At 55.7% G+C, this 57671-nt stretch carries 32 protein-coding genes and 1 pseudogene (1 of these 33 running past the window's edge); 12 read left to right on the top strand and 21 right to left on the bottom strand.

Annotated elements, in window-relative coordinates:
* On the top strand, positions 1–4347 hold the 3' portion of the coding sequence (locus tag EE949_RS08670) for a membrane-targeted effector domain-containing toxin (RefSeq protein WP_122663917.1). Its footprint begins 1803 nt before the window's first position; only the last 4347 of its 6150 coding nucleotides appear in the window; the start codon falls outside the window, past its left edge; the stop codon is at positions 4345–4347.
* 230 nt (positions 4348–4577) lie between these two features.
* Here EE949_RS08670 and EE949_RS08665 read toward each other — a convergent pair whose 3' ends face one another.
* The 8 genes from EE949_RS08665 to glnE form a co-directional block, all read right to left on the bottom strand.
* Positions 4578–6014: a lipopolysaccharide kinase InaA family protein gene (locus EE949_RS08665; RefSeq protein WP_122663916.1), complete on the bottom strand. Its 1437-nt coding sequence runs from the start codon at positions 6012–6014 to the stop codon at positions 4578–4580.
* Positions 6014–6793: a lipopolysaccharide kinase InaA family protein gene (locus EE949_RS08660; protein WP_122663915.1), complete on the bottom strand. Its 780-nt coding sequence runs from the start codon at positions 6791–6793 to the stop codon at positions 6014–6016. The genes EE949_RS08665 and EE949_RS08660 overlap by 1 nt, the downstream gene beginning before the upstream one ends.
* Positions 6790–7524 carry a lipopolysaccharide kinase InaA family protein gene (locus EE949_RS08655; protein ID WP_122663914.1) on the bottom strand — a complete coding sequence of 245 codons (735 nt, stop codon included), beginning with the start codon at positions 7522–7524 and terminating at the stop codon, positions 6790–6792. Before EE949_RS08655 ends, EE949_RS08660 begins: the two co-directional genes overlap by 4 nt.
* Complete coding sequence (rfaP, locus tag EE949_RS08650; RefSeq protein ID WP_122663913.1) at positions 7524–8330, bottom strand: lipopolysaccharide core heptose(I) kinase RfaP; 807 nt, start codon at positions 8328–8330, stop codon at positions 7524–7526. Before rfaP ends, EE949_RS08655 begins: the two co-directional genes overlap by 1 nt.
* Positions 8327–9451: a glycosyltransferase family 4 protein gene (locus EE949_RS08645; protein ID WP_122663912.1), complete on the bottom strand. Its 1125-nt coding sequence runs from the start codon at positions 9449–9451 to the stop codon at positions 8327–8329. Before EE949_RS08645 ends, rfaP begins: the two co-directional genes overlap by 4 nt.
* The gene (gene waaC, locus EE949_RS08640; RefSeq protein WP_122663911.1) at positions 9451–10518 is read right to left on the bottom strand and encodes a lipopolysaccharide heptosyltransferase I; all 1068 of its coding nucleotides are present in this window, start codon (positions 10516–10518) and stop codon (positions 9451–9453) included. Before waaC ends, EE949_RS08645 begins: the two co-directional genes overlap by 1 nt.
* Entirely contained in the window at positions 10519–11553 is a 1035-nt protein-coding gene (gene waaF / locus EE949_RS08635; protein WP_122663910.1) for a lipopolysaccharide heptosyltransferase II, read from the bottom strand. It abuts the gene before it with no gap.
* A gap of 262 nt (positions 11554–11815) precedes the next feature.
* A complete protein-coding gene (glnE, locus tag EE949_RS08630; RefSeq protein WP_122663909.1) occupies positions 11816–14773 on the bottom strand; it encodes a bifunctional [glutamate--ammonia ligase]-adenylyl-L-tyrosine phosphorylase/[glutamate--ammonia-ligase] adenylyltransferase in 2958 nt (985 codons plus the stop codon).
* A 383-nt stretch (positions 14774–15156) separates the two neighbouring features.
* On the opposite strand from glnE, the gene aceE reads away from it, so the two are divergent.
* From aceE to msrA (EE949_RS08610), 4 genes are all read left to right on the top strand, one after another.
* Positions 15157–17802 carry a pyruvate dehydrogenase (acetyl-transferring), homodimeric type gene (gene aceE / locus EE949_RS08625; RefSeq protein ID WP_122663908.1) on the top strand — a complete coding sequence of 882 codons (2646 nt, stop codon included), beginning with the start codon at positions 15157–15159 and terminating at the stop codon, positions 17800–17802.
* Between the two features lie 171 nt (positions 17803–17973).
* Entirely contained in the window at positions 17974–19626 is a 1653-nt protein-coding gene (gene aceF / locus EE949_RS08620) for a dihydrolipoyllysine-residue acetyltransferase (RefSeq protein ID WP_122663907.1), read from the top strand.
* A 630-nt stretch (positions 19627–20256) separates the two neighbouring features.
* Complete coding sequence (locus tag EE949_RS08615; RefSeq protein ID WP_122663906.1) at positions 20257–22947, top strand: sensor domain-containing phosphodiesterase; 2691 nt, start codon at positions 20257–20259, stop codon at positions 22945–22947.
* A gap of 209 nt (positions 22948–23156) precedes the next feature.
* Positions 23157–23819 (top strand): peptide-methionine (S)-S-oxide reductase MsrA, encoded by a 663-nt coding sequence (gene msrA / locus EE949_RS08610; RefSeq protein ID WP_122663905.1) that lies wholly within the window; start codon positions 23157–23159, stop codon positions 23817–23819.
* 210 nt (positions 23820–24029) lie between these two features.
* On the opposite strand, the gene EE949_RS08605 is transcribed toward msrA (EE949_RS08610), so the two are convergent.
* Positions 24030–25109, bottom strand: coding sequence for an Ig-like domain-containing protein (locus EE949_RS08605; RefSeq protein WP_122663904.1), 1080 nt, complete (start codon positions 25107–25109; stop codon positions 24030–24032).
* Positions 25110–25404: 295 nt separating this feature from the next.
* On the opposite strand from EE949_RS08605, the pseudogene msrA (EE949_RS08600) reads away from it, so the two are divergent.
* Positions 25405–25828, top strand: a pseudogene (msrA, locus tag EE949_RS08600) (peptide-methionine (S)-S-oxide reductase MsrA); the annotation flags it as partial.
* 372 nt (positions 25829–26200) lie between these two features.
* Here msrA (EE949_RS08600) and EE949_RS08595 read toward each other — a convergent pair.
* From EE949_RS08595 to EE949_RS08575, 5 genes are all read right to left on the bottom strand, one after another.
* Entirely contained in the window at positions 26201–27658 is a 1458-nt protein-coding gene (locus EE949_RS08595; RefSeq protein ID WP_122663903.1) for an Ig-like domain-containing protein, read from the bottom strand.
* A 411-nt stretch (positions 27659–28069) separates the two neighbouring features.
* Positions 28070–28579, bottom strand: a complete 510-nt coding sequence (locus tag EE949_RS08590) for a hypothetical protein (protein WP_122663902.1) — start codon at positions 28577–28579, stop codon at positions 28070–28072.
* 340 nt (positions 28580–28919) lie between these two features.
* Entirely contained in the window at positions 28920–29756 is an 837-nt protein-coding gene (locus tag EE949_RS08585; protein WP_122663901.1) for a 23S rRNA (adenine(2030)-N(6))-methyltransferase RlmJ, read from the bottom strand.
* A gap of 436 nt (positions 29757–30192) precedes the next feature.
* Entirely contained in the window at positions 30193–31842 is a 1650-nt protein-coding gene (locus tag EE949_RS08580) for a hypothetical protein (RefSeq protein ID WP_122663900.1), read from the bottom strand.
* 492 nt (positions 31843–32334) lie between these two features.
* Positions 32335–32709: a hypothetical protein gene (locus EE949_RS08575; RefSeq protein WP_122663899.1), complete on the bottom strand. Its 375-nt coding sequence runs from the start codon at positions 32707–32709 to the stop codon at positions 32335–32337.
* A 607-nt stretch (positions 32710–33316) separates the two neighbouring features.
* On the opposite strand from EE949_RS08575, the gene EE949_RS08570 reads away from it, so the two are divergent.
* Positions 33317–33835 (top strand): BRO-N domain-containing protein, encoded by a 519-nt coding sequence (locus EE949_RS08570; protein WP_122663898.1) that lies wholly within the window; start codon positions 33317–33319, stop codon positions 33833–33835.
* Positions 33836–34134: 299 nt separating this feature from the next.
* Here EE949_RS08570 and EE949_RS08565 read toward each other — a convergent pair whose 3' ends face one another.
* The 4 genes from EE949_RS08565 to EE949_RS08535 all read right to left on the bottom strand — a co-directional run bounded on the left by EE949_RS08565 (position 34135) and on the right by EE949_RS08535 (position 41107).
* Complete coding sequence (locus EE949_RS08565; RefSeq protein WP_122663897.1) at positions 34135–35601, bottom strand: hypothetical protein; 1467 nt, start codon at positions 35599–35601, stop codon at positions 34135–34137.
* A 296-nt stretch (positions 35602–35897) separates the two neighbouring features.
* Complete coding sequence (locus EE949_RS08560; RefSeq protein WP_122663896.1) at positions 35898–37364, bottom strand: hypothetical protein; 1467 nt, start codon at positions 37362–37364, stop codon at positions 35898–35900.
* A 522-nt stretch (positions 37365–37886) separates the two neighbouring features.
* Complete coding sequence (locus EE949_RS08550) at positions 37887–38969, bottom strand: hypothetical protein (protein WP_122663894.1); 1083 nt, start codon at positions 38967–38969, stop codon at positions 37887–37889.
* A gap of 992 nt (positions 38970–39961) precedes the next feature.
* Positions 39962–41107 carry a hypothetical protein gene (locus tag EE949_RS08535; RefSeq protein ID WP_122663891.1) on the bottom strand — a complete coding sequence of 382 codons (1146 nt, stop codon included), beginning with the start codon at positions 41105–41107 and terminating at the stop codon, positions 39962–39964.
* A gap of 1044 nt (positions 41108–42151) precedes the next feature.
* Here EE949_RS08535 and EE949_RS08525 point away from each other — a divergent pair.
* The 3 genes from EE949_RS08525 (at position 42152) to EE949_RS08515 (ending at position 48796) form a co-directional block, all read left to right on the top strand.
* Positions 42152–44110 carry a hypothetical protein gene (locus EE949_RS08525; RefSeq protein ID WP_122663889.1) on the top strand — a complete coding sequence of 653 codons (1959 nt, stop codon included), beginning with the start codon at positions 42152–42154 and terminating at the stop codon, positions 44108–44110.
* Positions 44111–44255: 145 nt separating this feature from the next.
* Entirely contained in the window at positions 44256–46247 is a 1992-nt protein-coding gene (locus EE949_RS08520) for a hypothetical protein (RefSeq protein ID WP_122663888.1), read from the top strand.
* Positions 46248–46462: 215 nt separating this feature from the next.
* Positions 46463–48796, top strand: coding sequence for an autotransporter outer membrane beta-barrel domain-containing protein (locus tag EE949_RS08515; protein WP_122663887.1), 2334 nt, complete (start codon positions 46463–46465; stop codon positions 48794–48796).
* A 94-nt stretch (positions 48797–48890) separates the two neighbouring features.
* Here the strand turns inward: EE949_RS08515 and EE949_RS08510 are convergent, their stop codons facing one another.
* Positions 48891–52820 carry an Ig-like domain-containing protein gene (locus EE949_RS08510; RefSeq protein WP_122663886.1) on the bottom strand — a complete coding sequence of 1310 codons (3930 nt, stop codon included), beginning with the start codon at positions 52818–52820 and terminating at the stop codon, positions 48891–48893.
* 83 nt (positions 52821–52903) lie between these two features.
* Positions 52904–55171: a hypothetical protein gene (locus tag EE949_RS08505; protein ID WP_122663885.1), complete on the bottom strand. Its 2268-nt coding sequence runs from the start codon at positions 55169–55171 to the stop codon at positions 52904–52906.
* Between the two features lie 259 nt (positions 55172–55430).
* On the opposite strand from EE949_RS08505, the gene EE949_RS08500 reads away from it, so the two are divergent.
* Positions 55431–55691 (top strand): hypothetical protein, encoded by a 261-nt coding sequence (locus EE949_RS08500; RefSeq protein WP_122663884.1) that lies wholly within the window; start codon positions 55431–55433, stop codon positions 55689–55691.
* Positions 55692–55828: 137 nt separating this feature from the next.
* Here the strand turns inward: EE949_RS08500 and EE949_RS08495 are convergent, their stop codons facing one another.
* Positions 55829–56260 carry a hypothetical protein gene (locus EE949_RS08495; RefSeq protein ID WP_122663883.1) on the bottom strand — a complete coding sequence of 144 codons (432 nt, stop codon included), beginning with the start codon at positions 56258–56260 and terminating at the stop codon, positions 55829–55831.
* A gap of 417 nt (positions 56261–56677) precedes the next feature.
* Between EE949_RS08495 and EE949_RS08490 the strand changes: the two genes are divergently transcribed.
* The gene (locus tag EE949_RS08490) at positions 56678–57136 is read left to right on the top strand and encodes an REP-associated tyrosine transposase (protein ID WP_122663882.1); all 459 of its coding nucleotides are present in this window, start codon (positions 56678–56680) and stop codon (positions 57134–57136) included.
* Positions 57137–57671: the final 535 nt, after the last annotated feature.

Here is a 57671-nt window from a genome sequence, read left to right as displayed (position 1 = left end):
GTTCAGCTCATTACCCGCAGCCATTACAACCAGGCACTTGGGCAGTTCGTGCGCCAACACGTGCGAGTGGCCGCTGCCGATCAGGCGCAACGAACGCCGGACTGGTTCCTGCGCGCCAGCCTCGCCGAGCGACAGGAGCTGCTGGCCCTGGAGGACGCGATAGCCGGTGCCACGGAAAACTTCCACGCGAAGCCGCCGACCAAGGCTCAGGATTTCGAGGACTACGTTCATCAGCGCGCCAGCAAAAAAATCAGCGAATTGCTGGGAGTGGCTGAAGGCAGTGTCGATCCGGATCAGATCATCATCACCTCCCCACGCGAAGTCATCAGTTATACCCAGATGCTACGCAACGGCTATGACGACACCCTAGGATTCCTGAACGGTGGCGCCGACACCCAAGCGACATTCAGCGGCCCGCCCCATGTTGACCTGACACCACTGACCGCGCAAAAAGTCGCCCGCTCGGTGCATGGCAAGTGGCTGAGCGACGACTACATCAAACTGGTCAGGGATACCCTGCTCGCGCCGGACTCTCCCGGCTACGACCATCGCCGACGCAGCAGCCTGCAAATCACCGTGCTGCAGATGAAAGTCTCCGCCCTGCGCAGCTATCTCAAAGGTCAGCTGGACAACCGGCAATATCAGTGGCTCAGACGCTCCATGGATAATCTGCACCAGACCGACAGCTCATCGCGGCGCCGCTTTCCACTGCACACCCTGCAACTGCGTCTGGAAAACTCGCTGATCGGCACCGATATTTCCGCGGTGGGCGAATTCGCGAAGGATATCTATAACGCGGCTTCGCCCATCAGAGTCGAGCTGACTCAGGTCGAAACCGTACAGGGTTGTTACCTGCTGTCATCCGCCGACGCGACTCAGGCGACACTGCTCTATACACCGCAAGCACCGGACGGTCTGGAGTTCCGCCTGTTGAGCGAATTCAAAGCCTCACTCTCCAGCGCGGGCATGATCGATTACTACAAAGACCGCTGCCGGTTTGATGCCCGCCGCAAACTGTCGTTTTTCCTCCGTGACATGGAGCAAGGCGGTGAGAGCAAACCGCCTGTTGTACCTCGTGATGCAGTGAGCGACTTTCAGGACATCTGCTTCAATCGCCCCCTCGAACGACAACTGCGCGACGTCGAAGACACCACCACTGGGCGCAGTGACATGCTGGCAAGACTGGCCTGGATCACGTTTGAACTGGTCGCCACTATCGTCACGTTACCGTTCCCGCCCGCCAGCTTTGCGGTGGGCGCGCTGCTTTCCCTGCACGACAGCATGAAAGCCCTGCAGGCCTTCGCCAATGGCGACCGGGAAACCGCCAGCGCTTACATTCTCAGTTCGCTGTTCAACAGCCTGGGGGCTGCAGGAGATTTGTCTGCCGGCATGAAAGGCTTCGGTGCGCTGCGCCAACTCGGGCATAGCGGTAAACATTCGTCAGTCATCCCAGCAGCGAACAACGTTGCGCGGGTACCAAAGCAGGCGGATTTGCGCCCGGTGCAACTGGAAGGCGAAACCTTCTGGCGCAGCAAGCCAAACGCCAATGGCCACGCGTCGGTATACCGCCTGGGTAGTGATCAGACCCAGGCAGCGGAGGCGACGGAACAGTTCGCCCGACGCGACCTCGACGGGACATGGCGCCCCTTGAGCCATCCTGTCGATCAGCCCACCCTCGTGAATGCGGACGGAACAAAACCAGTCATCCCGGTGAATATCTCACTGAAGGACGTGATCGCGCTGTCATCAGGTCACGGTAAAGGCGTCAGCCTGGTGAACGGCAAGTACTACATCGAACTCGGGACTCAGGTTTTCGAGGTTCAATTTGATGCAGGTGCGCGCTACTGGAACATCATCGACCCGCAGAACCCGTTCGCTTTCTTTGGGAAGCGCCCGGTACGGCTGGACGCACAGGGCAAATGGCAGTTAGTGCATAAACCCGATCTGCGCGGCGGGATGGACGACACATTCAGGCCGCTGGTGAGTGAAACCGCGACGTCCGCCGATCCGATTACCAACGCGGTTGTGCCCTATGAACTGTCGCTGCAATCACGCCCATATTTCAGCAGCCTCAGTAATACCGGCAACTCGGTGGATATGCTGGGGCTGGATCTTGAAGATTACTTCACGGCAGTGTTCGCCGAGATGCGCTCGAAGTTCTCTGCTCAAAGAGAAAAACTCTACGTTGATGCTCAGGCATTTTTCACCTCCGCCACACCTGCACCACGCCCGGTGTTACCGCCACTGGATGAGAACGCCGGAGCAACCGGGCTGATCAAGCACATCTTCGAAAACAGCAATGCCATGGTCATCAGCGAAGCGCCAAGGTCCCTCGCCAGCAAGCGTCTGCTCATCGAAAACATGGCTGCGCTGGCTGAACAGGACGTAAAAGTTTTGTACATCCAACATCTGTTTACCGACCTGCATATGTACAAGCTGGAGAAATACCGAAAGCTGGGGGCCAGAAGCAAAGCAGGCTCAAGTGACCTGAAATTCTGGCTAGAGGACCTCAACGGCGGCGCACTGAGAAACCGCAGCAAGGAATACGACTACTACCACTTGGTAAAGACCGCGCACCACCACGGCCTGGAGGTTCGACCGATCAGTTCTTCGGTCAGCTACCCTTTGCGCAACAATCCGGTGGCCAGAGCAGCGGGTGACGTTGCTGCCGAACAAAAAATGAGCAACTTTTTCGCGCATACGGTCATCAGCGCCGACGTTACGGCGCATCCATCACGCCGCTGGGTTGCCTTGCTCGATCAGAAAGTGGCCAATACATATCAACAAGTCCCAGGCATCGCCGAGCTGCAAGGCGCGATCAGCGTACGCGTACAGGACGTGCCCATCGGTCGACCCACCGTTATCAGCAGGGAAATCGAACAAACCGGTGCGGCGTTTGGCAAGTCCGATTTGCGCATCGAAATGGCTAATCCGCTGATCAATGATCAAGGCGCATCAAGCCTTGCACCCGCCCTGACGGCCTCGCCGCCCACCCGACTGGATGACGCTCTTTATCAGCAGATACACGGAAAATTCAGAGTCGAAAGCGAGAACCCGTACACAGGCAAGCCCGGTTTTGAATGGAATGACGCCAGCGGCTGGAAACCTGTCGACGTGCAGCGCTGGCCGGCTGAAAGCCCACCTACGGCCATACAGGTGTCATTGCAGGACCCGGTTTATTCAATGCCCGCAGAAACACGTGACACCCTGCACGAGTTGATCAACTTCGAGCACCGTGGGCTGGACTCGCGCTATTTCAGCGTCGATAAACAGCATGCGCTGGTCAGCGACCAATTCTTCAATCTGCGCCACGCATTACAGAAGGATGCTCGCACCATCATCGTCAAAGAGCTGCCGCCCCGGCCAACACTGCCGGCGGTCGCGCCTGGCATCAGCCATAGCGATTTTCTCGAAGACCTGTATCAACATGCCGATGGCGTAGTCATTGGAGAGGCTCACTCATCGATTGCCAGCAAAAAACTGATCATCGACAACTTGCCGTTACTGTCCAGACAAGATGTCAAAACGCTCTACATTGAGCACCTGCTCAGCGATGTGCATCAGGCCGACCTGGATCGTTTCGTCGACACTGGTTACATGAGCAAAACGCTGCTACATGACCTGAAAAAGCTCGACCGAGGCCATCACACCGATGTCGACGGCGTTTATACGTTTGAACAGCTGATCACCAGGGCCCGTGCTCAGGGTCTGGAAATCAGGGCTCTCGACTGTAGCGCCAGTTACTACATCAAAGACCTTGAAAATCTCGCGCCAACCACCCGCCACCAGATGTTCAGCCACTACGCTTCGCGTACGGTGCGCAAACACCAAGACGTCATGGGTGCGCACAAGTGGATTGCACTGGTTGGTAACACCCATGCCAATACCTTCGAAAAAATCGTCCCGGGACTCGCCGAACTGGAGGGCGGCATTGGCGTACGAGTGATCGATGTAAAGCCCGGTCAGGCACGAGGTATCTCGGTAGACCCTGGGGAAAAGCTGACCGATACCTTGAGCAGTCAACAGAGCTTCATAAAGAGTGATTTTCGGGTAGAGATGGAAACGTTCAAACCCGCCGTTGCCGTCAGACCCGCACAATCGTTACCGGTCGAGGAGCGACTGATCAGGCCCGGCATGTTTTTCGTTGAAGAGAGCGATAACAGTTTGCCGGTCATCGTCCATCGCTCACGGGACAATACGATTCATCGCACGCCGGTAAAGGTTAACGACCAAGGGAAGGTTTATGTCGAACGAGCGACCTGGCCATCGGTCAACCTGCGTCCCTACGAGGACATGGATGCGCTGATCGTCGGGCTGGAGGACATCAATCTGACGCGAGTTGCGTAAGACGCGATGAGCTTGGGGGACCCGGGCTTGCCCGGGATGAGCGACAACGCGATGTGTCTGACGAACCGCAGCGCCTGAATCGCGAGTAAGCGCCGCACATATAAAACCGGGTTATTCCCGTTGGAGCGAGGCTTGCCCGCGAATCAGTCGCCGCGATGTATCAGTAACACCGCGCTTTAGCTCTTCGCGGGCAAGCCTCGCTCCAACGCAGCGCCCTGCCCCCAAAATAACTAAACCTTCGGCAGCCGCTGCTCCAGCAATTGGTGCAGCGCGCTGTCAGCGGGCCAGTTGCGCATGAAGCGGGCACGGTCCCGAGCGAAAGCGGTGCTGAACGATGCTTGCGACGTGTGCTGGCACATCGCATCCAGATCGATCAGCGCCCAACGGTCCTGATGCCAGAACACGTTATGGCCTTTCAGGTCACCATGGCTGATGCGTTCTCGTATCAACTGTTCGAAAAGCTGATCCAGCGCCACCAGCTCGTTTTCCGGAGCATCCCCCGAGGCTACATACGGCGCAAAGCGCTCGATGATATCCGGCCCCGGCAAAAACTCGGTGACCAGGTAAGCCTTATTCCGCAAGCCAAAAAAACGAGTTTCCAATAAGGCCAGCGGCTTGGGTGTGGCAATGCCGAGGAACATCAGACGATTGCCTTCACGCCATGAATGCCAGGCACGACTAGGACGCCAGAAACGCTTGAACCAATGAGCCAGATCCTTGATGTTGTATCGCTTGATCACCAGCGCCCGGCCATCGACTTCGACCCGGGCGACACTCGCTGCGCCCCCGGTCTTGTACAGATGCCCTTGATCCAGCAGCGCATCGGCATTGGCGAGTATCGGCAGCATCGCGGCCTCTTCTTCCCGCCGAATCGCGCGCAACTGTGACGGTTCATCCACCACAGCAAACAGGCTGCAATCACGCCCGGCCTTTTCCAGATAATCCTTCAAGCGCCAGGCACGCACCTTATCGATCTGCTTTTGCAACGCTTCCATGGGCAAACCATGCTCGCCATTGCTCAGCAAATAGTGCACCAGCAGCTCTTCAGTGAAGGGTTCCAGAGACTTGGGCAATTGAGCGAAAAACACGCCGAGGTTTTCCAGAACTTTTTGCCGGGACAGCGGTTTACCCGCTTCTTCAGCACGAATCCCCGCGCCATCGATCAAGTACAACTTGCCGTTGCAGCGCAAAAGGTTGTCCAGATGCAGGTCTTCCTGCCACAGCCCCTTGAGGTGCAGCTGAGCAATGGCAGACAACGCCTCGCCCAACACCTCCTGCTGCGCGTCGCTCAAAGGCGTCTGATTTTCCACTTCAAGCCAGGCATCGCCCAGACTGTGGGCAGACTCAAGAAACTCGAAAAGCAACCAGCCGCCTTCACCGTCCTGCAAGCCGTCAGCCAGCAGCAACGGCGTGGTCATGCCCTGCGCTGCCAGCGCGCGCACGCCTTCCAGTTCACGCTGAAAATGCCGTGCGGCTTTGGGGCCGACCAGCAACTTGGCCAACACCGGTCTACCACGCCATACACCCGCCCCCACGTATCGTTGCCCAGGCAACACCCGTAGCAACGTCAGCAACTGCAATTCAGCAGGGCCAGCGGCATCGGCCAGCGCCAGATTGATCGGCAGCACAGGCGTGCGTCCGGCCTCTTTGAGTTCAGACAGACGCATCAACGGATCTCTTCATGTTCGTTGCGCTGTGCAGCGCGTTTGTGACTGCCGCGTTCACCGAGCCGCACATACAGGTCTTCGACCTTGGGGCTGTCGATCCCCGATTGCAGATAAGCCGCCAGCAGCTCGCGGACCTGCGCACTGCTCCACATAGGCGCACGACGCAGCAACGGCTCCAGATCCTTGATCCGGTCACGCTGCCCCAACAGCAAGGGCCGGGTTTTCTCCAGGTCGATCAACTGCGCGCGATACAAGCCGGCCTTGGCCCGCATGAAAATATGCTTGGGATAGAAACACCCATGCACCTGTCGAGCCCCATGAAGCGTGCGCGCCAACTCACCGCAGGCCTGCAGAATCGCGGACTGCTGCTGGCTTTCCAGTTCAGGCCACTGTTGCAGCAGCGTGTCCAGATCAGTCCAGCCATCCAGCGCGCGCGTCATGAGGATTGCACGACGCTCGCCATTGACCCGTTGCTCGCCGTAAAACACCGCCTGCAATGCCGGGATACCCAGTTGTTGATAGCGGCTGATATTACGAAACTCACGGGAAAACGAAGGCTCGCCAAACGGATGGTGCAAGGTGCGAGTCAGATAATTGCTTTGGCGCTTGAGATAGAACCCGGAGCCTTCCAGCTCCATGCGGAACACGCTGCTCCAGCCACCGCGACCGGTATTGGGCTCATCCACAGCATCAAGCTGGACCTCCCAAAGCGCGTCGAAGTCAGCGAGGCCGTGCCGTTCAAGCAACGGCCGCTCGCTGGGTGCAATAAAATCGGTCATTCGCGGCCCTCAAAGAAACTGATGACATGGCGGATGCGTTTCTTGTCGGACTCGTTCAGCCGCGCCCGCTGTCGATACTGCAAATAGAAGCGCAGACGCTGAGTGTTGGACAGATGATATTTGCCCAACTTATCCAGACACGCCAGATCCTTGGTAATTCGATACCGCAGCATGAAGCTCCACCAGAAGGCTCCATTAGGGCAATCGATGAGGAATACCGTGGCCTTATCGTCGACCAGCAGGTTGCGCCACTTCAGATCGTTATGAGTGAAGTTCTGGTCGTGCATCGCGCGAGTGTAGCGGGCTACCTGGCGGCTGATCGCGTCAACCCACGAACGGTCGGCCAGACGCGGGTTTTTACGCCCCGCCAAAGCAGACAGGTCGTCAGTATTGGGCAGCTCTCGGGTAATCAACGCCCCCCGATCATAAGCAGTACCGCGGCGTTCAAGACCCCAAGCCACTACTTCAGCAGTAGGGATGCCCCATTTGGCGAAACGCTTGAGATTCTGCCACTCGGACTTGACCCGTGGTTTGCCCAGATAGCGACGTAAACCTTTGCCCGCGCCGACGTAGCGCTTGACGTAATAATTCACACCTTCGCGCTGGACCTTGATCACTTCCGACAGAGGGTCACGGGTCAGTCGTTCGCCCTGCAGGGCAAATACTGCGTCAAGGCTGCCAAAGTCTTCACTCAAGGAAGCGTAGGCGGGCTCCAGATTCCAGCCCGCCATCAGAGCGCGTCCCCGTACCGGACTTTACGCTCATAGAGCTTGTCGGCTTTGACTTCCAGCCAGCGCAGCAACCGGGCTTCTTCAGCCAGAATCTGGCGCAACGGCTGCTGGAAATAACCTTTGAGGAAGCGCAGCTTGTCGCGCCGGGTCAGGCCGATATCCAGTGCCGAAAAGTACAGTGCAGCCAGATCCTTGTTGCGCCAGCGCGGGGTAATCACCCGGCGAGTCTGGGCACGGTGCAGGTCGATCACCGAGAGACGAAAATCATCGGCGGTCACCGGTTTGTCGGTGTGCAGCAGGAAGTGGCAGATGTAACAGTCGCGATGGTTGACCCCGGCGCGATGCATCATGCCGACCATGCGCGCCACTTCAGCAATGAAGGCACGCTTGAGGCGAGGCTCAGGCGGCTCATTGCGCCAATTGATGCTGACGTCCTCCAGGCTTTCGGTAGGGGCCAGTTCTTCAGTCACGATAAAAGAATGCTGCGCCGCCGGATTATTGCCGCGCTCGCCGTAGGCCACGGCAGTCATCGTCGGCACGCCAGCCTCTTTCAGGCGGGCGATGGCCTGCCATTCCATGCCTGCACCGAGCACGGGCAGTTTGGCGGTGAGCAGGTTTTTGCCGATTTCGCCCCAGCCAATGCCACGGTGAATCTTGACGAAATAACCGCGACCGTCGACTTCGGTGCGCAACGTGCGCCGACCTTCGAGTTCGCGATAGACCTGACCGTCCAGACGCTCGACTTCGGCGAAGGCATCACGGCCCTCCCAAAGGGTCTTGAACGGTTCAGCAAGGAACAACTTCATGCGTGGTGCTCCGCCAGAATCACATCGGCCGCGTGCTGCGGCATGCTGTAAAGATCGGCTGTATCAGCGAAGGCCAGACCATTGCGGCTCCAGTTGGCGCGCGCAGTATCGTCGGCCAGCATGTTCGCCAGGTATTGATTGAGCTGTGCCTGTTCGAACGGCTCATCCAGCACCAGACCGCTGTCGGCCTCGGCGATGTAATGAGCATAGCCACACACCGCGCTGACCAATACAGGCAGCCCCGCCACCAGTGCCTCAAGCAGCACGGTGCCGGTGTTTTCGTTGTACGCCGGATGAATCAGGATATCGGCCCCCATCAGAAAGCGCGGAATATCGCTGCGCCCTTTCATGAAGGTGACGTGATCACCCAGGCCCAGCGTAGCGCTTTGCAGCTGGAATACTTTGGGGTCGTCCTGACCGATTACAAACAGTCGGGTGCGTTTTTTAAGTTCGGCTGGCAACGCGGCCAACGCTTTAAGGCTGCGATCCACGCCCTTGGTCTTGAATCCGGAGCCAATCTGCACCAGCAGCAGGTCATCGTCAGCCAGCCCGAATTCCTTGCGGAACCCGGCGCGAATCTGCGGCGCGTCAGCCGGTGCGCGACGATCCTGGGCAATGCCCGGCGGCAACAGATGGAAGCGCGACAACGGCGTGTCGTAATACTTGATGAACAGCGGTTGCTGAACTTCGGAAATCATCAGCACCTGGGTTTTCGCGTCTTTGGCGAACACCGCTCGCTCGTACTCGGCGAAGTGGCGATAGCGGCCCCATTGGCGGTACAGCGAATGGCGCAACGTCTGCGCCTTGTCTTCAAAACAGCCGTCGGCGGCGTAGTACACGTCCAGGCCAGGCATTTTGTTGAAGCCAATCAGACGGTCCACCGGGCGCTTGGCCAGGTCTGCTTCCATCCAGGCGCTGAGCTTTTCATTGCGTCGGTGATTGAAGAACGCCTTGACCGGTGCCACCAGCACTTCAAATCCCGGAGGTACTTCGCCTTCCCAGATCAGGGTGTAAACCCTGATCTGGTGTCCACGCTGCTGGCATTCCAGAGCGATCCGCATGAAGTCGCGTTGCAGCCCGCCGAACGGGAAGTATTTATAAAGTACGAAAGCCAGTTGCATCAGCCGGGCTCCTTTGCCAGCAACAGCGTGCCCAATTGGCGCGCTACCCGCTCGGGATTCAAACGAGTGAAGCACATCGGCCACTCGCGTTTCAGATCGAACTGACGGCGGTCTTCATCCGTCGGTTGATAGGTGCATTTCTTTTGCAGGCAAGGCGCACAGGCCGGGTAATCACCCGCCAGATGAACCTGTGACTTACCGTAAGCGCCCGTCAAACCGGGGTTGGTCGGGCCAAACAGCGAAACCGTCGGCACATCCAGCGCAGCCGCCAGATGACCAATACCAGTGTCCACTGCAACACAGGCCTGCGCACTGGCCAGCACTTGAGCGACACCTGCCAGATTCAACTTCGGCAGCACGACCGCGTGTTCCAGGCCTTCAGCGATACGCTCGGCACGGGCTTTTTCGCTCGGGTTACCCCACGGCAAGCGCACTTGCAGGCCCTGCTCGCCCATGCGTTCGGCCAACTGCCGCCAGTACAGCTCCGGCCAGTGCTTAGTGTCCCAAGTGGTGCCATGCAGAAATAGTACGAATGGCGGCTTATTTGCGTCAGCACCCAGTAAGCGTCCACGGTCCAGACCGTAATCGCCCAGGCCGGCAGGCACGGCATAACCGAGAGCCTGAGCAAACAGCTGCCTCAAACGCTCTACCGCATGCTGTCCACGCGCAACCGGATAAGTCCGGTCATAAAAGCGACTCGCGAGAGGTTCGCGGGCCGAAGCCTTGTCCAGCCCGGCGACAGGTGCGCCGACATAGCGCGTCAGCCAGGCGCTTTTCAGCAAGCCCTGAGCGTCGATCACCAGATCGTAATGGGTATCGCGCAAGCGTTGTTTGAAGCGCCGCCACTCTCCCGTCTTGAATGTCTGCCAGAGGTTCTTGCGCCAGCGCCGGATGGCGACCGGGATCACTTCGCCAACCGCCGGGTGCCAGGTCGGAATTTCAGCGAAACCTTCCTCAACGACCCAGTCAAAGCGGATGCCCGGCAAGGCTCGTGCCGCGTCGGTCAACGCTGGCAGCGCGTGAATCACATCACCCAGGGATGAAGTTTTGATCAGCAAGACCCGCAATCAGGCAACCTCCACCGGAGTGGCGCCCAGATTACCCAGCGCCTGTACCACCGAATCAGGTTCCAGCAGGCGCATACAGTTGTAATGACCAAAACGACAGGTGCGATCAAAGCAAGGGCTGCATTCGAGGCCCAGGCGCACAACTTCCACCTGATCAGCCAGCGGTGGCGTGAAGCCCGGCGACGTCGAGCCGTACACCGCCACCAGCGGGCGATTCAGCGCCGCAGCAACGTGCATCAGGCCGGAGTCGTTGGACACCACGGCATCGGCACACGACAACAGATCAATCGCCTCAGCCAGCGAAGTATCGCCGCTGAGGTTGACCGACTCTTCGCGCAGGCCTGGAATCAGCCGTTCACGAATGCTTTCGCCAACCGGATGATCCTTTTTCGAACCGAACAACCAGACTTGCCAGCCTTCACGAATCTTGGTTTCGGCCACTTTGGCGTAGTGTTCGGCGGGCCAGCGCTTGGATTCGCCAAACTCGGCACCCGGACACAACGCCAGAACCGGACGGTCCAGGCTCAGGCCAAACTTGGCGAGCGCTGCATCGCGGGTGGTCAGATCAATGCGTAGATCAGGTTTTGGGTACGGACGCGGCAGCTCGGCACCGGGTTCATACGCCAGCGCCATGAAGCGTTCGATCATCAGCGGATAACGTTCTTTATCGAGTGTCCGCACGTCATTGAGCAGGCCATAGCGGAACTCGCCACGCCAGCCGGTACGTTTGGGGATGCCCGCAAAAAAGGGCACCAGTGCGGACTTCAAGGAGTTGGGCAGCAAAATCGCCTGATCGTATTGCCCTGCGAGGGACTTGCCGATCCGACGACGCGTGGCCAGCTCCAGCGCACCGTGGCCCAGCGGAAAGCTCAGCGCCACGCGCACTTCAGGCATACGCTCAAGGATCGGACGGCTCCACTCCGGGGCCAGAACATCGATCACGCATTCAGGGTGGCGCTGTTTCAGGCACTGGAACAGCGTTTGCGCCATTACCATGTCGCCTACCCAGCTAGGCCCAACGATCAGAATTCTCATGTTTCATCCAAAACGACAGAAACGATCAGGGAGGCCGATCGGCTTGCGTGACGTTCCCACACAACCCGACGCCTCCCTGTCATAGCTTTATATAGTGCCTTTACCGCAAGAGCGGTTGAGGCACTGTGGGAGCGAATTCATTCGCGAAAGCGGCGCATCGAACGCCAAATCTCTATCGGATGTACCGCCCTCTTCGCGAATGAATTCGCTCCCACAGGATCACCGCCAACTCAAGACGAACGCTAACCCGTGGGACCTCAGGTCAACTCAACCCCATCTCCCCCCAAACCCGCATCACTTCACGCCGCTGGGCTTCGAACTGATCCCCCGGCACGACACCGGCCTGGTTCTGTAAGGCCTGACGGTGAGCGGCCGAACGGTAGATCTTGTAGACCTCACGCAACAGGCTGGCATCGCTGGCGGGTATCAACCCGGCCTCTTCCAGCCCTTCAAGAATACGAATGTTATCGGTGTAACGCAGCAGTGCCGGATGTTCCCGGGACCACGCCAAGGCCGCGTATTGCACCATAAATTCGATATCGACGATACCACCGGCATCCTGCTTGAGGTCGAAGGGCACCGTCGCCAGGAAGGCATTCGCCGCCGTACCGGCCGCTGTAGCCTTGGTGCCGAGGCTGCCACGCATCTTGGCGCGCATCTCGCTGACCTCCTGCTGCAGCTTCGACAAATCCCGTTCGCGACCCAACACCGATGCACGCACACCTTCAAATGCATGGCCGACTTCCTGGCTGCCCACCAGCACCCGAGCGCGGACCAAAGCCTGATGTTCCCACGTCCATGCTTCATTTTCTTGATAGCGGGAAAACGCACCGAGCGAACTGACCAACAGCCCCGACGCACCGGACGGGCGCAGACGCATGTCCACTTCATACAGCTGACCGGAGTTAGTCTGCGCCGTCAGTAAATGGATGATCCGCTGCCCCAGCCGGGTGAAGAACTGCGCACTGTCGATGGGTTTGGCGCCATCGGTCTCGGCTTGCAAGTCGCCATCATGGATGAACACCAGATCAAGGTCAGAACCATGGCCCAGCTCGATGCCACCGACCTTGCCGTAGCCGACAATGACAAAGCCCGGATCACACAGGCTGCCATCCGGCCGTGACGGCGTGCCGTGACGTGCAACCGTATGCCGCCACGCCAGCGCCAGCACTTGCTCCAGAATCGCCTCGGCCAGCCAGGTCAGGTAATCGCTGACTTTCATTAAAGGCAGACTGCCGGTGATTTCCGAGGCGGCCACTCGCAGCCGGTGCGCCAGCTTGAAGTGCCGCAATGCCTCCATTTGTTGCTCAAGGTCATCCTCGGGAATGCGCGTCAGACGCTCGCGCAACTCCGCAGCCAATTCCAGCGCCTGTGGCGGACTGAACAAACGGCCCTCGTTGAGCAACTCATCAAGCAGCAACGGGAAACGGGCGATCTGCTCGGCAATCCACGGGCTTGCGGCACAGAGCGTGAGCAGACGACGCAACGCATCAGGGTTTTCAGTGAGCAGCACCAGATAGGCCGAACGCCGAGCGACCGCCTCGACCAAAGGCAGCACACGCTCAAGCACCAGATCGGGATTGTCATGCTCGACCGCCTGCGCCAGTAAACGCGGAATAAACGCATCCAGTCGCTCACGCCCCAACCGCTGCATGGAACGCAACTGCGAGCTGTTGCGCAAATCGTTGAGGTTCTTCAAGGCTTTGTCCGCATCGACGAACCCGCCTGACAGCAGTTGACGGCAGGCGGCGTCTTCGTCCTGGGACTCTTCCCACAACGGCAACCATTCCACGCCGACGACAACCTCGGCTTCTTCCTGCTGCTCATCGTCCGGATCAGAGTCCGGGTCCGCGATGACCTGACGGAAATGCCACGACACGCGCTCGCGCCAATGCATCAAGCGTTCATGAAAACTCTGCCAGTCAGCAAAACCGAGCATGAAGGCGATGCGGGCCTGATCCTTTGCGTCATCAGGCAACATTTGCGTCTGGCGGTCGGCAATGGCCTGGATGGCGTGCTCGGTATAACGCAGGAATTCGTAGCCCTGGCGCAATTCGTCGATGACCGCCGCTGGCAAATAGCCCTGCCCTTCAAGCGTGCGTAGTACCTTGAGCAGCGGGCGTTGTTGCAGGCTCAAGTCACGGCCGCCATGAATCAGCTGGAAGGCCTGGGCGATAAACTCGACTTCGCGAATACCGCCTGCACCCAGTTTGATATTTTCCGCCATGCCTTTGCGGCGTACTTCCTGCTGGATCAGCTGCTTCATGGTGCGCAGCGCTTCAATGGCCGAAAAATCCAGATAGCGGCGATAGACGAACGGCCGCAGCATGTCCAGCAACTGCTCGCCCGCCGCCTGATCGCCGCCCACGACACGGGCCTTGATCATTGCGTAGCGTTCCCAGTCGCGACCCTGATCCTGGTAATACTGCTCCAGCGCATTGAAGCTCAGCACCAAGGCCCCGGATGAACCGTAAGGCCGCAGGCGCATGTCAACGCGGAACACGAAGCCGTCCACTGTGATTGGGTCCAGCGCCTTGATCAAACGCTGCCCCAGACGAATGAAGAACTCCTGATTATCCAGTGGGCGCTTGACCCCCACCGTCTCGCCGCCTTCCGGATAAGCGAAGATCAGGTCGATGTCCGACGAAAGGTTCAGCTCCACCGCGCCCAGCTTGCCCATGCCCAGAATGACCATCTGCTGCGCTTCGCCGCTGCGCCGCCCTGTGGGCGTGCCGAACTGCTGGCAATGGCGCTCGTACAACCATTGATAAGCCAGGTCGATACAGCCGTCGGCCATGTCGGACAGATCGCGACAGGTTTCCACAAGGTCGGCCTGCCGAGTCAGATCCCGCCAGATAATCCGTACTTGCTGACGCGTGCGCTGGCGACGTAGATTACGCCCCAGCTCATCTTCGCTACTGGCTTGAGCCACCGCCGCAGCGATCTGCCCGCGCAGCTCGCCGGGAGCAAAGCTGCGCTCCAGCTCGCCGGATTCAGCGAGGTCCAGCAGAATCTGCGGGTCACGACAAACCTGTTCGGAGACAAAATCGCTGGAAGCGCAAACCCGGTCGAACGCTGTACGACGAGATTCAGGCCAGGCGTCGAAAGATGCCGAAGCGCCGTCCGACGCAGCAGCAAGAGATGTACGAAACGTCTGTTGCGCACGAGAGACTAAAGGCAGCAGGATGGCCGGAATATCGGCCAGCGAAGGTAGGCTCATGGTCTATCCTAGATCGGCGTGCGAAGAGCTGTGTAGCGCGCAAAAAACCTGCGAGCGACTGACAGGACTGTCGAACAAAAGTCATAAATTGCTGGGATATTAAGTTTTGTAGCAGCCAGCATCTGATTTAATCCGTTTATGTTTGTTTTCAACCAACAGGAACGTTTTATTCCACAACACAAGACGAACGATTTACACGCTTCCCTGTAGCTTTACTACTGACCCTACAGTTCGAAAGGCTGAAATAGCCGACGATTTGTAGTAAAACTACACGCCGCCGGACCAACCGCCGGTCATCCAAGAATTTATGTCGTCTGCCCACAAGGCCAGTCGCAAACACTCAGGCAACCGATTCTGGAAGCCTTTCCGCCCTGGAGCAAGCCATGCAAGACCTCGATCCCGTCGAAACCCAGGAATGGCTGGACGCCCTGGAATCGGTTCTCGACAAAGAAGGCGAAGACCGTGCTCACTACCTGATGACCCGTATGGGCGAGCTGGCCACCCGTAGTGGTTCGCAGCTGCCGTACGCCATCACCACGCCTTATCGCAACACGATTCCGGTGACTCACGAAGCACGCATGCCTGGCGACCTGTTCATGGAACGCCGCATTCGCTCCCTGATCCGCTGGAACGCGTTGGCCATGGTTGTTAAAACCAACCTGAATGACCCAGACCTGGGCGGTCACATCTCCAGCTTCGCCTCCAGCGCCACGCTGTATGACATTGGCTTCAACTACTTCTTCCAGGCCCCGACCGACGAACACGGCGGCGACCTGATCTACTTCCAGGGTCACGCATCGCCAGGCGTTTACGCCCGTGCGTTCATGGAAGGCCGCATCACCGAAGAACAAATGAACAACTTCCGTCAGGAAGTCGACGGCAAAGGCCTGTCGTCTTATCCACACCCGTGGCTGATGAAAGATTTCTGGCAGTTCCCGACCGTTTCCATGGGTCTGGGTCCAATCCAGGCGATCTACCAGGCGCGCTTCATGAAGTACCTGGAGCATCGCGGCTACATCCCTGAAGGCAAGCAGAAAGTCTGGTGCTTCCTGGGCGACGGCGAGACTGACGAGCCGGAATCCCTGGGCGCTATCGCACTGGCCGGTCGTGAAAAACTCGACAACCTGATCTTCGTCGTCAACTGCAACCTGCAGCGCCTCGACGGTCCGGTTCGCGGCAACGGCAAGATCATTCAGGAACTCGAAGGCGTATTCCGCGGTGCTCAGTGGAACGTGACCAAAGTGGTCTGGGGCCGCTTCTGGGACCCGCTGCTGGCCAAAGACGTCGACGGCATCCTGCAACGTCGTATGGACGAAGTCATCGACGGCGAGTACCAGAACTACAAAGCCAAAGACGGCGCGTTCGTCCGTGAACACTTCTTCAACTCGCCAGAACTCAAGGCGATGGTTGCTGACCTGTCCGACGACGAAATCTGGAAACTCAACCGTGGCGGCCACGACCCGTACAAAATGTACGCGGCGTACCACCAGGCGGTTAACCACAAAGGTCAACCGACCGTGGTTCTGGCCAAGACCATCAAAGGTTACGGTACCGGTGCTGGCGAAGCGAAAAACACTGCGCACAACACCAAGAAGGTCGATGTCGACAGCCTGCGTCACTTCCGTGACCGCTTCGACATCCCGGTCAAAGACGACCAGCTGGAAGCCCTGCCATTCTTCAAACCGGAAGAAGGCAGCGCAGAAGCCCGTTACCTGAGCGAGCGTCGTGCTGCGCTGGGCGGCTTCGTGCCACAGCGTCGCGCTGAAAGCTTCAACCTGCCGACTCCGCCACTGGAAACCCTCAAGGCAATCCTGGACGGCTCCGGCGACCGCGAAATTTCCACCACCATGGCCTTCGTGCGGATCCTCTCGCAACTGGTCAAGGACAAGGAAGTTGGCCCGCGCATCGTTCCGATCATCCCGGACGAAGCCCGTACCTTCGGTATGGAAGGCATGTTCCGCCAACTGGGCATCTACTCTTCCGTCGGCCAGCTCTACGAGCCAGTCGATAAAGAACAAGTGATGTTCTATCGCGAAGACAAGAAAGGCCAGATCCTCGAAGAAGGCATCAACGAAGCAGGCGCCATGTCCTCCTTCATCGCTGCCGGTACTTCGTACTCCAGCCACAACCAGCCGATGATTCCGTTCTACATCTTCTACTCGATGTTCGGTTTCCAGCGTATCGGTGACCTGGCCTGGGCCGCTGGCGACAGCCGCACCCGTGGCTTCCTGATCGGCGGCACCGCCGGCCGTACCACCCTGAACGGCGAAGGTCTGCAGCACGAAGACGGTCACAGCCACATCCTGGCGTCGACCATCCCGAACTGCCGCACCTTCGACCCGACTTACGGTTACGAGCTGGCTGTGATCATCCAGGACGGCATGCGCCGGATGTTCGAAGAACAGCAGGACGTTTTCTACTACCTGACCGTGATGAACGAATCCTACGCCCAGCCAGCCATGCCGGCCGGTGTCGAGGAAGGTATCGTCAAGGGCATGTACCTGCTCGAAGAAGACACCAAGGAAGCGGCGCACCACGTCCAGTTGCTGGGCTCGGGCACCATCCTGCGTGAAGTTCGCGAAGCGGCGAAAATCCTGCGTGACGAATTCAACATCGGTGCTGATGTCTGGAGCGTTACCAGCTTCAACGAACTGCGTCGCGACGGCCTGGCCGTAGAGCGCAGCAATCGCCTGCACCCTGGCCAGAAGCCAGCTGTAAGCTACGTTGAAGAATGCCTCGCCGGCCGTAAAGGTCCGGTGATTGCATCGACCGACTACATGAAACTGTTCGCTGACCAAATCCGTCAGTGGGTTCCAACCAAGGAATACAAAGTTCTGGGCACTGACGGTTTCGGCCGCAGCGACAGCCGCAAGAAACTGCGTAACTTCTTCGAAGTCGACCGTCACTTCGTTGTGCTGGCCGCTCTGGAAGCCTTGGCTGATCGTGGCGATATCGAACCTAAAGTCGTGGCTGAAGCCATCACCAAGTTCGGCATCGATCCTGAAAAACGCAACCCACTGGATTGTTAAGAGTCTGCTTCGAGATCGTATAACGCGCTGAACGAGGAGCGACAAAGCAGCTGAAGATGCGGAATTTACCGTTTTTTGATGAACGTTAAATGAGCATCCGAAGGCTGTTTTGTCGCAACTGACTAACCCGGCGCAATCGAGAGTGAACAGGTTCTCCGAAGGAGAGACATTGTGAGTGAGCTAATTCGCGTACCCGACATCGGCAACGGTGAAGGTGAAGTCATTGAATTGATGGTCAAGGTCGGTGATCGCATCGAAGCCGACCAAAGCGTCCTGACGCTGGAGTCGGACAAGGCGAGCATGGAAATCCCTGCTCCCAAGGCTGGCGTCATCAAGACCATGAAGGTCAAGCTGGGCGACCGCCTGAAAGAAGGCGACGAGCTGTTTGAACTGGAAGTTGAAGGCGAAGCTGCCGCTGCGCCTGCTGAAGCTGCTGCCCCTGCTGCTGCCGCTCCGGCACCGGCTGAGAAGCCTGCTGAAGCTGCACCAGCGCCTGCTGCTGAGCCAGCTGCTGCCGCGGCTGAAACCGTACAGGACATCCATGTACCGGACATCGGTTCGTCGGGCAAAGCCAAGATCATCGAACTGATGGTCAAGGTCGGCGACACCATCACTGCTGATCAATCGCTGATCACCCTGGAATCCGACAAGGCCAGCATGGAGATCCCTTCTCCAGCCGCAGGCGTTGTCGAAGCCATCCTCGTCAAGCTCGAAGACGAAGTCGGCACCGGCGACCTGATCCTGAAGTTGAAAGTCGCGGGCGCTGCGCCTGCTGCTGCCCCTGCTCAAGCTGCCGCTCCTGCCGCACCGGCCAAGGCTGAAGCTGCTCCGGCCGCTGCGCCTGCGCCAAAAGCAGAAGCTCCAGTTGCTGCGCCGGCTCAAACAGCTGCAGCACCTGCCAAAGACGGCGCCAAGGTTCACGCGGGCCCTGCGGTTCGCCAGTTGGCCCGTGAGTTCGGCGTTGAGCTGAGCGCAGTAAGCGCTACCGGCCCACACGGCCGCGTGCTGAAAGAAGACGTGCAGGTTTACGTCAAGGCCATGATGCAGAAGGCCAAGGAAGCTCCAGCGGGCGGCGCAAGCGGCGGCGCGGGCATCCAGCCAATCCCTGAAGTCGATTTCAGCCGTTTTGGCGAAATCGAAGAAGTACCGATGACCCGCCTGATGCAACTGGGCGCGACCGGTCTGCACCGCAGCTGGCTGAACATTCCGCACGTTACACAATTCGACCAGGCCGACATCACCGACCTGGAAGCTTTCCGCGTCGCGCAGAAGGCTGTTGCCGAAAAAGCGGGCGTCAAGCTGACCATCCTGCCTCTGCTGCTCAAGTCCTGCGCCTTCCTGCTCAAGGAACTGCCAGACTTCAACGCTTCGCTGGCACCAAGCGGCAAAGCGGTTATCCGCAAGAAATACGTGAACATTGGTTTTGCTGTTGATACCCCTGAAGGCCTGCTGGTACCGGTCATCAAGGACGTCGACAAGAAGAGCCTGCTGCAACTCGCTGCCGAAGCCGCGGTACTGGCTGAAAAAGCCCGCACCAAGAAGCTCTCGGCGAACGAAATGCAGGGTGCCTGCTTCACTATCTCCAGCCTCGGTCACATTGGCGGCACCGGCTTCACGCCGATCGTCAACGCGCCAGAAGTGGCAATCCTGGGTGTTTCCAAGGCAACCATGCAGCCAGTCTGGGACGGCAAAGCCTTCCAGCCTAAGCTGATGCTGCCACTGTCGCTGTCTTACGATCACCGCGTAATCAACGGCGCAGCCGCCGCACGCTTCACCAAGCGTCTGAGCGACTTGCTGGCTGATATCCGCACGATCCTGTTGTAAGCCTGGCTAGGCGCTCGCTCTCCTTTGTGGGAGCGAATTCATTCGCGAAGGCGGTGTATCAGGCAATGATTTGCTGGATATGTCGCCCTCTTCGCGGATGAATCCGCTCCCACAGGGGCAGCGCCAGAGCCACCTGTTTTATCAGGCGCCTGAGCGATCTGCTGGCTGATATCCGCACGATCCTGTTGTAAGCCAGGCTGGGCGCTAGCTCTCCTTTGTGGGAGCGAATTCATTCGCGAAGGCGGTGTATCAGGCAATGATTTGCTGGATGTGCCGCCCTCTTCGCGGATGAATCCGCTCCCACAGGGGCAGCGCGAAAGCCATCTGTTTCACCGAGCCAAACCGCTCGACCTCAACCCCGCCCACCTGGCGGGGCTTTTTTTGTGTGCGATTTGGCAAAGTGCGGCGAAATGCCGCTAATCTACATTCTTGCCGCACACACGCCAAAGTATTGATCTAGAGCACTTAATTCGAATAACGCATACAAGCGGCGTCTTCATCTCAAACATTTATAGCACTAAGCCACCGCGCTCCCTTGTCAGCCAGTGCTGCATGATGCAACCTTGCCACACGCGAAATCAGAAAGGGCCTTGCCCGCACGCGATCAGTATTCCGAAAGCGAGTTTCTTCATGAAGAGCCAACCCGATGCTGCCGGTAGAACGGCGGCCGAGGTAGTGACGCAATTGCCGGTGCCCTCGCGCCTCGGCATGCTGCGTTTCGAGCGGCTGAATGAGGCCAATTGGGCGCTGCTCTACCTCGATCCAAACTGTGAAAAACAGTTCGGCCTGGCTGCCGTGGAACTCTGCGCCTTGTTGGGCTCGCCTTATGCGAGCCTGATGGAACCTGAAGCGCGTTATCACTTGCATGACACCATCCAGTCACAACTGGCTGACGCCGCGCATTACACCGTGCGCTACACCCTGCACACCTCTCGCGGTGCGCTCAGCGTGGTCGAAATAGGCGAAGGCTACAAACAGCACAACCGGCACCTGCTACGCGGCTACCTGATGGTCGTCGACGGCCTGCAAATCGCCGAGCAACACGCCAATCCGGATCTGGAAACCCAGAACTTACGCCTGCAAATCGCCCTGGAGCTCAACCAACAAGCCCAGCGTGAACAGCTTGAGCATCTGGAGCGTGTCCGCGCGCAACAGAACCTGATCCTGCATCTGGCGAGTCAGCGCTACAGCACCAACAATGCCCTGCAGGAAGCGGCTGAGCTGATTACCAAAAGCGCCTGCGAGATCTACAACATCTCCTGCGCAAGCATGTGGTACCTCAACGGCCAGATGCTGGAACCCATCTCCGAATATCGCCGCGACACAGGTGAGTACCGCTTGCCGGCCCCTGTCGACGCAAGCCGCTATCCGAGTTACCTCGAAGCGCTGCACAACAGCCGCGCCATTGATGCCAACGACGTCCAGCAGGACCCGCGCACCAAAGAAATGGCCTCCAGCCTCAAACCGCGTGACATCACCGCCATTCTCGACGCGAGCATTCGTATCGACGGCCAGGTAATGGGCGTGCTGTGCCTGGAGCAAACCGGCGAACCGCGCGCCTGGCAATCCGATGAAATTGCGTTTGCCGGTGAGCTTGCTGACCAGTTCGCCCAAGCCATCAACAACCACACCCGGCGTACAGCTACCAGCGCGCTGCATTTGTTCCAGCGGGCCGTGGAACAAAGCGCCAACGCCTTCCTGCTGGTCAATTGCGATGGTGTCGTTGAATACGTAAACCCGAGCTTTACCGCGATCACCCAATACACCACTGACGAAGTGCACGGGTACAAGCTCTCGGAACTGCCTGCCCTTGAGAACCTTAACGATTTGCTCAAGGACGCCAATTCCAGTCTGGCGAACAGCAACAGCTGGCAGGGTGAATTCAAAAGCCGTCGCAAGAACCTGGAACCCTACTGGGGCCAGTTGTCGATTTCCAAGGTGTATGGCGACAACCGCGAGTTGACCCACTACATCGGCATCTACGAAGACATCACCCAGAGCAAGCTGGCCCAGCAGCGCATCGAGCGCCTGGCCTACACCGACAACCTGACCAACCTGGGCAACCGGCCGGCGTTCATTCGTACCCTGGACGAGCGTTTTACCCGGGACAGCGACACGCCCATGAGCCTGTTGCTGGTGGACATCGACAACTTCAAGCGCATCAACGACAGCCTGGGCCACCAGACCGGCGACAAACTGCTGATCAGTCTGGCACGACGCCTGCGCAACACGCTGAGCCCCAGCGATGTGCTGGCACGCTTCGCCAGTAACGAATTCGCCGTATTGCTGGATCAGACCGGGCCTGATGCGGGGCAAAGCATTGCCAGCCAAGTGCTGGCGACACTGGACAAGCCGATTTTCGTCGACAACCAGTTGATCAGCGTCACCGGCTCTGTAGGCCTGGCCTGCGCGCCGCTGCATGGCCGTGATCCGCAAACCTTGATGAAAAACGCAGGTCTGGCGCTGCACAAGGCAAAAGCCAACGGCAAGCATCAGGTTCAGGTGTTCACCGAAGCCCTGAACGCCGAGGCCAGCTACAAGTTGTTCGTCGAGAACAACCTGCGCCGCGCCCTGACCCAGAATGAACTGGAAGTGTTCTATCAGCCCAAGCTGTGCCTGCTTAGCGGTCGCCTGATCGGCATGGAAGCGCTGCTGCGCTGGAACCACCCAGAGAAAGGCATGATCCGCCCTGACCAGTTCATCAGCGTGGCGGAAGAAACCGGCTTGATCATCCCGATCGGCAAATGGGTTGCGCGCCAGTCCTGCCGCATGAGCAAGCAACTGACTGCCGCCGGTTTCGGCAATCTGCAAGTGGCGATCAATGTGTCACCCAAGCAGTTCTCTGACCCTGAGCTGGTCAGTGCGATTGCTGCGATCCTCAAGGAAGAACAGCTCGACGCTTCGCTGCTGGAGCTGGAGCTGACTGAAGGCCTGTTGCTGGAAGCGACTGAAGACACCCGCCAGCAACTGGACTCCCTGAAGAAAATGGGCCTGTCCCTGGCCATGGATGACTTCGGCACCGGCTATTCGTCGTTCAGCTACCTGAAAAAATTCCCGATCGACGTGATCAAGATCGACCGTAGCTTCATCCGCGATATTCCGGATGATGAAGACGATATGGAAATCACCTCGGCAGTGATCGCCATGGCCCACAACCTGAAGCTCAAAGTGGTCGCCGAAGGCATCGAAACCGCCGCCCAACTGACCTTCCTGCGCCGCCATCGCTGCGACGTGGGCCAAGGTTACCTGTTCGACAAACCGATCCGTGGCGAAGAGCTGATCGCCAAACTCCGCCGCTACCCGCGCGGCCCCTCCGCCTGACGGGCTTCCCCCTGCCCGCTGGTTTGGGGCACACTAGCCCACTCCCTTATTCTCGGACATATCACCATCGCTTGGGCAACGCGGACCTGTGGGACCGGATTTATCCGGGAAGGCTTTGTTTCAGACGACAATGATGTATTGATTGCACCGGCCTTTTCGCGAATGAATTCGCTCCCACAGGGACATGCCTTATCAAGAGGAAATGTCTCATGGCTCTACGCTCGGAAATTCTCGTGAACAAAAACGTACTCCCTACCGCCGACCAAGCCCTGCCTGGCCGCGAAACACCGATGGCCCTCCCGGAAACCCACTTCGTCAACGGCAACCCGCTACTGGGCCCGTTCACCAGCAACGTGGAATTCGCCATCTTCGGCCTGGGTTGCTTCTGGGGTGCCGAACGTCGCTTCTGGCAACGGGACGGCGTCGTCAGCACCGTCGTCGGCTATGCCGGTGGCTTCACGCCTAACCCGACCTACGAAGAAGTCTGCTCAGGCCTGACCGGGCACACTGAAGTCGTGCTGGTGGTCTACGAGCCGGAAAAAGTCAGCTACGACGAACTGCTGACCCAGTTCTGGGAACTGCACAACCCGACCCAAGGCATGCGTCAGGGCAACGACATCGGCACGCAATACCGCTCGGTGATCTACTGCACCACGCCAGAACAACTGGCTGCCGCCAAATCCAGCGCGGCCGTGTATCAGGCAGAACTGAGCAAAGCCGGGCTGGGTGAAATAACCACCGAAATCGAAGAAGCGCCGACGGTGTTCTTTGCCGAGGCGTACCACCAGCAATACCTTGCCAAGAATCCGCAAGGCTATTGCGGGATTGGTGGCACCGGTGTGTGCATGCCGCCGAGTCTGGCGGGGAATTGAGCCGAGCGCTCGCATCCAGGTGGGATTGATATGTGGGAAATATTCAGGCGCCCACTTAAGCTACGAGGCAAGCGATTGCAGTATGCCTGATACTGTAATCGCCTCTTAACTTCCGGAAAACCCCTTGAGGTTGTGTTAACGCACACCTTGGGGGAACAGCTCTATAGTCATTGCTCACTCCATTTCAACTTGCTAGCCCTACGGATGCGGTCACGGTGTCCGCCCCTCATCATCCGTTGACGTCCACATTATAGAATTGAGTGAGAACACTCCGACCGTCGGGAGCCAGGTTATAACCTCAATACGCATTGAGGATATGTATTCGCCTGGTGGCGCAATAAAGCCTTCGTCCGAACTCCCTGAGTCCTTCGGAAGCGAATGCGACCCAAGCTCACGACCTCTCGGGTTGAAATATTTCACTCGAGAGCCGGCCATAGCACCAAACTCCCGAAAATAAACCACAGACTTGGCAGCGCAATTCAAATTGAAATCCAGTACAGCATGGGGAGTTATATTCAACCTGCCTGCGAGAGATTTTGCTCGACCCGGAATGTGAGAAAAACTAACGGGTGCATCTGGGTCAACCGGCTGACTCGTCAGGAGTGTTATGACCAACCCTGAAGGATATGTTATGGGGGTCAGTACGGGGAGTACGCCCGGCGCCTGAGCGTCAAAGTCCTGGAACCCGCTTGCTATCGCCATTACCGTCAAGGTTCTCGGCGGCGAAACCGGACTCCCGCCTTCCGCTACAACCGTAAAGCTATGATTGCCCGGAGCCAACCCGGTCAATTGCAGCGTCCAACTACCATTGGTGGCCACCACGGTACCCATGGAGGTTGATCCATCGAATATTTCCACTCGCCGATTGGCAGCCCCAGTGCCGCTCAAAGTGATAGTGTCGCCAACAGCGATTCCACCTTCTGGAATGAACGTAGGGGTGGCATCCGCAATGAATGTAATGCCCGGTGCGGGTGGGTCTGCGACGGTGATTGTCCAGGACGGCGATTGCTCCCCCCAAAAATCAACTGCGATAAGAGAGTAGCGTCCCGGGCTGGCCATTCTGGTTATCGTCCAGTTGCCATTAGTGTCAGCGGTGACCAGACCTATAGCGACGCCATTACTTTCGATAACTGCGCCTCCACCAACAGTACCCGTGCCCGAAATGACCAACTTATTATCATGAGTCGTCGAACCACTGGGGACCGCCATCCCGCTACTGTCGACAACGTGAGTGATTAAATACATGCAATTCACCTTCATATTGGCAAATCCAAATGGCAGTCCGGCCATGGCGGAATTCAATGAATGAGCAAAGTATAGCCCGCTGACAGCTTCCCATAACAAGGAAGTACTTAAGCGTTAGATTGATCGGCGATATTATTCCGGCACATTGACTATATTTTGAAGTAACTATTAAAGTAGGTGGTGCCGTCACGGTCCGATAGCGCACGCGTGCAGTCGAACCGAATGGTTAGAGGTCATTCAGCAATCAACACATTTAACTTTCGCCCACGTGGTCTGCCCAAACTTCTGCGTCAGGTGACAGCAGGCCACGCAGAACAAAAATTTATTGCGAATACGTCTAGCCGCCGACTTCACGTCTAACCCGACCTACGAAGAAGTCTGCTCCGTCTGACTGCCACACTGAAGTCGTGCTGGTGGTCTACGAACCGGAAAAAGTCAGCTACGACCAACTGCTGACCCAGTTCTGGGAACTGCACAACCCGACCCAAGGCATGCGTCAGGGCAACGACATCGGCACGCAATACCGCTCGGTGATCTACTGCACTACCCCGGAACAGCTCGCTGCCGCCAAGGCCAGCGCTGCGGTGTATCAGGCAGAGCTGAGCAAAACCGGGCTGGGTGAAATAACCACCGAAATCGACCAGGCACCCACCGTCCTCTTCGCCGAGGCGTACCACCAGCAATACCTGGCGAAGAATCCGCAGGGCTATTGCGGGATTGGCGGGACGGGTGTGTGCATGCCGCCGAGTTTGGCGGGGAATTGAGTTAGTCATCCTGTGGGAGCGAATTCATTCGCGAAGCGGTATTTCTGGCGACAGATCCGGGCCAGAAATGCTGACACAATCGCGGATGAATCCGCTCCTACTGGTTCAACCAACGCGTCACCCCTGTTGGAACCAACTTGCCTGCAAAACGATAGCCATCCGGTTTAATCAGTATTGAATTGAGAGCAATTCGATCCAACAGCCACATCGGGAGGGCTACGACGGTTGAAACTCTCGGAAGGATCAGTTTCAACTATCACTACATTGATCATCGCAATGCGTGGTGAATCGTGAACATCTTGCGCTTAACGATACCGCCCGAACCCATATCAACGATACAAGTATTTATATACAACCTGACTTATCACCGCATCATGCCGACCAGCGTAGGCTATCGAACGCGATAGATCCCTGACCACCTATCCTACCCATAATAGTCAAGCTAAGTACGTGCTTTCCTGCCGAGGCAGTATATTTCACCAATAACTTGCTCCCTACGGGGGCAGTGTATTCCATTAGTTCCGCCCCTCCCTCGCCGTAGAATACAACACCACAACGCAGGCCCGGAACATTATTGACAGCCCACAGAGCAAACTCGACGTGAGTGAAAGTAGTAGCTGGCAAAGTTAGAAACGTCTGGTTAAAAAACTCATTATTGATTCCAATAGACAAGTACTGAAACCCATGCTCGCCCTGCTGGCTACCCGCGCGAACTATCCCAACGGGCGGAGCCAACAATTCTGAAAACATACCGAGCTTGACTCCGGAGGCAAGAATCATAGACGCCCCTGGATGGATTACTCCTGGTGGAGCCTTTTCAAAATCCTCAAACCCGGAAGTAATTTTAATTATAGTTAATGTCCGAGTTGGAAATAACACGCTTGTGAGTCCACCATCAAAGGACACCTCAAAAATCAGCTTGAGAGTTGAACCATCCTTTAACGTCTTCAAATTATTTACCCCTACCGTCGTACCTGGCTCCCCCGTAGAACTGATCGGCAGGTTCTGCCAGGTCCGATGCAGCCAGTTATGCGCCGAGCCATCCGCCTTGGTGCCTTCGAATCGCAGGGATATCAACTGCCCTGCCGCAATAAACGGCCAGGGTTTGACCCTGAGATCCGCATCAGCGGTCAGGGCAGCTACGTCCAGATTCATATTATCGGGAGCTTGCAAAATCCTCGGCGCTTCAAGGACCGAATCAGCCAACGTCTGTACGGTAAGGCTAAGAACCTCAGACGGTTTCTCGACACCATTGCGCACCACGGTATAGAGCACCGGGATGGTTTTACCAATCACCGCCGCTACCGCCGTAGGAGGGATGGTAAAGGTCACGCTGCCGAGCGCGCTGCCGGGCTGAGTGGGCACAAGATTATCCTGCCCGTTCCAGCTAATCCCGATGGTATCGGTGGGTTGCATGGCATAAGTCACCACCACCGTTGCACCGCTGATGGCATCCACCGGATTGAGGGTACCGGTGGGGGCTTGAGTGACGGCAGGCGGGCGCAAATCAAGCTCTGCCGAGTCCACGGTAACTACCCACTCCGGCGAATCCACGCCCCCCGACCCATCTCGAACGGTAAAGACATGCTGCCCTAACACCAACGTCTCAGGACTAAAGCTCCAGGTGCCATTGATCGTCACCGAGGCGGTGGTTAAAAGCACGCCGTTGTCATAGATAAAAATCACCGAGTTAGCCGTGCCGCTACCAGAGAGGGTCAACTCGGTGTCTTGTGTAATGCCGCCGTTCGAGACTGGATTTCCAAGGCTATCGACAACACCAGTGATCGAGGCCGCGACTCGTTCGGGGATGGATTGAGGCTGGATGTCCATAATGTTTACCTGAATGGATCAAGGTAGTCTGGACTGACAACTTCCTGATGCCAGCGCTATTGGGGAGTATTGCCAACAACGAGGATCTGAACTACTGACATAAATGACAGTGGTGAGATCGATTGGCTATTGGGAGATAGAGCTTTAGTTGGCGAACGCTATAAATGGCATTTAGTAGAGACAGATAGAAATCAATTGGCTACCTGACCCGCAAGCGGCTATTTCGGGAGAGTGGTGAACTGGCTTTGGCCGGGAAAGCGTCGGTTGCCACACCGCTAGTTAGTGGTGCCTGTCTAATGGCTTCCCGACTACAGCCGGCCCCGCGCCGTGAATGGTGTCGTCGTGGGACCGGCTCTGACCAAAAGCGCTAACCACATGGTGCTTTACAGATAATGTTTCGTAATTACATTATTATGACCATCGCATACTATCGTAAGCGATGGCTCCGTTACCGCCCTGCGCACTGCCAAGAAGCAAATGAGTTATATACCCCCCTGACGGCGCTGTATAGCCTACCACTAACTTTTTACCTACAGGTGCGGTATAAACTTTTTGTTCCGGAAGACCTACATCAACGTAATACACAACAGAAAGCCTGAGGTCCGGAACGTCGTCCTCGGCCCACAGCGTAAACTCAACAGTCGTGAAATTAGTACCGGGCAACTTTAAAAGAGTTTGGTTAAAGGAACTCTCGTTCACGCCAATAGATAAATACTGGAAGCCATGCCCCCCTTGGTCGCTGGACGCACGAGTTATCGCTACGGGCGGGGATCCAGGGAACAAACGCACGTCCAGCCCCAGTCCAGAACTGAGAACCAAAGACGTCTGATCAGGAAGTGATTGCGGAACAGCCGACTCGAAATCTTCAAATTGGGAAATCATATTATTCACCTTTTTTAGTTTGGCAACCTCATCGAACAAACCTTAACTCAGGCTTGTTAATGGTTACGCAAATATCATCCCCTGCAAAAAGCCCCACAACTACTGTCACAAATGACAGTAGTTAGACAATTCGGCGATAAAAAAGAAGGGTGAATAATATTCCGTTCTGCCTAGAGCGCAGATTTACCGAATTGCACCTGGCGATGCCTGGAGAGAATCCGGGATGATTGCGAGATCAGCGAAATGGGTGTGTGCATACGTCGAGTTTGGCGGGGAATTGAGTTAGCCAATGAACTGAACGCGCCTCCCGTCGCAGGAGCGGCTCTAGCCGCGAGCAGCGCCCCCAAAAATATAAGGCGTTACACGCGACGAAGTACCATCACTCCGCAATCAACCAATCCATCTTCCAGTCACCCTTGGTTTGCCCCAGCTTTTGCGCCAGATACGGCAGCAACTCGCGCAGTTCTTCTTCCAGGCCCCAAGGCGGGTTGGCGATCACCAGGCCTGAGCCATTGAGGCTGGCGGGGGTGTCCAGCGGATGGACGTATAGTTCGACGCGCAGCAGCTTCGGCGCACCGGTTTCAGCGAGGTCTTGATAGAAACGTTTGAGCAGGCGCGGGTCTTTGATCGGGTACCAGATGGCCGCCACGGTCTGACGCATGCGGCCGATGGTTTCTTTCAAAGCCACGGCGCAGCGCTTCATTTCGTCGAGCTGTTCGAACGGCGGATCAATCAGCAACACTGCCCGCTTCTCAGCAACCGGCAGCAACGCACGCGGCACATGCCAGCCTTCGCCCAGATGCACAGCCACGCGACGGTCGCCTTTCATGTTTTCTTTCAACAAGCGCCCGTCTTCCGGGTGCTTCTCGTTGAGCAGCACGCGGTCATTGGCGCGGGTCGAGCGGCGGGCGATTTCCGGGGAGCCTGGGTAGTAACGCAGTTCGCCATCGGGGTTCATGTCATGCAACAACTGCATGTAATCAGCCGCCAATGCAGGCAGATCCGGCGCATCCCACAGTCGCGCGATGCCTTCCAGGTATTCGCCAGTGCGGCTGGCCTGATCGCCCTTGAGGTCATAAAGCCCCAGCCCGGCGTGGCTGTCGATATAGGCGAACGGCTGCTCCTTGCGCGCCATCAGGGCAAACAAGCGAGTCATGATCAGGTGTTTGAGTACATCGGCGTGGTTGCCGGCATGGAAGGCGTGGCGGTAATTCATGGCAGCTCCTCGAAGGCTGCGCAGTTTAGCAAAAGCCGGAGGCACAGATCCGATCAAACTTCAGATCAACGTCTGCGGCAGGCGCAATCAGGCAAACGTAAGGAGCGCCCGAGCCACAGGCCTCGCACGCCTGTGGAATAAGCGTTGTTGCACATGATGCTCCCGCTATCAATCCCCCCGCACGCCATGCTCGCCGAATATACAAGCCCGGCGAACTGAATGTGGGTGTGTTGGCAGGATGAGGCGTGTATTCGGTTGAGGGATATGCCGTGTATGCTGCCTCGCCAGCGAAGGGTGAAGTGAGGGGCACATGCTTCGTTAAAAAGTGCAAGCCGGTTAAGTAACGTCGCTGGGGGACGCACACTTAACCGGTATAACGAAGGACATCGTTTCCAAGTAACTCTGAAACCCGCCTGGAGACTTTCCAATGCATCATCTAAGCGGTCCAACGGAAATTATCGACAGCAAACCCGCCATCATTTGATTGTTCGTAGCCTACCGTTATTTGCAGAGATGCAATGTAGCTGCCTGAAGGCGCTGTAAACCTAACCTGAGCAATGACGGCGGGGACACCGCTTCCGGTAAATGGAATTTGAACAGATCCGAGGCTAGACCCGCCAGTGTCAAAATATGTAACGCGCGAGTCAGCTCCATGAACCGCCGCCACATCAAATACGGCATCTTTTGCCAAACCAGTCCACTTAAGCTCCAGCACGCTGTATCGGGTTAATGATACCCACTGCAATCCCCACGTTACAGGTCCGGTCGAATTAGAGAGGCGATAGATTCGTGGTAATTGCCCACCGTCAGCCCCTGGACCAGCCACTAACAGTTTTAGAATGAGCCCAGAGCGACATGTAATGGGAATGCCTACAGGAATATTTCCCACGACTACTGCCTCGAAGTCTTCAAAACCGGAAGTAGATTGAAGAATGGTCAGAGTCCGCACCGCCGACTCAGGGTTACTGCCATAAAGCCCTTTGGCCCTGACGCTGTAGGCCTTGACCGTCAACGAAGGCAATGCAAGCGTCCAGGTCGTACCGGTTGCGGTGGCAGTTCCCAACACCGTCGTCCCGTCCAGTATCTGCACCTGCTGCCCAGCAGCCGCCGTACCCGTAAACGTTGCACTGATACTGTACGTCGTGGTGTTCGGAGGAATCTCGACCCCGGCGGCATCCTTGATACTGGAGATGGTCGGTGCTGTGGCCACTGCCACCGTAAACACCCGCACCGCCGACTCAGGATTAGTGCCATAAAGCCCTTTGGCCTTGACGCTGTAGGCCTTAAAGGACAGCCCCGTCAACGCAAGTGTCCAGGTCGTGCCGGTTGCGGTGACAGTGCCTAGCGAGCTCGCGCCGTCGAAAATCTGCACCTGCTGCCCCGCCGCTGCCGTGCCAGTCAACGTCACGCTAGCGCTGAAAGTCGTGGTGTTCGGTGGAATTTCGACCCCTGCCGCATCCTTGATGCTGGAGATGGTCGGGGCCTCCGACGCCAATACCGTCAAGCTTCGTACTCCCGATACCGGATTGCTGTCATAGCGGCCGCGTACCTGAAAGTTATGGCTCCTCACGGTCAAACCGGTCACGGGCCGCGTCCATGCGCCACTGGCATTAACAGGCACGTCGCCTTGCAAAGCACTGTCCTGAAACAGCTCAACCACTTCGTTGGCTTTGGCCGTGCCATTGAGGGTGACTGTGGTATCGAACGTGGGGCCGTTGTGCGCAACTTCGCCATTGGAGTCCGTAACGAGAGTGATCTCCGGCTTTACCACGGCCTCGCCCACGGTAACCACCCACGCCGGCGAATCCACCCCGCCCGGCTCATCGCGAACGGTAAAGACATGCGGCCCTAACACCAACGTCTCAGGACTAAAGCTCCAGGTGCCATTGATCGTCACCGAGGCTGTGGTTAAAAGCACCCCGTTGTCATAGATAAAAATCACCGAGCTAGCCGTGCCGCTGCCAGAGAGGGTCATGACGGTGTCTTGGGTAGTGCCGGGATTTGGGATGGAATTTCCCAGACTATCGACAACACGGGTGATCGAGGCCGCGATGCGTTCGGGGGTGGCTTGTAGTTGAATGTCCATGATGTTTTACCTGCGTGGATCGAGGTAGTTTGGCTGACAACATCCTGATGTCAGGGTTGATAACGGGTGTGAATGGAAGTATTGGCCAACGACACCAGTCTCAACTACTGTCAGAAATGACAGTACTGAGATCGATTGGCTATGTTTAGCAATAACATTTGTTATGTAGCGTTATTAAACGAGTGAAGCCGTGCGCCGTAGGAGTTTTCCCGGTGTCCCTGACACCGCGCTGTCGCGCAACAAACAGAAGACGTGGGACTGGGAAGGCGGCATTTCTGACGATAAAAATGCGGCGAATGTAATGGCCTCTTCCCGAATGAATTCGGTCCCACAGGTTCTGTGTGAGTTCAGATAGTTACGTGTTATTTGATGAGAGTGAATGTGCTCGCGACAACGGTCAATCTGTTGAACAGCTACTGTCGGGCCTGACGCTATCGCAAGCAAGCTCACTTCTACAGGGTTTCATATTTGCCGCGCGACAGCTCACCCTGGTCACCAATCGATCCGGTAGATTTCCCTTTCTGCGTCCCACTTGAAGGTCGGTGGTTTTTCCGGGGGCGATGCTTCGATGAGGATGTCCCAGCACGATGATATCGCTCCATCGCTTGTGCACACGCTAAAGCTATGGCCACCCTTGGTGGCATCAATCCTTATCGACCACGCGCCTCCATCCAGGATATGAGTGATGTCCTGCAGTACACCGTTATCCAGAAAAAACATTTTTTTGTTAGCCGGTCCTTGGCCAAACAGGATCAAATCGGGGCGGGCCGTAGTGCCGGGATTTTTCAGAGAGTTGCACCTGCCATCAACTATCCGGGTTATATCGAGCGCGACGAAAAGGGAAGTAAATCGAGAGTAAGTGTCCATCGTTCACCTGCATTTAGCGTAAGTCAGCTTTCCTGACAACTGCTTTATGTCAGCGCGAAGATTGAGATGAAGTATCGTCCATAAAGGGGTGAATGACGACGCTAAAAAACATGAAAGTTAGACTAATCGGCAATTACCAGAGAACAAAGCGTTATCTTTTGTTCTGGCAACAGCCTTATTTGCGGTCCAATCGCACACCTTTCCACACCACCACGATCATCGTGGGGCTGGCTCCAGCCGGGAAGCGTCTGCTATCGCCTCGGCATCTTCTTCGTCACACATGTGGCCTTCCCGGCTGGAGCCCGTCTCACCCAACCCCGGTCACATCTGCACACACGTGCCAGTATTTACCAGCAAAACCGTCTGCCCAATGATGCGCGCCCTGAGCCTAAGAACTCTGCTAAGCGTTACCCGCCACGACAGCCAGCGGTTTTTTTGTGCCCGCGATAAATTCGTTTATCGCGGGTGCATAATGCCTTCACGTGTCTGTTATGTCGGGAGTCGGCTAATACAAGACCCTTCGGGGGAATATGCCGGCACTTCTTAGCGGTGTTCTTAGCTCCCGACGCCTTTGGTCCCTCAATAAAGCCAATACGGACAGACCGCAATGGAACCGCCTTTCGAACCCATGGTGTTCACCCGCCATAAGTACCACCTGCACGGCTTGCTGATCGATCGTCAGGCGTGGTTTTGCGCCCGGGATCTGGGCCGGATGATGGGCCTGTTCCTCGAAGAACGCTTCACCCGCAAACTCGCCCCCGACCAACGCCGCAGCGTGATGATGAGCTACTACGGTGAGGTGAAAGAGACCCTGATAGTCAGCGAATCCGCCGTCTACGCCCTGCTCGTCTACCACCCCAACCCCGCCAACCTGCCCCTGCGCAAATGGCTGACGTATAGCGTGCTGCCGAGATTGCGCTACAGCTCGGACGTGAAAGACCACAACAGCCCGACGCCGGGGGTATTGGAATGGCAAACCGGCGAACTCAATGTTGTGCACTGGCAGGATGAGGCGTGGATTCGATTGCGGGATATGCCGTGTTTGTTGCCCCGGCGGGATGAGGTGGGGGGCGGACGCAGGAGTGGATGGTGGATGGGCTTGAAACGCAACCTGTTGAAAGCCTGAGGGGGCGCCGCTGTTCAGGCAGTCCCTTACAGCAATCAGCGGCTGAAACGCGCCACTATCAGGTTTGCTATACCGAGTTCAGCCCAAGGCTGATCCGCCTGAAGAATAGTCTGGGGGCATATCGCTCCTCAGACCGACAACTTATCAAGTACATCCACTCTTAAAGATCCCGTATGGCCTTTACCGGAATATCATGCACAAACACTATTTTCAATACCTCGCTGAATGGCGAAGACGGCGGTAGATACCCCTGCACCGGCTATTCAAATTTTTTATTAACAACCCAGTGACCATAACCATTATGTCGACCAACGAATACTGTCGCAGGCTATAACGCCATCCCTACTATCGTTTGTTCCCCCAACTTCAATATGCCCTACACACTTCTCTGATGGAGCGGTATAGCTGAACTGTTGCGGCTCTACGCCTAGAGCAACCGCCTCAAGCTCCCTTGTTCCATCACGAAATATGTATGTAACATAGATAAACCTAGGTACACCATTCGCCATCCAGAGAGACAATGTAACCTTCTTAACGCCCCCATTTGGCAGTATTATGCGTGCCAACCCATAACCTACGTTGAAGTGCCTGATAGCTAAATACTGGAATCCGTGTTCGCCTTGCTGGATTCCGGCGCGAGCAACAGCGGATAATACAGGATTATTATCATTAGGATGCTTATATGAGTATATCCTAAGCCCCGAAGGGAATAATCTACCAGGCTCAACCGGAATCGTTCCTAGCGCCGCAGCCTCGAAGTCCTCAAAGCCGGAAATTACTTGAATTACGCTCAACACCCGCACCGGAAACAACACCTTCGTTAATCCATCATCAAACGACACTTCAAATACCATCGTAAGCGTGGAACCATCCTTGAGTTCCTTCAAGTTATTCAATGCCACCGTCGTACTCGGCTCTCCCGCAGAACTAATCGGCAAGTTCTGCCATGTAGGATGCGGCCAGTTAAATGTCGAGCCATCTGCCTTGATGCCTTCAAAACGCAGGGAGATCAACTGCCCTGCCGCAATAAACGGCCAGGGTTTGACCCTGAGATCTGCATCAGCGGTCAGGGCAGCTACGTCTAGATTCATATTATCGGGAGCTTGCAAAATCCTCGGCGCTTCAAGGACCGAATCAGCCAACGTCTGTACGGTAAGGCTAAGTACCTCGGACGGTTTCTCGACACCATTGCGCACCACGGCATACAACACCTGAATGGTTTTACCGATAACCGCCGCCACGGCAGAAGCCGGGATGGTGAACGTCACGCTGCCGAGCGTGCTACCGGGCTGAGTGGGCACAAGATTATCCTGCCCGTTCCAGCTAATCCCGATGTTATCGGTGGGTTGCATGGCGTAAGTCACGACCACCGTTGCGCCGTTGATGGCATCCATCGGATTGAGGGTACCGGTGGGGGCTTGAGTAACGGCAGGCGGGCGCAAATCAAGCTCTGCCGAGTCCACAGTAACCACCCACTCCGGCGAATCCACGTCCCCCGGCCCATCTCGAACGGTAAAGACATGCTGCCCTAATACCAACGTCTCAGGACTAAAGCTCCAGGTGCCATTGATCGTCACCGAGGCTGTGGTTAAAAGCACCCCGTTGTCATAGATAAAAATCACCGAGCTAGCCGTGCCGCTGCCAGAGAGGGTCAGGTCGGTATCTTGGGTAGTGCCACCGTTCAGAACTGTATTGCCCAGGCTGTCGACAATACGGGAAATTGAGGCCGCGATGCGTTCGGGGGTGGATTGCGGTTGAATGTCCATAATAGTTACCTGCGTGGATCGAGGTAGTTTGGCTGACAACATCCTGATGTCAGGGTGGGTCAATAGCTTGTTAACGTATCGTCAAGCGAGGACGTTTTGAACTGCTATCAGAAATGACACTGGTTAGGTTGTTTGGCAATTCCGCAGTACCACACCTATCATCGTGAGTTATTAACACCGCCAGACCTAAACCGTAGGAACGGCATTCGCCGCAACACGCACAACAATAAGACATGTTGTATATGATGGGACCGCTACAGACCAACTCCTGACTTAAACCGGCTCTACTAATCGGATCATTCAGACCAGTAGATACTGTCGCAGGCTATCACACGTTCAGCCCTATCCCTGCCAGCTACTCTAACACTCATTTGGTATATATGTTTTCGTCCTGGAGCAGTATACGTCTCCGACACTCTCCCGTCGGGGGGTATCTGAACTGATAGATAACCAAGATGTTCATAATCGGGACCTAAAAATCTGACTTGGGCATGCAAATCAGGAGCATAAGTGACAGCCCACAGGGTGAACCTAATGGTCTTAAATTTTTTAGTTGGCAAGTCAATATACACCATGCTATCTCCAACACTATTGAGGAAGACAGACACATACTGAAACCCGTGCTCGCCTTGCTGGTTCTCTGCACGAACTACGGCTGCAAGATCGGTCCCACCCAGTGAGGTGAGTCGAATCCCTGTTTCGGGAATAACTACGCCGCCCAGACGAGGAATCTGCATTGGCGCTATTGTCTCGAAGCCTTCGAATCCGCCATTGCCTTGAATAACGCTTAATGGGCGCACAGGAAACAAGACCTTCGTTAATCCATCATCAAACGACACATCAAATACTGGCGAAATAGTCGAACCGTCCTTCAGCGCCATCAGGTTACTCAACGCCACCGTCGTACTAGGCTCACCAGCCGAACCAATGGGCAGATTCTGCCAGGTTGGGTGCGCCCAGTTATACGCTGTACCGTCCGCCTTGGTGCCATCAAACCGGAGGGAGATCAGTTGCCCTGCCGCAATGAATGGCCAAGGCTTGACCTTCAGGTCGGCATCGCCAGTCAAGGTGCCAACGTTGAGGTGAAAGCCATCAGTGGCTTGCAGAATTCTCGGTGCTTCCAGGTTTGAGTGGGCCAGCGTCTGAACCGTCAGGTCAAGTACCTCTGAAGGTTTAGCCACCCCATTGCGCACCACGGCATACAACACCTGAATGGCTTTACCGATAACCGCCGCCACGGCAGAGGCCGGGATAGTAAACGTCACGCTGCCGAGCGCGCTGCCGGGCTGAGTGGGCACAAGATTATCCTGCCCGTTCCAGCTAATCCCGATGGTATCGGTGGGTTGCATGGCGTAAGTCACCACCACCGTTGCACCGTTGATGGCATCCACCGGATTGAGGGTACCGGTGGGGGCTTGAGTGACGGCAGGCGGGCGCAAATCAAGCTCTGCCGAGTCCACAGTAACCACCCACTCCGGCGAATCCACGCCCCCCGGCCCATCTCGAACGGTGAAGACATGCTGCCCTAACACCAACGTCTCAGGACTAAAGCTCCAGGTGCCATTGATCGTCACCGAAGCTGTGGTTAAAAGCACGCCATTGTCATAGATAAAAATCACCGAGCTAGCCGTGCCGCTGCCAGAGAGGGTCATGACGGTGTCTTGGGTAGTGCCGGGATTTGGGATGGAATTTCCCAGACTATCGACAACACGGGTGATCGACGCTGCGACTCTCTCGGGGGTGGATTGCGGTTGAATGTCCATAATAGTTACCTGCGTGGATCAAGCAGTTTGGCTGACAACATCCTGATGTCAGGGGTGTTAAATGGCTCTGGGGAAGTATTGCCAGAAGGCGTCTCTTCTAACTACTGTCAGAAATGACAGTGGTGAGATCGTTTTGCTATTGAGCGATAGCGCTTTAGTTAAAAACCTAATGGCGGTGGGTGAAGATAGATCGGAACCAATTGGCTACTTGACCTTCAAGCGGCTAATTCGGGAGGGGTCGTGGGACTGGCTTTAGCCGGGAAAACGATGTGTGCTACGGCGCAGGGCTCGGGTTGGCTGGGCTGCCCTCTTCCCGGCTGAAGCCGGCCCCACTGGCTAAAACCGGATTCACATTCTGAACCGGTTACATCCGCACAAACACGCCAGCATTTACTACGCCCAAGACCACCTGCCCAATCGTCCGCGCCAAGCACCTAAGAGATCATTACTAACGCTACTCGCCACGACAGCTTTTGAACGTCCGTTATGTCCCACTAGCCCTTCTCGTCTGATCTTAGGCAATTAAGACCACTGGAAGCTTTCAAACCGAATACTCGATCTGGAACTACCAGAGCCGGGGACATTACCAGCATAAATTTCCCCCTTTAGACAAGGCCGATCAAAAGTGACCTCTACAGGCTGATGGTCGCCGACGTTCAGTGGATAAGTATCAATCAAGCGCCCACTTTCATCCCAAAAGCGCATCACCGCATTAACCGGACTCAGTTGGTAAAAGTAATAACTGAACCTCAACCTCCTGATCAGACCACCAAATTCAAGCTCAACCGTATTTCCGTAAGTCGTGGTACATCCCACCATCAACGTTCCTTTTTGACCGGGCGTCGCGGTTGGCTGATAAGAAAGATAGGCCCATAAATCCTGAGGATTATCTAGAGTAGTTGTCGATATCGCAGAAAGACCACTGGGTAACGGAACTCGAACTTGATAATAAAGGTAAACGTGTTGCGTTAGACTTTCAAAATCCTCGGTCCCGGAAGCCAGTTCACGCACTGTAAAAATCCAGACCGCTGACTCAGGATGACTGCCATACAAGCCCTTGGCGAAGATCCTGTATGTCTTCAACCCCACATTCGACGCCTGGAACCTCCAACTCCCATTAGCATCGACCGGCAGGGTGCCATTAAACGCAGGGTAATCGAAGAGTTCAACCTGCTGATTGGGCGCTGCAGTCCCCAGAACCGTGATGCTGCTGTTGTCATCGGTAGTACCCTGATCCGGAATTTCGTTACCGGCAGCGTCCATGATGGTTGTGATTTCCGGCCCTACAGCAACGACACCTACAGTAACCACCCACTCCGGCGAATCCACTCCCCCCAGCGAATCTCGAACGGTAAAGACATGCTGCCCTAACACCAACGTCTCAGGACTAAAGCTCCAGGTGCCATTGATCGTCACCGAGGCGGTGGTTAATAACACGCCGCTGTCATAGATAAAAATCACCGAGCTAGCCGTGCCGCTGCCAGTGACGGTCAGGACGGTGTCTTGAGTAGTGCCGGGATTAGGGATGGAATTTCCCAGGCTATCAACAACACGGGTAATCGAGGCTGCGATGCGTTCGGGGGTGGATTGCGGTTGAATGTCCATAATAGTTACCTGCGTGGATCAAGCAGTTTGGCTGACAACATCCTGATGTCAGGGGTGTTAAATGGCTCTGGGGAAGTATTGTCAGAAGGCGTCTCTTCTAACTACTGTCAGAAATGACAGTGGTGAGATCGATTGGCTATCGAGCGATAGCGCTTTAGTTAAAAACTTGATGGCGGTGCGTAAAGATAGATCGGAACCAATTGGCTACTTGACCTTCAAGCGGCTAATTCGGGAGGGGTCGTGCTACCAGCTTTAGCCGGGAAAGGGTCGTGCGCTGCACCGCGGGGTCGGCGTTGACCAAGCTGGCGTCTTCCCGGCTGAAGCCGGTCCCACTATAAACAACATGCAAACTACTGGATTAAAATGCATTTTTTGTAGGAGCTGCCGAAGGCTGCGAAGCATTTATCCTGACACTCAGCGATCGCAGCCTTCGGCAGCGCCTACAGGACTTATGTTTGCCGCGAGCACTGCGCGGTGCCATGGGCAGCGGGGAAGCTCTTATCAAACATGAATAACTTCCCGAACCTGAATGATTGTTCTGTAGGAGTCGCCCCGGCGTCCCTGACACCACGCCGTCGCGCAGCAAACATAGGACACGTGGGACCGGATTCATCCGGGAAGACGGCATTTCAGACGAAGATGATGTAGCGGATGTACTGGCCTCTTCCCGAATAAATTCGGTCCCACAGGATTTGCACAAATTCAGATCGTTACTTGTTGTTTGAAGGGAGCGCACGAGCACCGCGAGGCCGCGATGGCGGTGTATCAGGCAGACTGCTATCGTTGCCTTGCGTTGCTCTTGAACGCCTACAGGCCGGTGTTTTTCTTCGCGGCAGCGCTGTGTTGGGGATACACCGCGATTTTCAACAGACAAACATTTCAAATAAGCAGTTTAAAGGGCAAGGCGCACGCTCCAGGCGACTGAGTTACAAGCCAGAGCAAATCGGTGTCGTTTCTGTATCAACTTCACAGGCAAGGGCAAAAACATCTCATCAAGTTCGCATCACAATACCGAAGGCGTCCCCAGGCGACTCCCAGCGAATCAGTTGTTCCTGCCCGTTTGAAGGTACAAAAGACCAACAACTCGTTAAATCTGGCCCAGGCGCCTGGTCTCTTGTCCAACAGTTAAGCGGCGTCAGTTGCCCTGCTTCATCGCCATAAGCGGCCCTGAATAAACGATACTCAGCGACCGAAGGAAGATAGCCTCCCAAGTCTCTGACCGCGTATGAGGCCTGTATATGATTGGTGCGAAGTCCAGCCCCAAAAAACTGATAAACATTCGACACAATCGCCGTAAAAGTTGCAGTGCTGTCCGCGCTGTCAGCTACCGTAATGGTAGTGAGCCCATTACCCGCCGAAATCACACGGCCTCTTTCGTCAACCGTAGCGATGGCGGGGTTGGCAGATGTGTAGCTATAAGGTGGCACACCACCGCTGGCTGGCCTGTCCGTGTAAGTGCCTGCTGGCGGAAACGGCGGCGCAGTCCACGCGTGATACAGGACGCCGTTCAGAACGGCGGGTGAAGTATCGATGACCAACTGCTCGAACACATAAGTGACTACCCATGGAGCCGACGTTGCCTGGCTATTAACGGCCTTGGCAACGAACTCATGCCTGCCCGGTTGCAATCCCGTCAGGGGTTTACTCCACAGCCCATTGGGCGCAGGCGTCGCCCCCCACGACGCGCCCTCATCATCAATTTCAATGACGGCGTCTGGCTCTGCGGTGCCAGACAGCGTAATGCTCGGGTCAGACGTACTGCTGTCATGGGGGATAGAAATGCCGCTAGAGTCGACAACTTCGTCAATTGTGGGCTGTGCGGCGGCAACGCTCACAGTAACCACCCACTCCGGCGAATCCACGCCCCCCGGCCCATCTCGAACGGTAAAGGCATGCTGCCCTAACACCAACGTCTCGGGACTAAAGCTCCAGGTGCCATTGATCGTCACCGAGGCGGTGGTTAATAACACGCCGCTGTCATAGATAAAAATCACCGAGCTAGCCGTGCCGCTGCCAGTGACGGTCAGGACGGTGTCTTGAGTAGTGCCGGGATTAGGGATGGAATTTCCCAGGCTATCAACAACACGGGTAATCGAGGCTGCGATGCGTTCGGGGGTGGATTGCGGTTGAATGTACATAATAGCTACCTGCGTGGATCAAGCAGTTTGGCTGACAACATCCTGATGTCAGGGGTGTTAAATGGCTCTGGGGAAGTATTGTCAGAAGGCGTCTCTTCTAACTACTGTCAGAAATGACAGTGGTGAGATCGATTGGCTATCGAGCGATAGCGCTTTAGTTAAAAACCTGATGGCGGTGCGTAAAGATAGATCGGAACCAATTGGCTACTTGACCTTCAAGCGGCTAATTCGGGAGGGGTCGTGGGACTGGCTTTAGCCGGGAAAGGGTCGTGCGCTGCACCGCGGGGTCGGCGTTGACCAAGCTGGCGTCTTCCCGGCTGAAGCCGGTCCCACTATAAACAACATGCAAACTACTGGATTGAAATGCATTTTTTTGTAGGAGCTGCCGAAGGCTGCGAAGTATTTTTCCTGACACTCAGCGATCGCAGCCTTCGGCAGCGCCTACAGGACTTATGTTTGCCGCGAGCACTGCGCGGTGCCATGGGCAGCGGGGGGCTCTCTCATCAAACATAAATAACTTTCCGAACCTGAATGATTGTTCTGTAGAAGTCGCCCCGGTGTCCCTGACACCACGCCGTCGCGCGGCAAACATAGGACACGTGGGACCGGATTCATCCGGGAAGACGGCATTTCAGACGAAGATGATGTAGCGGATGTACTGGCCTCTTCCCGAATAAATTCGGTCCCACAGGACTTGCACAAATTCAGATCGTTACTTGTTGTTTGATGGGAGCGCACGAGCACCGCGAGGCCGCGATGGCGGTGTATCAGGCAGACTGCTATCGCTGCCTCGCGTTGCTCTTGAACGCCTACAGGCCGGTGTTCTCTTCGTGACAGCGCTGTGCTGGGACATACCACGTCTCTACAGACAAACATTGGGTAACCCATACTCATCTCCGAAAACAAAGCGACGAGCGGTCAAAAAACCTGTCACTTCTGACAGTAGACCCCTGACGAAATCGCGCGCGTAATAAATGTTCTTCAGCTAAAGCCTCTTTACCGGGCTTCGGAAGCTTATCGGGCACCCGGGTCGGGAGAATATATATGGATTCCTCAAACGATATCTTGAGCCACAAAAGTAGCGAACTGTCAGGCACCACCCCAGACGAACAGTCCACTCAGGATATTCTCCCACTTCCATTAGTACCGGCGGTGATAGACATAAATGACCCGGAAGGCTTGTTGCCCACCGGCACTCAAAATGAGGATCTGGAAGCTTTTGTCGAAGAGCGCTGGAAGGTCTATGCACCAGACCCCAGCATATCCGACAGACTGGAGTGGTTTTGGGCACTTTCAATCAATCGGCAGAATCCGACGCTTGTCGGCAGCGTTGAGCTAATTGGCCCCGTGGAGGATTCAATATTTCCGTACCCTATTCCTGTTCCAAAAAACTTATTACAGAGCGACGGCAAACATGAACTCTGGTACGTGGTCACCAGCAGTCTTATCTCATTTCCGACACCGTCAAACCACAAATTCGTGACGATTGACACCACGGCTCCCAGCTATGACAAACAACTCGAAAGCCTGTTGTACCCTGCTGATTTAACCGGCACGGTGATAACCGCAGACTACCTGGCGACCCATTCAGACACCGTAGAACTCAGCCTGCCATTACCGCTTTATACCGGCGTGAGCGAAGGCGATAGTATTTTCCTTTACTGGTCCGATGTTAATCCGCCACTGGGTTTGCCGGTATCGACAAAAACGGTATTAGGCCCGGAGATCATCGCTCAGGACATCCGGCTTGATCTGAAGGGCGATATCATCCGTTCGTTTAACAAAAACGGGATTTTCCATGCTTTCTATAAAGTGCGGGACAGGGCAGGCAACGAGACACTGACTTTTTCCCTGCCCGCTACTGCAACAGTTTCTTTAGACCCGCTACCCGTTGTATTACCTGCGCCTACTATACCGTTACATGATAATGACGGGTTACTGCACAGAGCGGATGCACGAAGTGCCATCAAAATCGAGATCACCTATTTTGACAATGCCTTGCCCACCGATGAGGTTGTATTTAATTGGGACGGCATCACTTTAACGCCCCGGTTTGCCGTTTTTCCGGTTTCGGTTGATGTCCCGTGGGCTGTGCTTACCGCCAACGGGATGGGACCCAGAAGTTTTACCGTTAACTATGAAGTATTTCGCGGGGGCTGGAGTCTGCCGTCAAATCAGAAAACCATCAACGTCGATTTCAGCATTGCCGGGCAAGATCACCCGGCCGCCCCGGCACTGCTCAATACATTGTTGTCACTGTGTGAGATCAGGGGCCAGTCCAATCTACCTAACGAACTGATCCCAACCGACCGAAACGCGCCGGTCATTCCCAGCGTCGAACTCTTTCAAAACCCGGTTGCGGGCCAGCGACTGGAATTGTATTGGGGGGCATGGCCCACCGCAGCCGCCTTTTACACCGTGCAGCCGGGAGATGTCGCAGGCCAGCCGATTCAGTTCAGTGAAGTGCCATGGAATATCATCGATTCAGAACCCAATAACGCAGCCCTGCCTGTTTACTACACCACCAGCAATGCCGTGAACCTGCAACAGTCGTCAACTACCTACGTGAAAGTTCGGGTAGTCACCATTGATGACCTGCTAGAGCCTGATTTCCCGGACGCTGATCTTTGGGGTTATATCAACTGTGGCGGCGCCCCTTGGGACGGCATAAAACACAAAATCACCTTCATAAATAACCGCTTTGAAGCACGTGATGTAATCACACTTTTCTGGGAAGGCTACAGAAACTTCAATGCCACCGACCCTATTTCTGGAACCTATGGAGAGTTTGAATATGAACTGAACACTACCGACATCACCAATGGCTTCACCCTTATAACGGTGCTGCCTTACAGCCCGTATATCGAACCTATCACTGAAGGCTCAGGAGGAGCTTTTTATACCTTGGCGAAGCGCGATGGTCAGTTCGGAACATCGCCTTTGGGCATTGTAAAAATAACCCGACTGCTGCCGGACGGCACGCTGTGCGAGCCTCCGTTCTGATGGACGTAACACCTTAATTGCGAGGATCGTTGTTTCTTATCATCCGGCACTTCACGTTTAACTATTAACCCACAACACACGCAGCAGTCAGATAGATACCTCCATACTCTCGATGGCTGACGTTGCGTCTCACTCGGAGAATGAAATGTCTAACAACACAAAAGAAAGTTCCGAACAACTTAGAGCCAGCTACGGCAAATGGCTACGGAACCGTACGGGCCGTAAAGCGGGAGTCTTGGCGGAAGGCGTATTGCCCGCGCCTGCCCCTAACCCTGAATTCTGGCCGGGCGAACCCGACTTTGCTGCATATGTACCGCGTGATCGGCAGGACGATGATCTGCAATTAATCATCCCCGGCTGGCCCAACGGAGCGCCTGATGCAACCGAACGCGATACATTGAGCCTCGAATGGAAACAAGCAACAGACCCCCTTTGGGGAACGATAAAGAGCACTTCAATACCCGGACCTATAGATCCAACCGGCTTCGTCCCCGAGATTTTGGAAAAGGTTAACTTCAGTGCTCCTGGCACGTACAACTTACGGTACCGTGTCAAGACCTGGAATGACGAAGAGGACTCGTCAGCCACGATCAATATCATCATCGACAAGTCCCCTCCAAACTTCGGCGGACAGGAACCTGACGCGCCGATCTTCAAGGATACGAGTCTTGTAACAGATGGCATAACCGATGAATACCTCGATACCCACCCCAATGTAACCATGGTAATACCTATATACGATGACGAACAACCAGGTGATATTGTCGAAGTGTCTATCTATGGTCGCGAACCTGACCCTATCACAACTCCCGTATTCTCCGGCTCTATTAATAGTGCCCGCGAGGCAGATATTCCAGCTGCACGCATCAGAAATCTGTTAGACGGTTACCTCTACGTCATTTACCACCTGGTAGATAAGGTCGGTAACATCGGCAGCCCGTCAAAATCGATGAACACCGAGCTTCTCGTCAGTCCACTGCCCGTTCCGCCACTGGCTGCCCCTAAAGTGCCACTGGCAGAGGACGCCGAAACACTCATTGACCTTGACGACGTTAGAGACCCGGGGGTGGAGGTCACAGTTGCGCTATATACCAACTGGTTGTCCATGGACACCATTGAAGTTGATTGGGGTGGTTTTACAATCACTTATCCTGTCGGCATCGCTCCGCAAGATCCAATACGGATACCCGCACCCTATGCAACGCTTAAGGCTGCCTACGGCGCAGGTACGACAGGCCCGAAATCTACGGTCATCAAATACGATGTGCGTCGCGGATCGAAATCGTTTCCCTCTGCCCCGCTCACCATCAATGTTGATTTGTCGGTACCGGGTCCGGACCCCGTCGGACCAGACCCTATCAATCCGAACCTGAAGCTCGTTACGGTTCGTGGGGGTGGCACTTCCGCCGCTGACAATGTATTGAATGCCGACGATACAGGTCTGGCCGCCACTGCCGCAGTAGAGATTTACGAACCCCACGCAACTGGCGAGCGTATGTCTTTGTATTGGGGTAGCCTGTCCGCCCCGGTCGCTATCTACGATCCCCTGGACGCCGATCCTGTCGGAAAAATCGTCACGTTTTCCATTCCCTGGACTGAAATCGAAAAAGAACCGGGTAAAACAGATCTTCCCGTGTTCTATTCCTTGACGTATATCGCGGGAGGTAATAGCCAGCGCAGCGGTAACCAACTCGTTGATGTAACGGGCGCCTTGCCCATCCAGTTTGCAACGCCGGAATTCCCCGATGCGGGAACTACCAGCGCTGGCAGACCGATATTGAACTGCAGCTCGTTCATCGCACCGGACCATCATGTGCTTGTGGAGATCCCGGGCAACAATCCGTTGTTAGTCGGTGGTGAGCAGGTAGTAGTCACTTGGCAAGCGTACAGCGATTTAGCGGGGACCATAGTTGCAGGTACGCCCTGGACTGACTCACGTACCGTAAGTCCAACCGAGGCAAGGGATGGCTATGAGTTACACGTAGAGCCCTACGCTGATCATATCGAGCCAGTCGGGGCATATGGAGCGGTTCGCGTGACCTATAACGCCACTGTGGGAGGTAATCCTGTCTCGGGCAGCGCGTATATCTGGGCATCATCCACCAGCGCTGGCGGTACGTGTGTGCTTACGCCATAAGTGCATAAGGTGGGGTCCGCTTATCGCGAACCCCACCTAACTAGACCAAAATTCTCAGTAATGAAACATATATAATTATATGTAGGATCATTCCTACATATAGCAGCGAAGCGTACTACATTTGTTAGTGCGGATGGCCGTTAGTATTACCGCCCGGACTATAGCGACCCCTTCAAATTCTGGAAAGAGGTCCACCTCACAGCGGAACTACTGATATGACTACTTTAAAAACTGGACACCCCGGCCTATGCCGGCCCCTTTCCTGTGCCTTGCTATCCGTTGGGCTTGCCCTGAACAGTCAATGGATAAAAGCTGCAGTCATCGAAAATGGACAAGTGGTCACCATCGACACCTCCACCCCCCCAGACAGCTATACCTTGCTCACTGGCGGCACGTTGAATATCAATGATGCCACTACTCAGCAAATCACCTCGGACAACTCGAAACTTAATATCAATACCGGCCGAACCGCAGAGATTAGCGGCACCAACGGCTCAGTATTTGATATAAAAAACGCCACGATAACAGGCGGCCCAAGCAGCAGCTTTGGAATAAGCCTGAATAACAGCACTGCAACTATTTCCGATAGCACAATTACCAGCACCGGTGTTGCACTGCAGGCACTTCAGGGGCAAAACACTCCAGGCTCTATTATCTCGGTGTCAGGCAGTACACTGACCGGCGTGACAAATGGCGTTTCCGCCTCTGCACTGAGCCGCTTGGTTTTTACCGGTTCGCGTATTGAAGGGACAGGCGCAAACAGTTCAGGCCTGAGGTTTTTCAGCTCCGATATTGATGCGTTCGAAAGTACCTTCATTGGTGGTGCAAACGGTATTACTGCTTTAAGTAACGGGAATCAGGCACGTGTCGGGCATCTGAATCTTGATCGAACCCATGTTGAAGGCAAGACTGGCTCGGCAATCCGGGTTGACGGCTTAAATCTGCCAGGGACACAGATTGATATCCAGGTTCTCAACGGCTCGACGCTGAAAGGTGGCAACGGCAACATCCTTGAAGTACAGCGCGGCGCAACCGCGAACATGCTGGTTGGCAACAGTGCGCTTGAAGGCAATATTCAGGTCAGCGGCAACAGCACAGCGAACATTTCCCTTGATCAAGCCAAATTGACGGGCAACATCACCGCAGAAACCGGCAGTACGGCCGCGCTGAAGCTGGATAACAGCTCGCTGTTCACCGGCAACCTGATCAATGTCCGCAGCGTGACCATCAACAGCCAATCCACCTGGACGATGGCAGGCGACAACGCAGTGGACACGCTGGCCATGAATCAAGGCCGGGTGAATTTCGGCGCAGCCAACGAGTTTTATCAATTGAATGTTGGGACGCTGTCGGGTAACGGCACGTTCGTAATGGACGTCGACTACACCAACAACCTGCGCGATACGTTGAATGTCACCGGCACAGCGACGGGCGCCCATAGCCTGTTGATAGCAGGCTCGGGCACAGACCCGGTCTCGCCCCAGGCACTGAACCTGGTCCGCATTGGCGCGGGTGATGCAACATTCTCCCTGCTCAATGGCCCGGTTGACGTCGGTACCTACTCTTACGGCCTGACATCCAAGGCTGACGGAGCCGGGGGCACCGAGTGGTTCCTTGACCCGTCGTCAGCCATCATTAGCCCTGGCACAAGTTCGGTGCTTGCACTGTTCAACACCGCGCCTACCGTCTGGTACGGAGAGTTGACTTCCCTGCGCACGCGCATGGGCGAGTTGCGCTTCAACGGCGGCCAGGCCGGTGGCTGGGTTCGCACCTATGGCAATAAATACAATGTGGCTGAAGCTTCCGGTGTGGGCTACAAGCAAAACCAGCAAGGTATTTCTCTGGGCGCAGATGCTCCATTGGCTATTGGTGATGGCCAGTGGTTGATTGGTGCCCTGGCGGGTTACAGCAAGTCGGACCTGGATCTATCCCGAGGCACGACCGGTACCGTCAGGAGTTCGTATGTAGGCGCTTACACCACCTGGCTTGATCAAGACAGCGGTTACTACTTTGATGGTGTCCTGAAGTTCAACCGTTTCGATAACGAATCGAAAGTCTCCATGAGCGACGGCACACGTTCCAAAGGCGATTACGCTAATGTGGGCATGGGTGGATCGCTGGAGTTTGGCCGCCACATCAAACTGAATGACGGTTACTTCGTTGAGCCCTTTACTCAGCTTTCGGCCGTGGTCATTCAAGGCAAGGATTATGGTCTGGACAACGGTATGGAAGCCGAAGGCGATCGCACTCGTTCGTTGCTGGGTAAAGTCGGCATGACGGCGGGTCGCAACTTTACGCTGGACAGCGGCACCATCGTGCAACCGTATGTTCGTGCGGCAGTGGCTCATGAGTTCGCCAAGAACAACGAAGTTCAGGTCAACGACAACGTGTTCAACAACGACCTGTCGGGTTCACGCGGTGAACTGGGTGCGGGTCTGGCGGCGGCGCTGACGGATCGTCTGCAACTGCATGCTGATTTTGATTACTCCAATGGCGAGCATATCGAACAACCATTCGGGGTGAATGTCGGGGCGCGGTATAGCTGGTAGTAGCCGTTCTCCTAGAGACAGAGTTGCTGGCTGGAGTTGCCTGATAACTGCGGCAATTCCAGCCTTGCCAACAACCAATACTGTTTCTCGTTGGCTATTTATGTACAGAGAGTGCAGCAAAGCTGAAAGCTTTCATGGTGTAGTAAGCCGACCCGCTTGGGATTGTAACCACTAACGCATCTATACGGCTCAGTTCATCGGAAGACCACCATGGCTGTTCAGCGTGTGGCCAAGAGCTTCCGTATTGCGCCCGCATCCACTGTAGTTCTTCCCCTCTAGGGAGATGACCTCCTGCTGGTTGATATTGAATTGCACCATTCCAGATAAAGTTACCTATGTGTTGTATTCTCCATCCGTTGGTAACCGTCACCTGATAACTCTTAGAGCTTCCGCCATTGTCTGATACCGTGATAGTAGTCGCTCCATCTTTAAGAGCACGTACTAATCCTGCATTTGTCACCGAAGCGACAGCAGCGTTGGAACTCTGGTACCGGTAGGGCGGGACACCACCTGTCGCTCCCCGTTGAATAGAGGTATTTACTGGAGCATTAGGCGGCATACGTCCATCCGTCCAAATGTAAAAGATGCCGCTTAGCGTCACTGGCGAGGTATCAATCACAAGCGGCGGTGTTGGCGACTGCACAGTAAACGTCCGCGCATTCGAAACCGGCTGACTACCATAAAGCCCCTTGGCCGTAAGGCTATGCCCCCCCAAAGCCAACGAGCTGATCGATGAGTTCCAACCACCACTGCCGGTGACCGATGCCCTGCCCCTGGATGCAGCACCATCGAATATCTCCACCTGTTGATTGGCGGCCGCTGTCCCAGTCAGGTTTACGGAGGTGTCGGTAGTACTCCCACCATTCGCCACTTCACCTCTGGTATCACGCACGCTGGTGATAGCCGGCACCGTCGCCGTCGCCACGATAAGGACTCGCGCCACCGACACAGGCTCACTGCCGTAAAACCCTTTGGCCGTGATGCTGTGGCTCGCCACCGCCAAACCGGTGAGTGGTAGCGTCCAGTCGCCCGTGCCATTGACCAACACGGGTTGGCCTATAGCCGTCGCACCATCATAAATCTGCACCCGCTGATTGGGCGCGGCCTTGCCCGCGAGCGTCACGTTGGGGAAGTAAGTCGTGCCGCCTGGCGGTATGACGCCTTCCGCGTCGGTGACGGTATCAATAGTCGGCACCGTCGCTGTCGCCACGATAAGGACTCGCGCCACCGACACAGGCTCACTGCCGTAAAGCCCTTTGGCCGTGATGCTGTGGCTCGCCACCGCTAAACCGGTGAGTGGTAGCGTCCAGTCGCCCGTACCATTGACCAACACGGGTTGGCCTACAGCCGTCGCTCCATCATAAATCTGCACCCGTTGATTGGGCGCGGCCTTGCCCGCGAGCGTCACGTTGGGGAAGTAAGTCGTGCCACCTGGTGGTATGACGTTATTTCCCGCGTCGGTGACGGTGTCGATGGTCGGTACTACCGAATCATCAAAGGTTTTAAAGGTGTATCGCGCGACTGGAAACTCAATAGCCGAGGCCTCCTGAGCCGACCCATCGAACGTCACTTTGCAGGTCACGGTCAGCGCAGTGTTGTGGGTGAGTTTTTCAAGCTCACTTCTAATCACTTGCTCGTTAAGCCCATTGCTGGCCTGGATTGCAGAGATGGGGACGCCCGCCAGCACGGTAATGTTGACTGTTCCGGTACTGCCCGTCCCGACAAGACGCAACCAGACTCTTTGGCCCTGAGCACTGAACGGCCATTTGCCAACTGTCACCCCCGCATTGCCGGTAAACGAATTCAGATTCAGCTCTTTGCTGGCATCGTTCGCCTGGGTAATACGTGGACGCGGCAGCTCGTTATCCGGATCTTTGAAGTTGCTGACGGTCAGGTCCAGAACCAGTGATGGAGTGGGTGAGCCATAGCGTTGCACTTCGTAACTCACATCGACATGCTTGCCGATGTTGGGGCCGACCACACTGGCCGCCACGCTGAAATCAACATAGCCGCCACTGTTGCCCGGCAACTCCTGATCATCGGAGGTCCCTGCACCCGGCGTACCCAACCATTTCAGGGTAATCACATCCAAGGCTGGGTCCATGCTGTCATAGCGGGCACGAGCGACCACGCCGGCGAGGGCGTCCATGGGGTCCAACACCCCTGTAGGCGCTTCGAGTACTTGCGGCTCAGGCAGGTCGCCCACCAAGGAGCCAATCGTCAGATCAAGCGTGGCTGAATATTTGTAATTGCCAGTTGCCTTGAGCTTCAGGCTATAGCGGACTTTCACGATGCTCCCAATGTTGGGAGTAATCAGTGTGTTATCAATTCTGAAAGTGATCGGCTTGCCCGCCGTGGGCGTCGTGATCGGCACCCAGTCGCTGCCGGTTCCAGCACCTGGCCTGCCCGTCCAGTAGTAGGTCAGTATGTCGCCTGGGTTAGTGCCCAGGTATTCAATCAACAAGGTTGCACTGTCGGGGACCAAGGCGGGATCAAGTACATCATTCGGAGCCTCAACCACTTTAGGGGCTGGCAACTCGGCATGAACTCGCTCGATCTTGATCGGGGTATGATCTGACTCGCTCATACCGAATAAAGACTTCTGGTCGTTGGTGACGGTGTAGTAAAGATCCAGCGTGCCGTAATCAAGAATGACAATATGTTCATTGGGCACGTAAATCGGGATTACTTTGCCCTTGTCATTGTATGTGACGGGGTGTTCGTGTTCATGCACGTAAGGCGTACCGTTGGACTTCGTGCCCATCCAGATCATGTTGATAACGTCGCCAGTATCCATGCCCGGGTATACAGGGATCAACACAGTAGCGATCGGCGTATCGGGTTCCAACACGTCGCCAATCAGCTCCCGGATAGTCGGCGCGGGCAATTGCGAAACGTCACCGACAACATTGGCAAAGGTGCGTTTGGATGATTGCGGCGGGTCACCGTTAAGCTTTTTCAATACATAAGACGCATCCGCCGAGCCACCGGCAATGGCCCGGACATCGGCGTTGGGTACGTAGAGTTGAAGAATTGACGGAATACTGCCAATAACGACCGTCTCGGTGTGCGTGACAGGCAGGCCCGTCGCCGGTGTACCGATCCAGGTCATAGTGATGCTGTCACCCAGTGTATAGGGAGGGCCCGGCAGGACAATCTGCACCGTGGCGTCGTTCCTGCCCAAATCGTCGAGATCGATAGTGCCGTTAACGGCCTCTTTAATAATCGGCGCGTCCAGACGCCATGCACCGGCATCGACTGCCACTCTGGTCTGCAACGACCATTCAGTAGAGTAATTCCAGACTTCATCGAACACCTGATAATGCACAAGCAGGGAGTCGCTATCGCCAGCGGCGAGGATAGCGGCCTGATCCACCAATATAGTGATTGACGCACTACCCGCCGCTTCGCCTGGCGTCACTTGATGAGTGAGAAAAACACTGCCCCATTTGAGCTGAATCGTGTCCCAGGCCGCTCTGCCGAGGTAAGTCTGGATTTCAGCAGGTACACCCCGCGCCGCCCATTCGGCATCCACACCATTGTCGATAACATCTTGCGGCAGACCGGGTGCCTGTAATTCTGAATGGCCGGGCAAGTGTGGATCTTTATCGGTTCCCGCAGGACGATCAAGTTTGACCCTTAACCGCAGTGGCGTTGAGTCCTGGGGGATATTAGTACCCGATCTTGTCAGTGTGTAATGAACCCTTTCGCCCCACTCGGGAATAATGGTGTCCTTAGGCAGATAGACAAATAAGCGCTTATCCACATCCTCCAGCAATACATCCCGCTGGGCGATTTTCATATCGCTCCAGAAAACGTCGTGTTTATCTCCCACCGACATAGGCTGGTAGGGGTCAATAGCCGCTAACAACCCACTCGGGTTGTCTTCATGCATCTGGATATTCACCCCGCCATCACCATCATGTACGGGCACTATCATTCCAGCAATCAGTAGCGGGCGTAACGCCAGGGTGGAGCCACCGCGTTCTACGGGAGGAAACAAAGAGGATCTGTGGATTTTCATAATGAATACCTGCGTCAGTTCCAGGCCACATCACGGGTGCAGGCTGCCAACAACATCGGTAGGCACACTTCAGACTTTCCGGATTAGGCAATCCATACCAAATTATCGATAACGATATCGACCGTATCTATCGCCAACTCACAACGTACACAAGGCGAGTCCAATACCACCGTCTCATAAGTTGTTTGCTGACCCGAGGGGATAACTTTCAAATTAAATACCTTGATGGAGTTACCCTCTTTATTAAAAAACTCCAGCCTGTTGCCGGTTGTCGCCGTGCGTGCGTGGCTCAGAAGAAAAGTGCCAATTTCGCCGCCGAACTCTATTTCTATGATGTGGCCGCTTGCACACAGCAATGCACGATTACCGAACTCGCTAATAGCAGGATCAATGATTGCCGTCTTTGGCGTTGCAGCCACAACTGTCAGTACCAGGCCACTCGTAAAGTCTATCGGCGTATTCACAGCGAGCTGACCCGGTTGCTGAGTTTCGAAACCCTCGTCTCCCGTTACCGGGCCGATTACCGCTCCTTCACCGATCTGCAGCGTTAATACCTCCGATGAGCTAATCCTGCCGGTTCCGCCCCTGACCACGAAGTACGACGCATCCACCGTGCCGCCCTGGTTGCCTGCTATGTATTCATAGTGAATATCAAAAGCCAACGGCAGAGAGATAATTGGATTGAGCGGAATGTAATCCTCGTACTTGCCGGTGATCGAACCGACCCACTCAATGTGCACTTCATCGCGATCATCGCGACCGTTGTACTTGGGCACAATCAGCCGCGTACCAGTAGGCACGTCTTCCGGGTTCAATACGCCATCCAGTTCACCCTCGACAATGGGTTCAGGCAGTTCAGCTCTCGGTTCACCCACATTAAAAATGACAGTATGCAAAGACTGGCGGCGCACCAGGGCGCGGACGGTTACGTCACTGAGCAGATCGTAGTACAACTCCAGAGTGCCACCGTTTATAGGCGTCAAATGCGTGCCGGGTACCACCATGGGAATCGGTGTCTTCGCCTCGGCGTCACCATGGGTGATTGGATGCGGTGGCAGTGCTGGGGTGTATATGCTCAGGTCTGGGCGCTTGCCCAACCAATGCAATTCAATGACCTGCCCCTGAGCCATGGAATCATCCCAAGGAATTTCGATGGTGGTGCGCAGCAAATCAGGGTTCAAGGTGCCCTGATTGGCATCCCTGGCAATCGGTGCGAGAAGGCGTTTGGCTTCGCCAATGATGCCGACGAACTGACCTTTGGAGAGCCGGTCCGCTGTGTTGTCCAGTTTGATCACCCGGTAGGAGAATATCGCCTGGGTCTGGGCTAGCGCCCGAATGTTGGCGTTGGGCACCTGGATATCGAAGATCTTGTTAAGGCTGGTGACCGGTACCAATGGGCGAACGAACTCTACTGACTCGCCATTAGCCGTCGTCCCACGGACTTTGACTTCGATCTGGTCGCCTACCGCAAAACCGGGTTTCATCGCCACCACTTGTACGGTTGCAGGCTCGTCACCGAGCACTTCGAGATCAAGGACGTTGTTGTCCGCTTCGTCCACAAACGGGGCGTCAAGGCGTGTACTGTCAGTGTCCACGACCAAACGGATTTCCGCGCTCCAGTCCTCGGAGCGGTTATCCACCAGGTCGAAGACTTCAAAAGTTACCGCCAAGCCATCAGGCCCCGAATCGCCCGCCGCGAGGATGGTGTCCTCTTCGACTGTCATCGGGATGTCCGCATCCACCTCCCCTGCGAGCACCGTGTGATAGAGGAACTCGCCACCCCAACTCAGCCGGATGAGGTCGTGCTCGGCCATGTTCGGGTAGGCCTTGATGAGCACCGGTATACCGGCTGCTGCCTGGTCCTTGTCCACGCCGTTGTCGATGTACTCTTGTTCAATTTCAAGATGCAGCTCGGAATGCCCCGGAGTGTCGCCGTCCTGGTCTTTGCCGCCAGGCAGGGTGAGTTTGACGTAAATCTGTAGCTCACCGGAGTTCTCGGGTTGTTGACCAAGGCGTTTTACCGTGTACCTCAGCGTCGACATCAGATCAGTGGTCAAACGCTCCGACGGAATGAATAACGTCAGACGCTGGTTGACCTCAAGCGCATCAATGAGATCAGACACCACGACGTTATCGCCGAGCCGCACATCAACACTGTCACCCGGGCCCATGGCGCCCCAAGGCTGGATAAAAATCTGCAGACCATTTTGCGGGAAGTTGTCTTGAGCGGCAGCGCGGTTGATCCCGAGCTCGCCAGTGGGGATTGGGCCAGTGCTGCCGGGTACTTCCAGGTCCAGAAGTGCCAGTGGAGCGCTCTCGGCCTCCACTGGGGTGAACGTTGAATTGTTCATTGCAAGACTCCCTGTCCTTTGAGAAGAAGCAAGGCGTTATTGGACGCCTGAACCGGCGGGTTGCCTACTGTCAGAAGTGACAGGTTTTTGCTGAAAACAGGGGTAAAAGTGCCCCGTTTGTCGGATCCTGCCGACCTGTCTGCGCTATCCGGAAAACGACCTGATCGTAGGCATCCCGGCCATTCTTTCAGGTAGCGCTTGCCGATGCCGTCGGCCACTACCAGAATCGCCTTATACCTAAACAAAGGGAGCGCACGGGATGATGCACGCAGACTTGATTGACCAGGAAGACTTGATCAGCCAGCTCAGAGCCATCGGCTTCGAGATGCCCTCAGGTGCAACAGCTGAGCAGGCCTGTGCACAAGCTGTCTGTGGCCTGACCAACGATCGCGCCACTGCATTGAAGCGCCTGGTGGAGCAGATGCTGACCGGTAGCGCGACGATATTGCCGGCGGTGCGGCAGGCGATTGATCAGCAGTTGCTGCCGGGCCTGGCGGAGTATAAACAGAGCCGCGGTTAAGCGTTTTGTGGGAGCGAATTCATTCGCGAAGGGGTAGGTACATTCAATACATATCCATCGCCTGTAATAGCGCCTTCGCGAATAATTCGCTCCCACAAGTTCAAAACATCACACGCCTACCTATCGATTAGCCAGCTTCAGTGCCTCCGTTTCCGCTCATCTCTGAGGGAAACGCTCCCCACCAAAACCTCCTTGGCGAATCGAGGCTCAACCAGTACCTCGATATTGTTGGTAGTCGCTACATTCGAGACAAACAAGTCGAAGGTGGTGGTCGCCCAGTCATCCGACACAGCAGGATAGTACGTCCTGAATATGGCATTCGATGACCAGAGCAAATGCACTTGGCCTTTATCCTCCTCAGTACCATTGACCACTTTCAATTCAATGGTGAGCAAGAACCGCCGGGGTTGTACATCCGCGATTCGAACGCTTTGGTTCAACTTGTCACTGTCGCCTAATACCGCATGGTAGCGACCATCCTCTTCGACAATATCAATGGTGGAGCCCATCACTGGACGCCAAGGGTCCAGCTTGCCGGTGCTGAAATCACCATTTTCTATAAATTCCATGATCTGACTCCCTGAGAAAAAACCTCAATCCCTGTAATAAGCAAAAGCCTCCAACTCGCCAAATACTGAACATGCCGGTACAGGGGTTAAAGAGCTGAAGGACATCCTTCAGACAAGGATCACTCTGAGACGAAAAAGACCGGGCGTCTACTGTCAGAAGTGACAGTCCGTTGGTCGCCTTAAAGGATGAAAACGAGGATTTATCGACGTCAGGCATAACCCTGTGGGAGTGAATTCATTCGCGAGGGGTTGGTACATCCGGCACATATCCATCGCCCGACATGCCGCTTTCGCGAATGAATTCGCTCCCACAGGTTATCCGTAACGTTGTAACTATTGGGAAAGGTTTGGGAAGGCAATTAGGGCCCGAGAGCAGTAAATTAGAGCGCAGGTTTTGAAATCAAACGGAGGGCAAGGATGCCTACTCGACCTCGCTCATCCCAACTGCGCAAAGGCCGTTTTTCTGAGAGCGGGCGCATCTACATGATTACCACTACGACGGAAAATCGATATCCAGTGTTTCAAGACTGGCAGCTTGGGCGGCTTTTGGTGTGTGAATTCAAACGAGCCGAAAATCAAGGTCTGGCGACATCGCTAGCGTGGGTCGTTATGCCAGATCATTTCCACTGGTTGCTTGAACTCCACAAAGGCTCTTTGGCATCTCTCATCAAGCAGGTGAAAGCCAGCAGCGCAGTTGCAATCAATAGGGTTTCTGGCAAAAAAGGTCGACTCTGGCAAACAGGCTTCCATGACCAAGCACTCAGGAGAGAAGAAGACCTGCAAAAACTCGCCCGCTATATCGTGGCCAACCCACTGAGAGCTGGCCTGGTCAAGCGCATTGGTGACTATCCGCTGTGGGATGCAGTTTGGATATAACCCATCTGTTGCAGACAACCCTGTGGGAGTGAATTCATTCACGAAGGGGTTGGTACATCCGGCACATGTCCATCGCCCGATATGCCGCTTTCGCGAATGAATTCGCTCCCACCTCAGATCGTTACCGGAGCTCGATTTTTCGGCGTCAGGCAAAACCCTGTGGGAGCGAATTCATTCGCGAGGGGTCGGTACATCCGGCACATATCCATCGCCCGACATGCCGCTTTCGCGAATGAATTCGCTCCCACCTCAGATCGTTACCGGAGCTCAATTTATCGGCGTCAGGCAAGGCCCTGTGGGAGTGAATTCATTCACGAAGGGGTTGGTACATCCGACACATATCCATCGCCCGACATACCGCTTTCGCGAATGAATTCGCTCCCACCTCAGATCGTTACCGGAGCTAAATTTATCGGCGTCAGGCAAAAACCTGTGGGAGCGAATTCATTCGCGAAGGGACCGGTACATCCGACACATATCCATCGCCCGATATGCCGCTTTCGCGAATGAATTCGCTCCCACCTCAGATCGTTAC

The organism is Pseudomonas viridiflava (genome assembly GCF_900602065.1).
Classification (GTDB): Bacteria; Pseudomonadota; Gammaproteobacteria; order Pseudomonadales; family Pseudomonadaceae; genus Aquipseudomonas.
This window is presented reverse-complemented; position numbering and strand designations above follow the sequence as displayed.

Excerpts from the sequence above, each read along its gene's own strand:
- EE949_RS08655 (WP_122663914.1), bottom strand. The coding sequence starts at position 7,524 with ATGGCGGGCTGGAATCTGGAGCCCGCCTACGCTTCCTTGAGTGAAGAC.
- EE949_RS08535 (WP_122663891.1), bottom strand. The coding sequence starts at position 41,107 with ATGTACATTCAACCGCAATCCACCCCCGAACGCATCGCAGCCTCGATT.
- msrA (WP_122663905.1), top strand. The coding sequence starts at position 23,157 with ATGGCTCTACGCTCGGAAATTCTCGTGAACAAAAACGTACTCCCTACC.
- EE949_RS08580 (WP_122663900.1), bottom strand. The coding sequence starts at position 31,842 with ATGGACATTCAACTACAAGCCACCCCCGAACGCATCGCGGCCTCGATC.
- EE949_RS08570 (WP_122663898.1), top strand. The coding sequence starts at position 33,317 with ATGGAACCGCCTTTCGAACCCATGGTGTTCACCCGCCATAAGTACCAC.
- aceE (WP_122663908.1), top strand. The coding sequence starts at position 15,157 with ATGCAAGACCTCGATCCCGTCGAAACCCAGGAATGGCTGGACGCCCTG.
- EE949_RS08665 (WP_122663916.1), bottom strand. The coding sequence starts at position 6,014 with ATGCGTCTGTCTGAACTCAAAGAGGCCGGACGCACGCCTGTGCTGCCG.
- EE949_RS08605 (WP_122663904.1), bottom strand. The coding sequence starts at position 25,109 with ATGGCCGGACTGCCATTTGGATTTGCCAATATGAAGGTGAATTGCATG.
- EE949_RS08515 (WP_122663887.1), top strand. The coding sequence starts at position 46,463 with ATGACTACTTTAAAAACTGGACACCCCGGCCTATGCCGGCCCCTTTCC.
- EE949_RS08575 (WP_122663899.1), bottom strand. The coding sequence starts at position 32,709 with ATGGACACTTACTCTCGATTTACTTCCCTTTTCGTCGCGCTCGATATA.
- EE949_RS08565 (WP_122663897.1), bottom strand. The coding sequence starts at position 35,601 with ATGGACATTCAACCGCAATCCACCCCCGAACGCATCGCGGCCTCAATT.
- EE949_RS08550 (WP_122663894.1), bottom strand. The coding sequence starts at position 38,969 with ATGGACATTCAACCGCAATCCACCCCCGAACGCATCGCAGCCTCGATT.
- EE949_RS08505 (WP_122663885.1), bottom strand. The coding sequence starts at position 55,171 with ATGAACAATTCAACGTTCACCCCAGTGGAGGCCGAGAGCGCTCCACTG.
- EE949_RS08500 (WP_122663884.1), top strand. The coding sequence starts at position 55,431 with ATGATGCACGCAGACTTGATTGACCAGGAAGACTTGATCAGCCAGCTC.
- EE949_RS08645 (WP_122663912.1), bottom strand. The coding sequence starts at position 9,451 with ATGCAACTGGCTTTCGTACTTTATAAATACTTCCCGTTCGGCGGGCTG.
- EE949_RS08490 (WP_122663882.1), top strand. The coding sequence starts at position 56,678 with ATGCCTACTCGACCTCGCTCATCCCAACTGCGCAAAGGCCGTTTTTCT.
- EE949_RS08525 (WP_122663889.1), top strand. The coding sequence starts at position 42,152 with ATGGATTCCTCAAACGATATCTTGAGCCACAAAAGTAGCGAACTGTCA.
- EE949_RS08660 (WP_122663915.1), bottom strand. The coding sequence starts at position 6,793 with ATGACCGATTTTATTGCACCCAGCGAGCGGCCGTTGCTTGAACGGCAC.
- rfaP (WP_122663913.1), bottom strand. The coding sequence starts at position 8,330 with ATGAAGTTGTTCCTTGCTGAACCGTTCAAGACCCTTTGGGAGGGCCGT.
- EE949_RS08560 (WP_122663896.1), bottom strand. The coding sequence starts at position 37,364 with ATGGACATTCAACCGCAATCCACCCCCGAGAGAGTCGCAGCGTCGATC.
- EE949_RS08585 (WP_122663901.1), bottom strand. The coding sequence starts at position 29,756 with ATGAATTACCGCCACGCCTTCCATGCCGGCAACCACGCCGATGTACTC.
- EE949_RS08615 (WP_122663906.1), top strand. The coding sequence starts at position 20,257 with ATGAAGAGCCAACCCGATGCTGCCGGTAGAACGGCGGCCGAGGTAGTG.
- waaF (WP_122663910.1), bottom strand. The coding sequence starts at position 11,553 with ATGAGAATTCTGATCGTTGGGCCTAGCTGGGTAGGCGACATGGTAATG.
- glnE (WP_122663909.1), bottom strand. The coding sequence starts at position 14,773 with ATGAGCCTACCTTCGCTGGCCGATATTCCGGCCATCCTGCTGCCTTTA.
- EE949_RS08510 (WP_122663886.1), bottom strand. The coding sequence starts at position 52,820 with ATGAAAATCCACAGATCCTCTTTGTTTCCTCCCGTAGAACGCGGTGGC.
- EE949_RS08495 (WP_122663883.1), bottom strand. The coding sequence starts at position 56,260 with ATGGAATTTATAGAAAATGGTGATTTCAGCACCGGCAAGCTGGACCCT.
- EE949_RS08520 (WP_122663888.1), top strand. The coding sequence starts at position 44,256 with ATGTCTAACAACACAAAAGAAAGTTCCGAACAACTTAGAGCCAGCTAC.
- EE949_RS08595 (WP_122663903.1), bottom strand. The coding sequence starts at position 27,658 with ATGGACATCCAGCCTCAATCCATCCCCGAACGAGTCGCGGCCTCGATC.